This is a genomic window from uncultured Sneathiella sp. (assembly GCF_963976355.1).
Lineage (GTDB): Bacteria > Pseudomonadota > Alphaproteobacteria > Sneathiellales > Sneathiellaceae > Sneathiella.
Genome location: NZ_CAXBKA010000003.1, coordinates 450,145 through 504,087 on the forward strand (window position 1 = coordinate 450,145; position 53,943 = coordinate 504,087).

The following is a 53,943-nucleotide window of genomic DNA, read 5'->3' on the forward strand; positions in this document are numbered from 1 at the left end:
GGAGCAGGCGGATTTCCTGAAACTCATGGGCAAGGCCGTTGCGGCCATGCGGGCGGTCGAGAAAAAGCCCTGACCTCAGCGCCGGAGCTGGCTGAAATATCTCCGGTGAAAGGCGATATAGCCCCTCTCCGTCTCCCGCAAATGCGGCCGCATCAGCATATGCAGATTCTCCAGCGCATGGAACGGCACGGCGGGAAAGGCATGGTGCTCCGCATGGAAGGGCATGTTCCAGGCGAGCTTGCGCATCACCGGATTGCTCATGGTCGTGCGGGTGTTGGTGAAGCTGTCCTCCGTCTCCGGGCAGAGGCCATGCTCGGCCAGCAGGTAAAGCCGCAGGAACGGCTGACCGAGAAGCGCCGGGATAATCCAGACATAGAGCAGCAGGGTCGAGCCCGCGGCGATGGAACCCCCCGCCAGCAGCGCATAGAGAAGCAGCATCCCCCGCGCCTCCCGCGTGATGCTCGCGCGGCCATGCGCCGGCACGAAGGGATCCGTGCAGCGGCCAGCGGCGTTCCGGATCAGGGTCCGGAGATGGGAGGCCCAGATCGGCAGGCCGGAGACATGCCAGATATACCCGGCCAGCGTCGCGGGCTTCGGGCGTTGCAATTCAGGGTCGCGCATCGGGTCCTGGGTGAAGCGGTGATGCTCGATATGGAAATAGCGGAACCATTCGGGCGGCAGGACGATCAGCAGCCCGCTGAGCCACGCCGTGGCCTTGTTGAGCCAGAGGCTCCGATACGCCGTGCGATGCACGCTCTCATGCAGCGCGGTAAAGAGGAAGAGGATCAGTATCCCCTGCGGCAGCATCAACAGCTGCCAGCCCGGCCCCTTTAGCGCGATCAGCGCCCCGATCAGAAGGATCAGCCCCGCATGCCCGGCAAGATGCACCAGCCCCTTGATATCCGAGCGGCGCGTCAACATCTCCCGCTGTCCCTTCGTTAAGGACTTTATAAACTCACGGCTGTCCATGGAAAGAGCTTACGGCAGAATTTTCCGTAATGAAATGCGACATTTTGGGCGGGGAGACGGAAGGAACCAAATGTATCAAATTACATATTTATGAAAACGACATATATTTTATCGCAATTATTAAGCTTGGTTTCATTTGAGCATATAGAAACTATGCCCTCAAAATCTTTCCGGGTGGATATGAGTTTTTCCGTTGCGGCCATTACTTCAGGTAATTGGGCAAAAACCATAAACTTCAAACATCTTGAAGAATTCATGCTTGATTTGGACTTTCCATTCAACAAAGAAATAATGTCTTTTAAAATCCCTGCTTTCTGTGCGGCTCCGTAACTATCCCCGCCATTTACAGGAATATTACATTTTACTTCCGCAATAATCGGGATAGTTCCCACATTTGCTTCTAAATCAAAGCCATTTGTATTCGGCTTTGTAGAATAAATACCTTTAAGAACAGCTGACTTCTCTATCTCATTCCAGCATAATTTTTCTGAGAGCCAATCAACGAATGCCAGCGTCAACTTCATAGTTACTATGTTGTTAATATCGCTGAGCACGGTTTTTAGCTTCAATAAAGCTTGCAGATCCATCTTTATATAATAGTCAGAATCTTCAGTCCCGAGATCATTCACAAGGAAATCGTTTAGTCTCCTCGCTAATATTTTCTCTCTATCATAGCTCATTTCATACAAGGAATTCTATATTGCCAGCATGTCCAACATCACAGTTATCTTATATTGATTATCGTATTGTTCAACTATGTCTACATGCAATACTTTGATACGGTTCTCCCCCCAACAAAAAAGGGCCCGCCGAAGCGAGCCCTTTTCTTTGTCGTATGCTCTCGCGATTAACGCTTGGAGAACTGGAAGCTCCGGCGGGCTTTCGCGCGGGTCTAGAGTTTTGCCAGCAGGATATAGACTTCATTATATCCGATCAGGAAAACACCCTGTCGTGGCTGTGCCAGCAACCGGTTGAAGGATCGCGGGCAATCGAGTTCCGATTGCAGGACATGATATTGTCGCTCAGCAGACGCCTCAAGCCCTATCCTTCGCCAGGACCCGCCCGCCGAGCCGAAAGTCTGCATATCATCCCTGAGGATGATTTTCTCAGCCGCGCGCCGGGCGCAGAATGTCCCATCGGGTAGGCGAATGGCCCGCGCTGCAACGGACAGCGTTGATCCGATCAGCGCCTCGGCCTCCTGAAAGGACTCCATAGTGTGGACACCGGCCGCCCTGACCTCCGCCACCCTCCAACGCCCGGCAAACGGATCAGCGCCAGACGCAGCGTCGAAGGCCCCTACCGTCCCGACCCCTGCAATTAGCGCGGTCAGCAGCATTGCAACAAACAACCGTTTGCCCATGATCTCAAATCCCAAATCTTGCTACACCACTATACTATCCATAAAAAAGGGCCCGCCGAAGCGAGCCCTTTTCTGTATCGTATGCTCTTGCGATTAACGCTTGGAGAACTGGAAGCTCCGGCGGGCTTTCGCGCGGCCGTATTTCTTACGTTCCACTGTCCGGCTGTCGCGGGTGAGGAAGCCTTCCGCCTTCAGCGCCGGGCGCAGGGCCGGTTCATACAGTGTCAGCGCCTTCGAGATGCCGTGACGGACCGCACCGGCCTGGCCGGAGAGACCCCCGCCCTTCACCGTGCAGACAATGTCGAACTGGCCGACGCGGTCGGTAATCTCGAACGGCTGCAGCAGGATCATGCGGAGCACAGGGCGCGCAAAATAGACGTCCTGATCGCGGCCGTTGACGGTCACCTTGCCGGAGCCGGGCTTGATCCAGACGCGGGCAATGGCGTTTTTCCGCTTGCCGGTGGCGTAGGAACGGCCCTGCCCGTCGATCACGGGATCGGGCAGTTCCACTTCGATAACCTCGGCAGCCTCGATCACCTCGGCGCCCTTTTCGGCGACAGCCGGAGCGTCCGCTGCGGCGCCTTTGGTCAGGTCTTTCAAATCCTCAAGGGAGTTTGCTTCATCGGCCATACTCAGGCGCTCCTTACATTCTTGGAATTCATCGACGCAACATCGACCACTTCGGGGTTCTGTGCGGCATGCGGATGTTCGGCCCCGGCGTAAACGCGGAGGTTGCTGAACTGCTCCCGTCCCAGCGGTCCGCGCGGGATCATCCGCTCAACCGCCTTCAGGATCAGCCGCTCCGGATGGGCGCTGCCGAGTGTCTTCTCGGCGGTCCGGCTCTTGATGCCGCCGGGATAGCCGGTGTGCCAGTAGAAGACCTTGTCGGTCAGTTTCTTGCCGGTCAGCGCGACCTTTTCCGCGTTGATGACGATGACATTATCACCGCAATCGATATTCGGGGTATACATCGGTTTATGCTTGCCGCGCAGGCGGGTCGCAATAATCGAGGCAAGACGACCGAGAACGAGCCCTTCAGCATCGATCAGCAGCCATTTCTTCTCCACCTCGGACGGTTTCGCAGAATAGGTTTTCATGTAACTTCCAGCCTTCGCATCAAGCGTGCCACAACAAAATAAAGGGAGCGATTGGCTCCCCGGTCTGATGCGCGGGTATAATATCACTCCGTGCCCAAGTCAACCGAAATAATGCAGTTATTTCACGCTTTTATCTTTGTGGTATCATAATACCTCAATTTTATCCACAAGACATACCCTAGCGTTTCGGCGGGATGGCATAGGTCATGGTGGCATGGGCAACGGGATCATCGAGATCGCCCGCAAACAGGCTGAATTCCCCGATGGCGAGCGTCTTGCCGAGCTTGAGCAGCCGCCCCTCCGCCCGCAAGGTTCCCGGCTCGGGCTTGCGGAGGAAGTTGATATTGAGGCTGGTGGTGACGGCGAGCGCAACGGGGCCGATCTGCGCGAGCAGCAGGAGATACATCGCCGCATCGGCCATTTCCATCATCGTCGGGCCCGAGACCGTCCCGCCCGGGCGCAAATGCCGCTCCGCCGTTGTCATCAGCACCGTGATCGAGCGGTCATCGACATGGGCGACTTTCAGGTTCAGATGATCGACCTGCGGGAAATGTTCCCGGTTGAAGGCTTCGAGCATTTCGGCGGACATGACAGGCACGGGCGGTTTCTCCTCTTATGGGTCCGGGCAAGATAGTCGCCCTCCCCCGGCGTCGCAAGCCTTTCGCAGCGCCCGCAGAAAATTACCGCAATGGCATTGATCCGCCGCCAGAAAGGATTATGGTATCTGTCAAAGATGAAAATGCGAGGAATTCCCCAATGTCTGGCAGAGAAATAACAAGCAAGGACAATGAAGACATCATCCGCCTGAATGTCGCCGATCATATCGCCACCATCACGCTCAACGATCCGACGAGCCGCAACTCCCTCTCGCGCGCGATGATGGGACGGATCCAGGACGTGCTGGACGAGATTGCCGCCTCCCGCGATATCCATGTGGTGATTATCGAGGCGACGGGCCCGGTGTTCAGCTCCGGCCATAACCTGAAAGAGGTCATCGCCGCCAATGAGGATGATACCATCGGCGAGTTGCTCACCCAGTGCTGCACGATGATGCAGGGCGTCGTGAACCTGCCGCAGCCGGTGATCGCCCGCGTCGATGGCGCGGTGACGGCGGCGGGGACGCAGCTTGTCGCCTCCTGCGATCTGGCCTATGCGTCGGACAGCTCGAAATTCGCAACCTCGGGCGTTAATTTCGGGCTCTTTTGCTCGACCCCGATGGTCGCGCTCAGCCGCAATGTCGCGCCGAAGCAGGCGATGGAAATGCTGGTCAGCGGCGACTTCATCGATGCGGCGCGGGCGGTGGAAATCGGGCTGGTCAATGCCGCCCTGCCCCAGGACGAGCTGGATGCGTACCTTAAGAAGATGGCGGCGAACATCGCCTCGAAATCGCCTTATGTGCTGAAACTCGGCAAGGCCGCCTTCTATAAACAGCTCAATATGCCGCTCGATGAGGCCTATAAATTCACCTCCGGCGTGATGCAGGAGAATATCGCCTCCGAGGACGGACAGGAAGGCATGCACGCCTTCAAGGAAAAACGCACGCCTGTCTGGCGGGGAAAATAAGCCGCATGAACCACGACACCTACGCCGATGACTATATCGGCGGCATCCTCAATGACGTCAAAACCATTGCGGTGGTCGGCGCGAGCAGCAACCCCTCGCGGCCGAGCTACTATGTGATGAAATATATGAAGCGCAAGGGCTATCGCTGCATTCCGGTCAATCCGGGCCTTGCGGATCAGGAACTGCTGGGCGAGACGGCCTATGGTTCCCTCTCCGATATCCCCGTGACGATTGATATGGTCGATTGCTTCCGGGCGAGCGAGGCGATCCCGCCGATTGTCGAGGAAGCCATCGCGATAAACGCGAAGGTCGTCTGGATGCAGCTTGGCGTCCGCAACGACGAAGCGGCAGCGACCGCGGAGGCCGCCGGCATCAAGGTCGTGATGAACCGATGCCCCAAAATCGAATATGGCCGCCTGTCCGGCGAGATTGCCTTCATGGGCGGCCGGTCCGGCGTGATTTCTTCAAAACGATCCAAACTAGTAGGGAAAAAATAGCATGAGCAATCCAAAATTCGAGACCCTGTCCATCCATGCCGGTGCTGCGCCGGACCCGACCACCGGCGCCCGCGTCACCCCCATCTACCAGACTTCCAGCTTCGTGTTCGACGATGTGGATCACGCGGCGGAGCTGTTTAACCTTCAGGCCTTCGGCAATATCTACTCGCGCCTGACCAACCCGACCAACGCGGTCCTGGAAGAGCGGGTTGCGACGCTTGAGGGCGGCGCGACGGGCCTCGCCGTTGCCTCCGGCCATGCGGCGCAGCTCATCATCTTTCACACCCTGATGCAGCCCGGCGATGAATTCCTCGCCTCCACCCGGCTCTATGGCGGCTCCATCACCCAGTTCAGCCAGTCCTTCAAGAAGTTCGACTGGAACGCGACTTTCGTCGATCCGAAGGATCCGCAGAGCTTCAAGAAGGCCCTGACACCGAAATGCAAGGCGATCTTTATCGAAAGCCTCGCCAACCCGGGCGGCGTGATGACCGATATCCAGGCCATTGCCGATATCGCCCACGAGGCGGGCATCCCGCTGATCGTTGACAACACGCTGGCGACCCCCTATCTCTGCCGCCCGATCGAGCATGGCGCGGATATCGTCGTGCATTCGGCGACGAAATTCCTCGGCGGTCACGGCAACTCCATGGGTGGCCTGATCATCGACAGCGGCAAGTTCGACTGGAGCGCGTCGGACAAGTTCCCGACCATGAGCCAGCCGAACGACTCCTACCACGGGCTCAAGTTCCACGAGACCTTCGGCGAGCTCGGCTTCGGCATTGCCTGCCGGGCGCTGGGCCTGCGCGATCTCGGCCCGGCCCTGTCTCCGTTCAATGCCTTCATGATCCTGACCGGGATCGAGACATTGCCGCTGCGGATGGAGCGGCACAGCGCCAACGCGCTCAAAGTCGCGGAATATCTGCAAAAGCATGACAAGGTGAGCTGGGTCTCCTACGCGGGTCTCAAGGGCGATCCCTATTATGACCTCGCCCAGAAATACCTGAACGGCGGCGCGGGGGCGGTGCTCACTTTCGGGATCAAGGGCGGCTACGACGCCGGGGTCAAGGTGGTGGAGAGCGTCGAGCTGTTCTCCCATCTCGCCAATATCGGCGATACCCGCAGCCTGATCATCCACCCCAGCTCCACCACCCATCGCCAGCTGGACGAAGACCAGCAGGTCGCGGCGGGGGCCGGGCCGGATGTTATCCGCCTGTCCGTCGGCATTGAGAATGTCGAGGATATCATCGCCGACCTGGATCAGGCCCTCGCCGCCAGCTAGGCGATCTCAGCTATCGTAGACCGATAGCTCGATCAGGTTGAGGTCGGGGTCGCGCACATAGAGGGACGTAATCGTCCCCCGCGCCCCCGTCCGCTTGACCGGCCCCTCCAGAATGTCGATCCCGGCAACCAGCAGCCGGGATTGCATCTCCTCCAGCTCCCCCTCGATAATAAAGCACAGATCCGCCGTGCCCGGCTTCGCCAGATGCGCCCGCGGCGAGAGTTCGCGCCCCGCGACATGCAGGTTGATTTTTGACGATCCGAATTTCAGCGCCTGACGATCTTTTGCGAATTCCTCAAAAATCATTCCCAATATTTCACAGTAAAACGCTTTCGTTCGTTCTAAATCGATAACAGTCAATACGAAATGATCCAGATTTTTTATCATTTATTATTTCTTTAATTTTATTTAAATAAGAATTTGCATATTTTTTATTTTAAACTATCTAAGTAAAAAATGTCATTATTAAGGAAATTTCATGAATTACTCATTAATATTTGCCATAATTATTTCACTGACCTTGCCATCACTTGCCGCCGCCAAGGACGGCACCGTCACCGCGGCCGAAGGCTGGAACAACAGCGCAGGCTTCCAGACATCCTATGACATTCTGACGAAGTCTATCATTGCGGAGCTGATTGAGAAGAAGGAAAACGGTTTTTATGACGGTTTCGACCAGAATAACACCTTCATCACCAATATCGGCGCGCAGACGAACACGATCGGCGCACAGACAATCTTCAATGGCGGCACGCACGGCTCAGTCTCTGTCACCACGACCAATTGCGGCGATACCGCGAGCATTGCGTCCTCAGATTCCTCCGGATCCAATCACATCGAAGCCCACGATGTAACCTGCACGGTGCCAAATAATGCAAGCAATCCTTAAACTCTTATCGCTGACGCCGCTGTTGCTAACCGGCTGCATCGCGACAAGCCATGAAAATGTCGACCTGCCCGTGGGGCCGCCCGTGCAGAACGTGAGCACGCCCTACGACCGGCTGATCACCTGTATTGCAACAAAGGCAAAGCTTGGCGGCGTCTGGGCGGTCGGCGAGATCGTCGACGCCACCGGCAAATTCAGCGGCGAATACGCAGGCACCGGCAAATTTGTCACCCAGGGCGCGGGTGACATGATGCAGACAACCCTGATCAAGGCGAAGGCGGAAAGCGTCGTCAACCGGCGTGACCCTCGCCCCGTCATCTCGGAAATCCAGCTCGGTATCCGTGATGCGAAACAATTCACTCTGATGGACTACTACATCACGGGTTCTGTTAACACGCTCGATTTCATTCCGGGCGCGGCGGCGGAAGTGACCATCGCCGGGATCGGCCCGCGCTATCGCCAGAACCGCGCCATTGTCGGGCTCGATTTGCATCTCACAGATGCGCGCACCTCCGAAGTGCTGGCGGCGGTCAATGTCTCCAAGCAGATCTTCGCCGATGAGGCGGGCTTCGGCATCGGGCGCTTCTTCGGCAGCACACTCGTTGATCTCGACATCAGCGGCCAGAACCGCGAACCGCTGCAGCTCTCTCTTCGCTCAATGCTCCAGTTCGGCTTTTACGAAATGCTGAGCCAGCTCAACCCCGATCTTCGCAAGGATTGCCAGCAGATTGTCGATGCTGTCGAGGGGGTTGAGGACCAGTCCATCAAAAGTTAGACAAAAAACAAACTTATCAAACAGGCGAGCGTCATTTCATTATTCATTACTGTGAAAGGAATATTCCATGAAGAAACTTATTATTACAGCCATGGCCCTGTCCATGATGGCGGCTCCTGCGTTTGCTGCGGATCAGAGCTCCCCGGCGGGCGGCACGAATACCAGTGGCTATAATCGGATTAACGTCGGCGATACGACCGGCACCATCACCAACGGCGGCGCCTATTCCGCGACTTACGGGTCCAGCAACGTTGGCGCAACAGCGGCCATCACCGTCATCAATGACGACGTGCATGCCCCATCCTTCTTCGGCCTTCCGACCTCCGGCGATTTCTCCTATACCGCCGTCAGCACGACGGCCATCGGCGCGAACACCTATTATGCGGAGGGTTTTGGCGGGAGCATCCAGATCGGCGTTCCAACAGAGCCCGCCGTTGACGATACTCCTCCCTCGAACTATTGGACTCAGGGTAATTTCCACCGTTAATCAAATGTTTGGAGACCGGTCAGCCTGAGGGCTGGCCGGCTTTTCTCAGGCCCTGCTCGGCGCCGAGCTCATGGACGACGAAGACCGCGAAGGCCAGCACCAGCATGCCGCCCGCCTGATGCGCCGCGCCAAGAGGAACCGGCACCACATAGAGCAGGGTGACAATGCCGAGGAAGACCTGCGCGAACACCATAGAGACCAGCGCGGCGATCCCGGCCCGCGCGCCTACGCCAAGGTCCCGCCCGCGGCTGATCAGATAGAGCCAGATGCTGACCCCGGCGATGGCATAGCCGACCATGCGGTGCACGAACTGCACGGTAGAGGGGTTTTCAAGGAAGTTGTGATAGAGCGGCACGAGGTCGAACATATCGGCGGGCAGGAAGGTGCCGCCCATCATCGGCCAGTCCGTATAGATGAAGCCCGCGTTGAGCCCGGCAACAAAGCCGCCGATCAGGATCTGCAGCGCGATCAGCGCCAGCAGCCCCCAGGCCACCCGCCGCACCGCGCCATGGGCCTCCGGGTGGCCTTGATACGGCGGGCGCAGGAGATCGAAAATCGTCCAGAGCAGCGCCGCGAAAATCAGGCTCGCGAGCGCGAGATGCGCCGTCAGGCGGTAATGGCTCACATCCGGATCATCGACCAGCCCGCTTTTCACCATGAACCAGCCCATGCCCCCCTGCGCCGCACCGAGCAGGAACAGAAGCGCAAGCCGGGGCGCCATTTGCCTCGGGATTTTTCTCAGGAGCAGCAGCAGCACGAAGGGCACGAAGAAGGCGATGCCGATAATGCGGCCGAGCACGCGGTGGGCATATTCGAAGGCGTAGATTTCCTGAAACTCGAAGAGCGACATGCCCTTGTTGATCTTCTGATATTCGGGGAAGGCCTTGTAGCGCTCGAACTCCGCCATCCAGGCCTCGTGGCTGAGCGGCGGCAGCCAGCCCGTAATCGGCTTCCAGTCGGTCATGGAAAGGCCCGAATTGGTGAGCCGCGTCACCCCACCGAGCACGATCATGGCAAACACCAAGAGCGCCACCAGCGCGAGCCATCCAACCACCAGCCTGCGCCCGTCATGCGCGGGCGCGACCCTGTTTTCCTGAACATCCGTCGTCATGGCCCGCACCATAGCCGAAACCTGCGCAAAAGCAATATAGCGCGAGCTATTGCGGCACTCCGTCGCAGGGGTTTTGAAGAAGGACTATAAGCCTACGTGCCGATACTTGCATTACGGGAATAAATGCAGGATATTTCAAGGCATGGATCATATTAGAAAATGGTTTGCAAGACCACTTGATGAGGGCGTCACCGTGTTTGGCTGGCTCGCCGTGATCGTCGGTGGGGGGCTAACACTATATATTTTGATCCCACGGATATGGTCAGAAGTAGAGAGCAATGCGATTTTAAATTTCTTTGGAGTCGTTTTCGCCGCTGGAATAACCGTATGGGGTTCTGCCTACGTAGCAGCTTATCGCTATAGCGCAGAAAAAAAGGAAAATGCATACAATGCAGCGAGCTTACTCTCTTTAGAGCTTTCTAAGACTATCGGATACTATCAGGCAGCATTAGATAAAATCCAAGAAGACACTCAAAACCCATGGCAAGCCGCGATAGATTTTTTCAAACTAAAACCAAAACCGAAGATCTCCGCTCTCGTCGATGCAATACATATAATGAATCTAGACGAAGAAGTTAAATTAAGATTGCTTCTATTAGACATTAGAATATTAAGACCACTAGATTTTAATTCATGGGACGAAGAAATACAGAACAAAATAAATATAAACGAAAGTGTTGTATTGGATTTGAAAGAGAAAATTGAAAAAATAATTGAATTACGAGATATTCTATATGTCAAATACCCAGATTTAAACATAGATTTCGATATTTAATTTTTCGAAGTTCAATTATCCCACTAAGAAAGCCCCGAAACGGTGAGGTTTCGAGGCTCTCTCAATTGGTCGGGCAGGCCGGGATTGGGACCGGCATCTTGACTTTAATCAAAAAATGTGTATATATTTGCGCATGGAGCGGGATAGCAGGAAAATCGTCAGGAGGTTGATGCAGGACGGTTTCGAGCTTGTCAGCGTAAAGGGTTCTCACCATAAATTCCGGAAAGGGCCGCTCGTTGTCGTGGTGCCGCACCCGAAAAAGGACCTGCCGCTTGGCACCGCCCGCAGTATCGCGAAGATGGCTGGCTGGATATAAAGGAGAGAAGGACATGAAACAGTTTATCGCCCTTGTTCATAAGGACCCGGACAGCGCCTACGGCGTTGAGTTTCCGGACGCGCCGGGCTGTTTTTCCGCCGCCGATGAGCTTGCCGACCTTCAGCCCAACGCCACCGAGGCATTATCGCTTTACTTTGAAGGCGAAGAGGTGCCCGAGCCCCGCGATCTGGAGGAAATCCGGGCGGAAGTGGCGGCGGAAATCGCTCAGGGCGCCTTCCTGATGGCGATCCCGCTGGTGACCAGCCGTACGCGCATCGTCCGCGCCAATATCTCCATGGACAAGGGAACGCTCGACGCCATCGATCAGGCGGCCAAGTCACGTGGCCTCAACCGCTCCGCCTTTCTCGCCGAAGCCGCGCTCAACGAGATTGAAGGCCGCCACTAAAAAAGCCCCGAAACGGTGAGGTTTCGAGGCTTTTAATTGGTCGGGCAGGCCGGATTTGAACCGACGACCCCTTCACCCCCAGTGAAGTGCGCTACCAGGCTGCGCTACTGCCCGCCATGTCCTGGTGGAACCGTTCCCGGCCCGAGGCTGGCGCACTATACTGACGGGCAGGCGCGTTGGCAACGCCCGTTCTGCGGCATCGGCATATTTTTTTGTGCCCGCCGAAATCCCCTCAAGCCCCGCTCAGGCGAGCAGCTCTTTCAGCTCCTTCAGCTCCCCGAGAACGCGGCGGATCTGCGCCCTGTCGTCATTCGAGAGCGGCGCCGTCACCTCTCCCTCCCCGTCGCTCGCCGTGTGGCTGAGCGCCGGGTTGCCCTCGGCCCGGGCGGCGGAGACCATGGCGTCGACATTGTCGATGCGCCCGCCCTGCTCTTTTAAGAGTTTCTGCGCGCCGCGGATGGTGAAGCCATGCTTGTAGAGAAGGTCGCGGATGCCGCGGATCAGCTCGATATCGGAGGGACGGTAGTAGCGCCGCCCGCCGCCGCGCTTCAGGGGCTTGACGATCTTGAACTTCGTCTCCCAGAAGCGCAGGACATGCTGCGGCACATCAAGCTCCGCCGAGACTTCGCTGATGGTCCGAAAGGCGTCCGGCGATTTCTGCAGTTTTTGAGCCTCTCTCGCCACGTTATGCGCCACCGTTGCCTTCGTTGATCTTGTCTTTCAGGACATGGGACGCACGGAAGACGAGGACGCGCCGCGGATTGATCGGCACCTCTTCCCCGGTTTTCGGGTTGCGGCCGACGCGGCCGGATTTCTGGCGCACCTGCAGACTGCCGAAAGAGGAAATCTTTACGGTTTCACCGGCGACGAGCCGGTCTGATATCTCTGACAGGATTGCCTCAACGTGATCCGCGGATTCATTCCGCGACAATCCGACCTGCTGATAGACAGCCTCTGCCAAATTTGCTCTGGTCAATGTGTTTTTTGTCATGATTTTACCCCATTAGACCTAACAGGATTATCAATGCGGCCCGCGCCGTCAATCATAAAGGTGCAATTTCCGCCCGTTACCCGCCTAAAAGTCGGTTTTTAGGCAAAAAAGGGCGATAACTGATTGAAATTGATCAGGGAATTGAGGAGCTGAGGGCGCCGCCTCAAAAAGAGATTCGCAAAATTACCAGCGGACCAGCGCCGAGCCCCAGGTAAAGCCGCCGCCCATGGCCTCAAGCAGCAGCAGATCGCCGCGCTTGATGCGCCCGTCCCGTACCGCCTCATCCAGCGCAAGGGGAACAGATGCAGCGGAAGTATTGCCGTGTTTATCGACAGTTAGAACGACTTTCTCAGGATCGAGTTTAAGTTTCCTGCCGGTGCCGTCGATGATTCGCTTGTTCGCCTGATGCGGGATCAGCCAGTCGATATCGGCGGTCTCCAGCCCGGTCGCCTCCAGCGCCTCATGAACCACGCTGGCGAGGTTGTTGACGGCGTGGCGGAAAACCTCCCGCCCCTCCATGCGCAGATATCCGGTCGTCTGTGTGGAGGAGGGTCCGCCGTCCACATAGAGCAGGTCATGCTTGTCGCCGTCCGAATGCAGATGGCTGGTCAGGATACCGCGATCGTCGGACGTGCCCGCCCCCTCCTCAGCTTCGAGGATAATGGCCCCGGCGCCGTCCGCGAACAGGACGCAGGTCGTCCGGTCTTCCCAGTCGAGAATGCGCGAGAAAGTCTCGGCGCCGATCACCAGCGCCCGGTTCACCTGCCCGGATTTCACAAAATTGTCCGCCGTCGCCAGCGCGTAGAGAAAACCTGTACAGACAGCCTGAACGTCGAAAGCAAATCCCCGCGTCATGCCGAGATTCTTCTGCACCACGGTGGCGGTCGCCGGAAAAGTCTCGTCCGGCGTCGCGGTCGCGAGCACGATAAGATCGATGTCATTCGCATCGAGCCCCGCCATCTCCAGCGCCGCCTTCGCCGCATGGGTGGCAAGATCGGAGGTTAGCTCATCATCCGCCGCGATATGGCGCTGCCGGATTCCGGACCGGGCGACGATCCATTCGTCCGTCGTATCCACCATCGTCGACAGCTCTTCATTTGTGAGGATTCGTTTCGGCAGGTAGGACCCGGTGGCGGTAATAACTGAGCGGCGCATAAATTTCCTGTTCTATCCGGCATCTTCAGCAGAGCTGGAGGCTTGATTATTCTTTGGGGTGGCCTTGGCGGGCATTTCCGCCGCCTCAGTCATCTTCTCCGCTTCCGTCGCGGACCCGGCTGCATTATTACTCATTTTCTGCGCCATATCAAAGGTCTCGAAATGATCCCGCATTTTCTCGACCAGATCGTCGGAGACCATCTCGACGGCGACTCCGATTGCATTGGCGAAGCCCGTCTCGTCGGTGCCGCCATGGCTTTTCACGCAGATGCCGTTGAGGCCGAGGAGCACCCCGCCGTTATAGACCCGCGGGTCCAGCCGCTCGCGGAGAATATTCAGCCCCCCGCGCGCAAACAGATAGCCGATGCGCGCCATCAGGGAGCTGCGAAAGCCCGCGCGCAGGAAGTCGGTGAAGAGCCGGACCACCCCTTCGGCGGTTTTCAGCGCCACATTCCCGGTGAAACCGTCGGTCACGATCACATCGACGACGCCGCGCGTGATGTCATCGCCCTCGACGAAGCCCTGATATTCAAAGGGCGGGTTTTCAATGGAACGGAGGCGGTCCCCCGCCGCCTTGATGGTATCATGGCCCTTGAGTTCCTCGCTGCCGACATTGAGCAACGCGACCCGCGGGGGCACACGGCCAAGCACGGCGCGGGCAAAATCGGCGCCCATGAAGGCAAACTGGACGAGGTTTTCAGCATCGCATTCGACATTTGCACCAAGGTCCAACATCACCGTCTCCCCGCGCGGGGATGGCAATACGGAGGCAATGGCCGGGCGGTCGATCCCCGCCATCATGCGCAAGGAGAATTTTGCCATCGCCATCAGTGCGCCGGTATTCCCGGCGGAGACAACGGCCCCGGCCTCCCCATCGCGCACGGCATCGATCGCAAGACGCATACTGCTCTTGCGGCCCTTGCGGAGCGCCTGACTGGGTTTGTCCTCTGACCTGATCGCCTCGTCGGTGTGGCGCAGATCGCAGACGGCGCTTACGCCGGGATAGGTTTTCAGCAGCGGCTCCAGCCGCGCCTCGTCCCCGAATAACAGAAAGCGGGCCTGAGGAAATTGTATGCGCACAATGTCGATGCCCTTAATCACGATGTCAGGAGCGTGATCTCCTCCCATCGCATCAAGGGCAATGACAATATTCTCAGGCATATTTCTGTCCGGGTCCGACCATCCTCATCAGCTGAGGCCGATCAGAGAATGTCGCTCGTTTCCAGAATTTCGCGATCGCCATAATGGCCGCATTCACCGCAGATATGATGAGCGCGCTTCATTTCGCCGCAGTTCGGGCATTCCTGCACCTGCGTTCCCGGCAGGGCATCATGGGCCCGGCGCATGTTCCGCTTGGATTTGGTGGTCTTCCTCTTTGGTACTGCCATTTTCTCGTCTCTCACTCTTGATGCCCCGGGCAGGGGCGACATATAAATTACGTCGATATGAATTTGCGTTATGCCTTCATATCACTTCTTGCTCATCAAGTCCCTCAAATTTGCAAAGGGCTGATGCACCCCCTGCTCCTTTTTCACCTGTTCAAGGTCCAGTTCCTGCGCCGCCGCGTCCTCCGGCAGGTCGTCCCGGCGCGGATAAGGTTCAAGCGCCAGTGCGATCTGCTCCTGTATTACCTCGGCCAGGTCAATCCGGCCGCCCGTGATCAGCGTAGGCGGGTCCGGCTCGTCCAGACCGACCACCTTTTCCGTCTCCTCTATGACGACATCCCGAGGGTCAAAGGTGTAGAACACCGTGAATTCCTCGTCAATCGTCTGTGACACCGGGTCCAGCGTCACCACGCAGGCCTGAACCGCCGTTGCCGTTATCCGGCCGGAGACCGCGACCTGCCCGTTTGCGCCCTCGCGCACAAGCGATCCGCTGGCCGTCACGTCCGACAGGCCCAGTATATCAAGGGCCGCGGCCAATGCGTCACATTCTTCTTCTGTCGCCCGGATATCGAAGCTCATCGGCTCCCGTCCGATGCGTTCGACATTCATCAACCGAGCGAAACCACCCCCGGTTTTCGTCATCGCGACATTTCCTTCCTAAATTCGTTCCGGTCGAACCGGTTTGGCGGCATCCGGCGGCCGCTGCGATTCGAAGGCGCGAAAATACTGGTTTAGATGCGCGCGGTCAATGGCTTTTGTCATTTCCCGGAAAAGCGCTGTTTTGCAGCAAAAAACCGCCGGAAACCCCGGTTATGACGCCGCGCTCGCGGTCCCGTCAAAATCGCCGAAATCCGCTTTCCCGGCCATCAGCGGATCCAGCCCCGCCGCCGCCAGCCGTGCATCCGCCGCCCGGACATAATCGGCAAGGCGCTTAACCGCCTCCGCAGGGACATTCTCGACGGAACCATAGTGATCCCGCTCCAGCGCCGTTTCCAGCGATTCCCCGCCACCGCCCAGCGCTACCTCATAAGCCGCAACACGGCCATAGAATGCCTTGGCCATCTTCTTGATATGCTTGCCGATACTTAAATCGCCGATGCCAATCTCGCGCAAGGACTGGTCCATATCCGCGAACATCTGATCGAACAGGGTCTGCGAGAGCTTCTGCGCCGCCTCCCCCTGCCCTTTCAGATGGCGCATGACGAGGAAGGCATGCAACGAGATCATCTCGAACCGGCCGTCAACCGTATCGGGGACGGCAGCGACCTCGTAAAAGGCGGGCTGGCGGGATTGACGGACAATTTCCACATAGAGCGCCGCGGCGGCGGCTTCCTGCGGATTGCGGCGGAAAAATTTTGCAAAGACCACTCGGCGGCTCCTGCTCTTCGGACGCGGCGGCGTTTTCTTCAAAATATCGACGCCGCCATACCAAGAAAATTTGACATTTGCCGACTGGCAAGCCATTTATTGTCCCTGAATTAAGCATTTCGCGACGCATAGTCAACTTAAAGCGGCGCCGGGGCATCGTGACCATGAAACAATTGAAGACAGGGCTTTGCATTGCCGTTCTCGGCCTCGCGCTCAGCGCCTGCGAGCCCATCAAGATGGACCAGGGATATCATCTCGATCCGGAGCAGCTGGCGCTGATCGAGACGGGCGTGACGAACAAGGATGCCGTGCAGCAGCTCATGGGCTCCCCGTCCAGCATCGCCACCTTCCAGACTGAAGGCGACGCCTGGTACTATATCAGCAGCAAGACCGAGCATTACGCCTTCTTCGAGAAGGAAGTGAAATCCCGCAATATCGTGATCGTCCTGTTCAATATCGACGATGTGGTTGCGGAAGTCGCCGACCTCAGCCTGGAAGATGGCCGCGAGATCGAGGTTGTCCAGCGCGAAACCCCGACGGGCGGACGCGAGCTTGGCCTCTTGGAGCAGCTCTTCGGCAACCTCGGCCGCTTCAACACCGCCGGCGAAGGGCAGTAATATACATCAGACAACACGGTGCCGGATCACCCCGCCTAGCCTGGCGACCGCTCGCCCTGTTCAATATAATTGAAGGCCTGCAACAGCTGAAGGGTCATAATGCCCCAGAAGACGCCGCTTATCAGGCCAGACGAGGCACCATACAAAGCGGAAAATCCAACCGTCGCGCTCAGCGCCTTGTTCGTGGCAATCACAACCGACAGCGCATATTTCGCCAGGAAGCTGATGATGATGAAAATCAGCGTCAATGGCGTCCCCGGGCGCCATACCCGCCGGGTCTTCCGGTCGTAAGTGGCGGCGGGATAAAGCCGGAAAAGCCCCCAGCCCACCCCAAATCCGACACCCAGTCCGACGCCAAACACCGCCAGCGCAGTCGGCCATTCGGGCAAGTTCGTGAAGACCGCATAAAGACCCCAGACAAAGAAGAATACCGGAATCAGCAACATGCGCACCGGTCGCACTTCCCGCGGGCGAAGCGCGGTAATTCCACTCATGACAAGAAGGGCAAAAAGCGGCCAGACCCAGATCGGCGTATGGGTAATGATGTCCATGATCGACATTCTTCATCAACTCCCGACATCGTCCCGCCCTGTTTATGCCTGCTGTCGTGGGACTGATTGATGGCGGATTGAACATACGTGAGCCAATGGATGCCGTCTGTGCGCGCCGTCACCAGATGGGCGCCGTTACGACAGGCAATAAAAAAAACCCCCGGTCAGTGACCGGGGGTTTTCCGTTGCAAGGCTAGCTTGACGGTGGGCTCAGTGAGCCAGCGCCGCCAGCAGCAGAAGCGCGATGATATTTGTGATCTTGATCATCGGGTTCACCGCGGGACCCGCCGTATCCTTGTAGGGATCGCCGACCGTATCGCCGGTCACCGCCGCGGCGTGGGCATCCGTGCCCTTGCCGCCGTGGTTGCCGTCCTCGATATACTTCTTGGCGTTATCCCAGGCACCGCCGCCCGCCGTCATGGAGACCGCGACGAACAGGCCGGTGATGATCACGCCGAGCAGCATGGCGCCGACGGTCGCAAAGGCCGCTGACTTGTCCGCCACCAGATACATCAAGAAGAAGACGACAATCGGGGCGAGCAGCGGCAGCAGGGACGGAATGATCATTTCCTTGATCGCCGCCTTGGTCAGCATGTCAACCGCCCGGCCATAGTCCGGCTTGCCGGTGCCTTCCATGATCCCGGGGATTTCCTTGAACTGGCGGCGCACTTCACGCACAACGGCACCCGCCGCGCGGCCAACCGCCATCATGCCCATGGCCCCGAAGAGATAGGGCAGCAGACCACCGAGGATCAGGCCGACCACAATATACGGGTTCTGCAGGCTGAAATCGAGGGTCACACCCTGGAAGAAGCTGAACTCCGTCGGTGTGGCCTCGCTGATGAAATGTTTGAGGTCTTCCGTATAGGCCGCAAACAGCACCAGCGCGCCGAGACCGGCGGAACCGATAGCATAGCCCTTGGTGACGGCTTTCGTCGTATTGCCAACCGCATCGAGCGCGTCCGTGGTCTTGCGGACATCCTCGTCCATTTCCGCCATTTCCGCGATACCACCCGCGTTATCCGTTACCGGACCGTAAGCATCGAGCGCCACGATCATCCCGGCCAGCGCCAGCATGGTGGTCACCGCGATGGCAATGCCGAACAGCGCCGCGAAGTTATAGGACACCACAATACCGGCGCAGATGATGATCGCCGGAACCGCCGTTGCCTCCATCGAGACCGCGAGGCCCTGAATGACGTTCGTGCCATGACCGGTCTCCGATGCCGCCGCGATGCTGCGAACAGGGCGGTATTCAGTCGAGGTATAGTACTCCGTGATCCAGATCAGCAGACCGGTGACCACCAGCCCGACAAGGCCGCAGAAGAACAGGCTCATACCGGTGAACTCCTTCTCACCGATCGTATAGACCGTATCCATGCCGATGGTCAGCATGGTGACAGGCCAAAGCGCGATGGCGGAAAGAACCGTCGTCACGATAAAGCCCTTGTAGAGAGCGCCCATGATGCTGTTATTCGCACCGAGCTTGACGAAGAAGGTGCCGATGATGGAGGTAATGATGCAGACCGCGCCGATCATCAGCGGATAGGACATCAACGCCACATCATTCACAAAATAGATGGACCCCAGCACCATGGTAGCAACGACCGTCACCGCATAGGTCTCGAACAGGTCGGCCGCCATACCGGCGCAGTCACCGACATTGTCGCCCACGTTATCGGCAATCACCGCCGGGTTACGGGGGTCATCCTCGGGGATACCGGCTTCGACCTTGCCCACCAGGTCGGCGCCGACGTCGGCGCCCTTGGTGAAGATACCGCCGCCGAGACGGGCGAAGATGGAGATGAGCGAGGCGCCGAGGCTGAGGGCGACAAGGCTGTTGACCATATCGCGGCCGTCAACGCCCGCCGCTGTCAGATATGCGTAGTAGCCAGCCACCGCGAGCAGCGCGAGACCAACCACCAGCAGACCCGTGATCGCGCCCGCCTTGAAGGACACATCCAGGCCGTCGCTCAGGCTCTTGGAGGCCGCGGCCGCCGTACGGACGTTGGCCCGGACGGACACATGCATGCCGATAAAGCCCGCAGCGCCGGAAAGAACCGCGCCGATCAGGAAGCCGATGGCCACTTTCAGGCCGAGCAGGAAGAACAGGATGATAAATATAACGATCCCGACCAGACCAATGGTCAGATACTGCCGGTTCAGATAGGCGGATGCCCCCTCCTGAATGGCGGATGCAATTTGCTGCATCTTTTCGGTACCGGCATCACGTGACAGAACCGACCGACCTGCATAAGCACCATAGCCCAAGGCTATCAGCCCGCAGATAATCGGTATCCATAATTCTACTGACATTCTTTAGTTCCCCATCAATGTTACGAAAAAACCATCAAGAAAATGGCCATACTTTTGTTGTTATTGTTGTCGCCAAGTACCCCCTAGGATATTCAACTCGGCTAAATTAGACTAAAGTCGGGCGTAGAATGCCAGATTACCTTTGGTTTCGCAAGCTATTGGAATTGCCTAATTTAGGGGATGCTTTTTCAGCATTTTTTTCCATTAGCCGGTGGCATATTTTTTCGGAACATGCTATCGCAACGCCAGCAATTTCAGGAGACTGCGCGTAATGGATATATCTAAAATTCCGGCCGGCCGGGATGTGCCCCGGGATGTTAATGTCGTCATCGAAATTCCGCTGGGCGGCGTGCCGGTAAAATATGAGGTCGAGAAGGAGAGCGGCGCCATGTTCGTCGACCGCTTCCTGCATACGGCCATGTTCTATCCGTGCAACTACGGTTTCATCCCCCATACCCTCGCAGACGACGGCGATCCGGTTGATGTGCTGGTCGCCGGTCCGATCCCGGTGATGCCGGGCGCTGTCATCCGGGCGCGCCCCGTCGGTGTCCTGATCATGGAGGACGAGGCCGGACAGGACGAGAAAATCCTCAGCGTGCCGGTGGACGACCTTCACCCCTACTATTCCAACATCAGCAATTACAGCGACCTGCGCGGCATCCTGCTGGACCAGATCTCCCATTTCTTCGAGCATTACAAGGATCTCGAAGAAGACAAATGGGTGCGGATCGTGCGCTGGGGCGATGCGGAGGAAGCCTCCGACATGATCGTGAAGGCGCTGGTCTCCAAGTAAGTCTTTGAAAAACCGCAGCGGCGCGGTGGCCGATTATCCCGCCGCGACCCTGCGGCTGCCCGTGCGCAGGCTCCAGAGCGCGAGCAGGATGACAACCGCCAGCAGCGGCAGGGCGCCGTAGTTGACGACGTCCCAGCCGAACCGCTCCTGCAGCTGGCCGCTCATGAGAGAGGCCGTCGCCACCGTCCCGAAGACGAGGAAGTCATTCAGCCCCTGCACCTTCGCTGTTTCCGACGGCTTGTAGGTTGTCGTCACCAGCGTCGTGCCGCCGATGAACATGAAGTTCCACGACAGGCCGAGCAGAACCAGCGCAATATAGAAATTCGCAAGTTCCAGCCCGCTTAAGGAAACGATCACGCTCACCACCCCGAGCAGCGCGCCAAGCAGGATGATCTTGTATTCGCCGAAACGGGAAATCAGGTTGCCGGTGAAGAAGCTCGGGCCGAACATGGCGACCACATGCCAGCTGATGACATTGAAGGAATCGCTCGGCTGATGACCGCAGCCAACCATGGCGAGCGGCGTCGCCGTCATCACCAGGCTCATCACCCCGTAGCCGATCATGGCGCTCAGCACCGCGACGATGAAGGTCGGCTGGCGCACGATCTCGGACAAAGGCCGCTGCGCCTGCTCATGATCCGGTATATGCATTTTCGGGATTTTCACGAAGCTGATAAACAACAACGCAAGAAAGCCGAGCAGGACGATCGACAGATAGGAGCCCATATAGAGGAAGGGCGCGAACAGGTCCTTGCTGTGGCTGGCGATCTGCGGGCCGATGAACCCGGCGATCACCCCGCCCGCCAGCACATAGGAGACGGCCTTGCTCCGGTTCTTCTCCCCGGCGATGTCAACGGCGGCAAAGCGGTAGTAGTTGCCGAAGGCCGTATACATACCGACGAGGATGGCGCCGAAAACGAACGCCCAGAAATGGCCGATCCAGATGGCATAGCTGCAGATCGCGGCGCCGGTCATGCCGATCACCGCCCCGAACATGAAGCCCATCTTGCGCCCCACCTGCCGCATGAAGAGGGAGGCGGGAATGGTCGCAATCGCCGTGCCGGTCACCACCGCCGTCACCGGCAGGGTCGCCAGCGACTTGTCATCACCCAGCAGCAGGAGGCTGGCCAGCGCCGCCGAGGAGATCATGATCGAGGTGGTGCTGTTCATCAGGGCCTGACAGCCCGACATCAATAAAATGCTGATCTTGGTGCGCCGGTCCATCATTCTGTCGCCCTTACCTGACTGTTGTTATTTTGCGGACGAAACTGTTTATGCCGCACCTTTGAGGGGTTGGTAACTCTTTAATATGTCGTAGCTATAGACGCAATCGGCCTTGACAGGCACCGCGTCCTGCTGCCGGTGCCAGAGGCTGAACAGCCCCTTTTCCCAGCGGTCCGGATCCAGCAGGACCATATTCGCATAGAGACCCGGCGTTGAGAGCATCTCTTCATGATGCTCTTTCTCTTTTCGCATCAGTTCGCCGACCGGACGGCCGGCGGGCACCTTGTCGATGGAACTGGAAAGGAAGGTCGGCGTCTTGCCTTGCGCCGGACCATAATCGAAGGAGATGATCTGCCAGCTCCGCACCCGCGGGCGGCCAAAGGTCTCGATCACGCCGTTGAACAGCTTGTCGAGCAGGAAATCCTGGGCGAACTGGGCATTCTCCCAGATATAAAAGGGCGCGTAGACATGCTCGTCTGATTCATAGAGGTAGAATTTATGTCGCAGTCCCGGACAGCCGTCGAACAACCCACTGCGCGCTGCCACATGCTTGTGCATTTGCGCCGTATCAAAATCCTGTGGCAAGCGAACCATGTATTGCATCGCCAGCATGCATTTCTCCCATAAACTACATCGAATTTTCGTGAAATATGTCAATAATGTGACACAATGACAACCCACAGAATCGCATAGCTATTATGCAATATCGCGGAAGGGTTCAGAAATGCTGCCAGCCGCGGGTCTTGAGGGGCATATCCGAACCGTCTTCATCGACGACGCGCACCCCCTCTCCCGCCGTCATCCTGCCAATAACGGTGAGGGCGATGCCGCTATCCTTCGCGAGATCGTCAAGCTCTCCTTCCAGCGCGGGCGGCAGGGTGAAGGCCAGCTCATAGTCATCGCCGCCGGTCAGCACAACCTCGCGAAGACGGCTGTCTTTAGTAACGACTTCGCGGGCAGGATCGGAGAGCGGGACCCGCGCCCACTCGATCACGGCGCCAAGGTTTGATTCCTTGGCGATATGGCCGATATCGGCGAGCGGGCCGTCGGAAATATCGATGCAGGCCGTCGCCCTGCCCGTCAGCAAGCGGCCAAGCGCAAGCCGTGGCTGCGGCAGATGATAGCGCCGGACAAGCGCCTGCCGCGCCTCTTCCTTTAAGGTGCCGAGTTCGCCTTTGAGAGCCAGCAGGCCAAGCGCCCCGTCCCCGAGCGTGCCGGAGACAACGATGAGATCGCCCTCGCCTGCCCCGTTGCGGCGAAGCGCCTTGCCCGCCGCCACCTCGCCGATGGCCGTTAGCGACAGCGAGAGCGGGCCCGGCGTGCGCACCGTATCCCCGCCCAAAAGGCCGATGCCGAATTCCTCCTGATCCATCTGAAGGCCGCTTACGAATCCCTCAATCCAGTCCCGGGGCAGCTTTTCCGGCCAGAAGGTCGCGAGAAGATAGCCGACCGGTGTCGCCCCCATGGCCGCAAGGTCGGAAAGATTCACCCGGAGCAGCTTGCGCGCCACGGCCTCCGCCGGATCGTTTTCAAGGAAATGCACGCCCGCGACCATGGCATCCTTGGCGAGGACCAGATCCTGGCCCGGCGTCGGGACAAGCACCGCCGCATCATCGGTGAGGTCAAGCGCGGCGGGGGTTCCGGCCGCCAGCGGTTTCAGCAACCGGTCGATCAGCGCGAATTCGCCGTTGCCGTTGCCTGTCTCCGCCTCTGTCATCTTATTCGAATTCGCCGGCGCGCAGCTCTTTCGCAATCTTGTCGAGCACGCCGTTGACCAGCGCCGGTTCCTTGCCGGTGAAGAAAGTCCGGGCGATGCCGATATATTCCTTGATCAGGACCTTGGCCGGCATATCGACCCGGGCGAGGAATTCATAGGTTGCCGCCCGCAGAAGGCAGCGCAGCACGACTTCCAGCCGGTCCGTCTTGCGGTCCTTCTCCAGCCGCGCGGCGATCAGGGCGTCTATTTCCTCTTGCCGCGCCGCCGTATTGAGGACGATATCTTCAAACAGCGGCTTGTCGCTATCCTTGAACTGGTCGCCATCCAGCTCCTTGCCGACGCGATGCAGCAGGAATTCCTCCACCACCTCGCGCGGGGACTTGCTGTCATGCTCCAGCTGATAGAGGGCCTGCACGGCATTGAGCCGGGCCAATGTGCGGCGGCTATGCTTGTCGCCCCGCTTCTCGCTGCGTGCGTTCATCTGGGGAACATCCCGAATTTTTCCTTCAGCCCAAGCATGGCGAGCGCCGCTTCCGCCGCGCCGCCGCCCTTGTTCTTCTCTTCCTTGCGGGCCCGTGCCCAGGCCTGCTCGTCATTCTCGCAGGTGATGATGCCATTGCCGAGCGCGATGCAATAATCCGTCGAGAGATCCATCAGCGCCCGCGCGCTTTCCTCCGACACCGTATCGTAATGGGAGGTTTCCCCGCGGATCACGCAGCCAAGCGCGACATAGGCATCGAAGCGCCGCCGCCCGCCGGTAAACTCCATCGAGCGGAGGGCGAAGCGGATGGCCGCCGGAATCTCAAGACAGCCCGGCACCTGCACGATCTCATAGGTCGCGCCCGCCGCCTCCAGCACCTCTTTCGCGCCGTCGAGCAGCGCATCGGAGATATCGCGGTAGAAATCCGCCTCGACGATCAGGACATGTTTTTCACTGCTCATGCTTTAGCCCCTCTTCGCGATGGCGCGGGTTTCCGTGATCGCGAGGCCATAGCCGTCAAGCCCGACCACGGTGCGCTGGTTATTGGACAGCAGGATCATATTCTTGATCCCGAGGTCGATCAGAATCTGGGCACCGATACCATAGTCGCGCAGCTCCTGCGATTCCTTCAAGGGCTCGCCGAGCTTGCGGCGCACCCGGTCCGAGAGCGCCATCGGCCGCGGCTCGCGGATCAGGACGACAACGCCCTTGCCCGCCGCATCGATCTGCGCCATTGCGTCATGGAGGATGTCCGGATGCTCATCGAGCTCGCCGAGGACATCGCCCAGCAGGTTGAGCGCATGCATGCGGACGATCACCGGTTCCTCGCCGGAGACATCGCCTTTGACCAGCGCCACATGCTCTGCATATTCGGGCTTGTTGGAGAAGACGATCATCTTCCAGTCGCCGCCGTATTTACTGGAAATATCGGCTTCGACCTCGCGCTCGATCAGGCTGTCGTGACGGCGGCGATAGGCGATCAGGTCGGCGATAGTGCCGACTTTGAGGCCATGGAACTGCGCGAATTTCACAAGGTCGGGCAGCCGCGCCATGGTCCCGTCGTCATTCATGATCTCGCAGATCACACCGGCGGGCATCAGCCCGGCAAGGCGGGAGATATCGACTGCCGCCTCCGTATGGCCGGCGCGGCGCAACACACCGCCCTCGCGCGCGACCAGCGGGAAGACATGCCCCGGGGAGACGATATCCTGCGCCTTCTTCGTTGGGTCGATGGCGACCGCAATGGTGCGGGCGCGGTCGGCGGCGGAAATACCGGTGGTCACCCCTTCGCGCGCCTCGATCGAGACGGTGAAATTGGTGGTCAGGCGGGAGGCGTTATCCTGCGCCATCAGCGGCAGGCCGAGATGATTGATCCGTTCCTCTGACATGGAGAGGCAGATCAGCCCGCGGCCATGCTTGGCCATGAAGTTGATTGCCTCCGGCGTTGCCATCTGCGCGGGGATGACAAGATCCCCCTCATTCTCGCGGTCTTCCGCGTCGACCAGCACGAACATCTTGCCGTTGCGGGCATCTTCAATGATTTCCTCCGTCGAGGAGAGGTATTCCTTATAGCTCATTTCTTATTATTTACCTCAGTCATGCGCGCGACGTAGCGCGCCAGTACATCTATTTCAAAATTGATCCGGCGGCCAACGGTCAGGGTACCGAAGGTCGTATGTTCCTGCGTATGCGGGATGATATTAACGCCGAAGCTATCGTCACCGACTTCATTCACGGTCAGCGAAATGCCGTCCAGACAGATCGAGCCCTTGGCGGCGACAAGGCCCGCATATTTCGCGGGCAGCGAGAAGACCAGCCGGGTGGAATCGCCGACTGTCTCCTGATGCAGGACCATCACCACCGCATCGACATGACCAGTGACCACATGGCCGCCAAGCTCGTCGCCGATTTTGAGCGCCCGCTCCAGATTGATCTTCGTTCCTTCCCGCCAGTCATCGAGATTGGTGCAGGAGAGAGTTTCCTCCGACACATCGACGGCGAACCAGCCCTCGCCTTTCTCAACCACGGTCAGGCAGGGGCCCGAACAGGCGATGGACGCGCCGATATCGATCGTATCGGTGTCATAGGAGGTTTCGATTTCAAAGCGGGTATCGCCGGTTTTTTCAACCCTGCGCACCCGTCCGACATCCGTGATAATGCCTGTAAACATATTGCTCAGTTCCGAAGAAAATAACTTTCAAGTAAATCATCGCCCAGCCGACGTTCCTCGATCAGGCGAAGTTGCGGTGCGTCTTTCAGTTTCTCAAGACCGATGGATTGCAGGGCCGGAATGCCGTCCCCGCCGATAATCGTGCCCGCGCGAAACCACATCAGACGATCCGCCAGTTCATCTTTTATCAGCGTTGCCAGAAGATGGGAACCACCCTCGACAAGTATTCGCGTTATTCCCGCCTTGGCGAAAGCCCTGAGACCGGCGGTCATATCGGGCAGGCCGCTGTGATTGGCGGGCACCTCGATAATCTTCACGCCGACATCGGCGAAGGCCTGCAGGCGGTCGGCATCATTGCCGGCGATGGTAAGAATCCAGAGAGGTACTTGTTTAGCAGACTGCACCAGCTTCGAGGTGAGCGGCAGCCGCAGCCGCGAATCCGCGACAATGCGGATCGGGGAATAGCGTTCCAGCCCGTCGACCCGGCAGGTCAGCTCCGGGTTGTCGACAAGCGCGGTGGTGACGCCGATAAGAATCGCATCGTTCTGCGCCCGCAGCATATGGCCATAGCGCCGCGCGGCCGTACCGGTGATCCATTTGGAATCGCCTGTCGCCGTCGCGATCCGGCCATCGAGGCTGGTCGCCATTTTAAGAGTGATCAGCGGCCGATCATGCAGGCGTGTCAGAATAAAGCCCGCGTTAAGCTCCGCCGCTTCATTACCAAACAGCCCTTCCGCCACGTCAACACCCGCCTCTTCCAGGATGCGGATGCCACGGCCGTTGACCCGCTCATCGGGATCGCGCAGCGCAACGACCACCCGGCGCACCCCGGCCTCCACCAGGCTCTCGGCGCAGGGCGGGGTTTCGCCGTGATGGGCGCAGGGTTCAAGCGTGACATAGGCCGTCGATCCCGTTGCCGCCGCCCCGGCCATCGCAAGCGCCATTGCCTCCGCATGCGGGCGGCCACCATCCTGTGTCCAGCCGCGACCGACCACCTGCCCGTCCTTCACCAGCACGCAGCCGACCGCCGGGTTCGGCGCCACCCGGCCGAGACCGCGCGCAGCCAGCCGGAGCGCGGCCCGCATAAAGAGTTCATCGCGGCTGTTAAACTGAGCAGTCATGGATACCGGCTTTTTAAGGTCAGGCGGTTTCAGCGTTCCGTCGGGACGGTGGTACTGAGCTCGCCGATAAATTCTTCGAAATCCTTGGCTTCGCGGAAGTCCTTATAGACGGAGGCGAAGCGGACATAGGAAACGCTGTCGAGCTGTGCCAGCCCCTCCATCACCAGTTCACCGATTTTCTCCGACGGGATTTCCTGATCGCCGCTGCTTTCAAGCTGGCGGACGATGCCGTTGATCATGCGGTCGATGCGGTCCTGATCGACCGGGCGCTTGCGGGTGGCGATGCTGATGGAACGCTCCAGCTTGTCCCGCTCGAACACGCTGCGCTGACCGTCCTTTTTCAGCACCGTCAGTTCGCGCAGCTGGACCCGCTCGAAGGTGGTGAAGCGGGCGCCGCATGTCGCGCAGGCCCGCCGCCGCCGGATCGCGGTGTTATCCTCGGTCGGTCGGCTATCCTTGACTTGTGTTTCTTCACTACTGCAAAATGGACAGCGCATCCGAACGTCCCCTTATTCTCTGATCAATCCCAACATCCCCCTGCCGTATCCTACATATCCGGATAGAGAGGGAATGCGTCACACAGGGCCTTGACTTCCTTGCGTACTTTTTCCTCCACGGTGGCGTTATCCTCCGGATTTGCGGCCAGCCCGTCAAGGACTTCGGCGATCAGATCGCCGACTTTCGTGAATTCCGCCGTGCCGAAGCCGCGGGTTGTCGCCGCCGGGGTGCCGAGGCGGACACCGGAGGTCACCATCGGCTTTTCCGGATCAAACGGAATGCCGTTCTTGTTGCAGGTGATGTTGGCATTTTCAAGCGCATGCTCGGCGATATTGCCGGTAAGCTTCTTCGGCCGGAGATCGACCAGCATCACATGGGTGTCGGTGCCGCCGGAGACGATATCGAAGCCATGCCCGACCAGCGTTTTCGCGAGCACGGCGGCATTTTCCACCACCTGCGCGGCATAGGTCTTAAACGCCGGGGTCAGCGCCTCGCCAAAGGCAACGGCCTTGCCCGCGATCACATGCATCAGCGGACCGCCCTGAATGCCGGGGAAAATCGCTGAGTTCACTTTCTTGGCGATGGCCTCGTCATTGGTCAGGATCATGCCACCACGGGGGCCGCGCAATGTCTTGTGAGTGGTTGTCGTCACGATATGCGCATGGGGGAACGGGCTCGGGTGCACGCCCGCCGCGACGAGCCCGGCGAAATGTGCCATATCGACCATCAGATAGGCCCCGACCTCATCGGCGATCTGGCGGAAGGTCGCGAAATCGATATGCCGCGGATAGGCGGAGCCGCCGGCGATGATCATTTTCGGCTGATGTTCCCTGGCGAGGGCGCGGACCTCATCAAGGTCAATCTGGTGTGTCTCTTTATTGACGCCGTACTGCACGGCGTTGAACCATTTGCCGGACTGGTTCGGCGCCGCGCCATGGGTCAGGTGGCCCCCGGCGGCGAGCGACAAGCCGAGGATGGTATCGCCCGGCTTGATCAGCGCCATAAAGGCGCCCTGGTTGGCCTGCGAGCCGGAGTTGGGCTGGACATTCGCGAAACCGCAGCCGAACAGCTCCTTGGCGCGGTCAATCGCCAGTTCCTCGACGATATCCACATATTCGCAGCCACCATAATAGCGGCGGCCGGGATAACCCTCGGCATATTTATTGGTGAGCACCGAGCCCTGCGCCGCCATAACGGCGGGGCTGACGATATTTTCCGAGGCGATCAGCTCGATCTGGTCCCGCTGACGTCCGAGTTCCAGCCCGATGGCACGAAAAACATCGGGATCATTCCGTTCAAGATCGGCCTTGAAGAAGCTGGCCAGCTCGGCACTTTGTATCGTCATCTGTAAAGAACTCCTAATTTCGGGCCGGGAGCTTGAGACCAGAAATCCCGGCGTCACCTGATAATCCGAGGGGGCCGCCGGGGACATGCACTCCCGATCCGGCCCGGTTTCCATCGCCACGCGCACGCAGAAGACCGGCAAAATCAATATTCGACGCCGCATTTTGCCCCTGCGCGGAATTCGCGCCGGTTGGATAGCACAGGATGGCCGGACTGCCTAGAAAAACCCTGTGCCAAACAGCCTTTTTCGGGAAGCTTTTTTACGGGCATATCCCAAAGGAGCTCCAATACCGAAATCCGGCACCATCCCCTCATCCGCCCTAAACCGTTCAATGTAAATTCTCGCGCAAAGTAAACTTCCACGAGAGAAATCCGAAATCTTCTTTCCTGTTATATACAAGCGATTTCTAAAATTGCCCAAAAAATATCACTATCCAATCTTTTTTCTGACTAAATCTGGATTTATTCTAAGGAATTGACAGAAATCCATGTCCGGCAGCAACTAATGATTCGATTTTTAATTATTGGCTGACCAATCCAACGCCGGATACTGCACAATATTTCCTGCTGAGTACATAAAAAGCAGTGATTTTTTACATCAATTTCCTATTCACTCGCATTTGCAAGTATTGACATTTAGGTCATTTCATAACATGTAGAGACTACTTATCGGCACCAAAACATGAGTGAAATTATAATAAATGGCACAATCTTTACCTAACGAGGGGGTTCCCCAAACCCAATCTGAACGGGAAGAGCTGTTAAGGATGACAGCGGATATTACAGCCGCATATGTCAGCAATAACCAGCTTGAAAATTCAGAATTGGTCGAAATCATCAAGTCGGTTTATACGTCGCTTTCATCACTGGATTCCAAACAAGTGGTTGAAGAATCAGACCTTAAGCCCGCTGTTCCCGTTAAACGATCCGTACAGAATGACTATCTTGTCTGTCTTGAGGACGGCAAGCAGCTGAAAATGCTGAAACGCTACCTCAGGTCGAATTACGACATGACTCCGGACGACTATCGCGCCAAGTGGAATCTGCCCCCGGACTATCCGATGGTCGCCCCCGCTTATGCGAAGCGCCGGTCGCAATTTGCCAAGGAATTCGGCCTCGGACGCAAAAAAAAGTCGGCCTAAACCGAAAAAGCGGCCGGAATAAAAAAAAATTTATGACGTTGCCGGACCACAACCGGTCGGCGCGTCATAATGCCGCTTGCATGCTGCTTGTATGCAGGGGTCAGAGTATCATATAAGGGTTCAACCGGCGTCAATTCCGGTCCCTTTTTTATGCCGCCCTGACATAGCGTGATCGTCATGCCCCAGATTTTGAAGCAACGCTTCTCCTTAAGCCCAAGCACCATGCTCTGGACGGTTTCCGCTTTTCTTGCGATCACCGGGAATATCCAGTTCTTCCAGCAGACCGCCGCCATATACAGTTTCGGTGAGTACTGGCCCTTTCTGATATCCCAGGGCGTTCTACTGCTCTGCGCCATCATGCTGATGGCCACCATTCTCGGCTTCTTCCTGCCGACGCGGATTGTCGCGGCAATATTACTGATCACCGGATCGGTCGCCGGGTATTTCAGCGACACGCTCGGCATCGCCATCGACAAGGAAATGATCCGGAATGTTTTCGTTACCACGACGGATGAAGCCTTCGATCTGCTGAACTGGGGCCTTGTCCTCAGGGTTATGCTGCTCGGCGCCGTGCCGACGATTGCGGTTTTTCTTATTCCCCTCAAACCGTCGAGAATCCTGATACGGCAGGGAAGGCTCGCCGGGACCGCCGCTCTCTCCCTGCTTGTCGCCGCGCTCAGCATCGCCCCGTTCGGCGACAGCTACGCCAGCCTGTTCCGCGAGCATAAGCCGCTCCGGTATTTCACCAATCCGACCCATCCCATCTACTCCGCGGTCAAGCTCGCCGTCGACACGGGCAGCACGCTGGACACGACGTTCGAGGCTAGGGTCAAGTCGGCGAACATTCCCCCGGAAGATGCCTCGCATGAACTTGTCATCGTCGTTATCGGGGAGACGGCGCGCGCCGATCATTTCGGCCTCAACGGCTATGAACGCCAGACCACGCCGAAACTCTCAAAGCGTGACCATCTGGTCTCTTTTCGCAATATGCAGTCCTGCGGCACCTCGACGGGCGTGTCCCTGCCCTGCATGTTCTCCCTCGACAACCGGTCGGATTTTGCCATCGACCGCGCGGGCTTTACGGAAAATACGCTGGATGTCCTGGCGAAAGCCGGCGTTTCCGTGCTCTGGCGCGACAACAATACCGGATCGCAGGGCGTCGCCGATCGGGTGACCAGTGAACGGTTCAACGATCCTGACAGGAACCCGGTGTGCGATGCGGAGGAATGCCGCGATATCGGCATGTTGAGCGGTCTGGAAGAGTATATCGCGGGGCAGGACGGCGATATCCTGATTGTCCTGCATCAGATCGGCAGCCATGGCCCCGCCTATTTCAAACGCTACCCGGATGAGTTTGCCGCCTTCACCCCGGATTGCCAGTCGAAAGAGCTGGGCACCTGCGCCGATGCCGATATTATCAACGCCTATGACAACACCATCCTCTATACAGACTACTTCCTCGATTCCGTCATCTCACTGCTGGAAAGCAAGCAGGATCGTTATGAGACATCGATGATCTATTTAAGCGATCACGGCGAATCCCTTGGGGAAATGGGGGTTTACCTGCACGGGATGCCCTATATGGTCGCGCCGGAGGCCCAGACCCATGTTCCCTTCATCGTCTGGGCCGGCAAAAACTCCGATATTGACGAGGCCCAGCTTCGCCCGCTCACGGACGCGCCGTTGACCCATGACGATTTCAGCAAGATCCTGCTGCAGATGTTCGAGATTATCGTCGATGACAACCGCCTGGCCAGCGGCGAGACGGTCCTGCCCATGAAGCCGGAGAACTATCCCCACTGACGGCGGAAAGACGGACTCTAGACGATAATGCCGGGCTTTTTCTGCGGCGGTTGCGCGGGCGTGTCGTCCGGTTTCGCGCCGCCCGCCTTCTTCTTCATTACATAATGCAGTTTCGCAAGGGCGGCGCGCTGCAACTCCTCCTGACCGGCGGAGCGCGGGCCGACGATGGACACCTCGGTCATCGTTACCGGGTCGATCACCGACACCTTGACGGACGCGCCATGCTGCTGGAACTCGACTATATATTCGCCCCTGCTCTCTTCCGACGCCATGTCCCGCCCGCCTGATCCTTATGAAACTGATACCGAGCCTAACACATATCGCCGAAATCAGCATGAAGCATATTGATGTTGCAGCGCAAAACGGCTAAACAGACGGGGAAAAGTCACCTCCTTGACCAAAAACAATTATTAAATGCTGGAGAATACCCATGGGCAGTGCCTCATCCAAACCCGTCTTTGACCCCGTAGACCCGTTTTTGCTGGATGACCAGCTGACCGAAGAGGAACGGCTGGTCCGCGATACCGCCCGTGATTACTGTCAGGACAAGCTGATGGCGCGGGTGCTGGAGGCGAACCGCCATGAGACCTTCGACCGGGCGATCTTCACCGAGATGGGCGAGCTTGGCCTGCTGGGCTCCACGATCGAGGGGTATGGCTGCGCGGGTCTTGGCTATGTATCCTACGGCCTGGTCGCGCGCGAGGTGGAGCGGGTCGACAGCGGCTATCGCTCGATGATGAGCGTGCAGTCGAGCCTCGTCATGCATCCCATCCACGCCTATGGCACGGAAGCGCAGCGCGAGAAATACCTGCCGAAGCTGGCGACCGGCGAGTGGATCGGCTGCTTCGGCCTGACCGAGCCCGATCACGGCTCCGACCCCGGCTCCATGGTAACACGGGCGAAATCCGTCGATGGCGGCTATCGCGTCAGCGGCGCCAAGATGTGGATCACCAACTCCCCCGTCGCCGATGTTTTCGTCGTCTGGGCCAAGACCGATGACGGCGTGATCCGCGGCTTCGTGCTGGAAAAAGGCATGGAGGGTCTCTCCGCCCCGAAGATCGAGGGGAAATTCAGCTTGCGCGCCTCCATCACCGGCGAGATTGTCATGGACAATGTCTTCGTGCCGGAAGAAAATCTGCTGCCCAATATCAAGGGCCTCGGCGGTCCATTCGGCTGCCTCAACAACGCCCGCTATGGCATTGCCTGGGGCGCGCTTGGTGCAGCGGAGTTCTGCTGGCAGGCGGCGCTGCAATACACCATGGACCGCAAGCAGTTCGGCCGACCGCTGGCCGCCAACCAGCTCATCCAGAAGAAGCTCGCCGACATGCAGACGGAAATCTCCCTTGGCCTGCAAAGCTGCCTGCGCGTCGGCCATCTGAAGGACGAAGGCCGCGCGGCGCCGGAAATGATCTCGCTGATCAAGCGCAACTCTTGCGGCAAGGCCCTTGATATCGCGCGGGTTGCCCGCGACATGCATGGTGGCAACGGCATCTCGGACGAGTATCACGTCATCCGCCATGTCATGAATCTGGAGGCCGTCAACACCTATGAGGGCACCCATGATGTGCATGCGCTGATCCTGGGCCGCGCCCAGACCGGCATTCAGTCCTTTACCGGCGCGTGAAATAACGCCACAATCACCTCCTGACAAACCAGAACAGCAATAAGCTGCGGGAGGAAAAGATGAAAATTGCGGGCAAGAATATCGTCATCACGGGCGGGGCAAGCGGCATTGGCAAGGCATTGGCGGAGCGCTTCCATGCGGAGGGGGCGAAGGGCATTACCGTCGCCGACATGCAGGAAGGGCCGCTCAACGAGGTGGCGAAATCGGTGAACGGCCTGGCGGTGCATTGCAATGTCGCACGCGAAGCCGATATCCAGAATGTCGTGGCGAAATCGGAGGAGGCGTTCGGCCCCATCGACATCTTCGTCTCCAACGCCGGGATCGCCCGCTACGGATGGGAGGAAACCGAGGACGATATCTGGCAGCTCAACTGGGATATCCATGTGATGGCCCATGTCTATGCCGCCCGCGCGGTGGTGAAGAAGATGATTGCGAACGGCGGCGGCTATCTGGTCAACACCGCCTCCGCCGCCGGGCTGCTCTCCCAGGTCGACAGCGCCACCTACGCCACCACGAAACATGCGGCGGTCGCCTTCGCCGAGACCCTCTCGATCCGCTATGGCGACAAGGGCATCTGCGTCTCCGTCCTCTGCCCGCAGTCCGTGCGCACGGCGATGACGGCCAGCCGCCTTGACGGCGTTGCCTCGGTCGACGGGGTGCTGGAGCCGGAACAGCTCGCCGATTGCGTGGTCGACACCATGGACAAGGAGGAATTCCTCATCCTCCCCCATCCGCAGGTCCGCGAATATATCATGCGAAAAGCGGGCGACTATGACCGCTGGCTGAAAGGCATGCGCAAACTCCGCGACGCCTATGTGAAATAACCGGACGGCCGCCTTACTCGGCGGCCAGTTCCCTCTGGAAGAATTTGCGGACGATCGTCATGTCGCCATGCTGGCCGAGATTGTTATGGCCGGCGCCCTCGATCTTGATGAAGGCGGTGCCGGGCGGCGCGAGGGTCGCGAGCTTCTCCCCCTCCGCGAAGGGGATCACCCTGTCCTCCGTGCCATGGATGATGAGGATCGGGGCGGTGATATCGCCGATGATCTCGTCATTGCGGAAGGGATATCGCACCATGAAATCAAAGCCCGGCATCCAGCCGACCCGATAACGGGCGATGGCGAGGAGCGAGGTGAAGGGACTTTCGAGCGCCACCGCAAACACCTCCCGCGCTTCCGCGACGGGGAGCGCCGCCCCGGTGCCGAGCGAATGGGCGAGAATGCCGATCGGCCCCTCCGTCTCACCTTTCAGGAAATCATAGGACGCGAGCCCGTCCGTGATCACCCCCGCCTCCGTCGGCGTGCCGGTGCTGCCGCCATAGCCGCGAAACTCGACGAGCAGCACGCCGAAACCAGCATCGGAGAGGATCTTGCCGCGCCCGATCTGGTTAATCGCCGTCTCGGCATTGCCATGAAAGACGAGGATGCTCGCCTTCTTCTCGCCCGGCGGATGGTAGAAGGCGTTGAGCCGCTCCCCGTCGGGGGTCGAGATCGTCACCGCCTCGAACCCGCCATCGGGCCGCGGCGCCCCGTCCCTCTTGGGCACGGGAAACACAATCGCCCCTTGCGCAAAATAAATCCCCGTAAAAGGGATCACCACAAAGAGCATCACAAGGGCAGCAAGCCAACGAAATATTTTACGGCGGAGTGTCATGGGAGTGTTTTACTGTTCTTAATTACAAAATGACAGCATTTCCGTCCCTGCATTAAGATTTTTTTACAAACAAAAGTCTGCTTACTTATTTATTGTGCTTTTATCCGAATTTTCAATAATATAATCAATAAGTTGCGGCGTCTCACTGGCCGTCCAAACTTTGTCGTTCCAATTGCTTATTACTGCTACTGAAACGCCAGAATCTTTCATCAGCTTTTCTAATTCTGGAATTCTCTCACTACTAACAATGTTGATGGAATTATTTAAATTCATAGCTATCTTTTCAGTTATACTATTCGCTACATTTGGAGAATATACGACGGTATTTCCGTCTTGCAATTGAACACCGTACCCAACTCCGTGCAACTTTCCTGCAATTTGCAAAGCCTCTACAATATCGCCACTAACTTCTGAAACGGGATAAAAGTAAGAAATATCCACATTGGTCAACTCGCTCGGCTTTGCATATACTGCCGCAAGATATTTTAGCTGCCTCCATGTTCCATGGGGCTGATAAATTGCAGCCGCATCGCGCATGTAAGGACTTGTTAAATCTAAAACAGTCCCTTCTTCTGCAACTGCGTCGGTAGTGACCCACGACAACATTAGGGCGAAAATAACTGGAAGCATTTTTTTCAAAGCAATGTTCCTATATGAATTCATATCTGCTTTCAAATTTACTTAAATAATTGTGCTAAAATGAACTCCAAACCCACGCCGCCAATAACCGCCATACCCCCAATTCCGGTTAGCGCGTATTTACCAATGCTTGTTTCTTTAGCGTGAGCGGCAAAATAACTCATGACTAAGCACACGAAAAGCAAAGGTATTGAGCCTACCAATAGGCCTTCTTTATTATCTGATAATTTTAGCTTATCATATGAGAGATGCCCTTTAACCATCATTTGGGCTACGATAGCAACGACTCCACCGAGAAATATTATCCAAAGACGCTTTAAAAATGGAATTTTCTCAATAATCAGTGAGTCTTGATCATCTCTATGCTGTGTACATGTCATACCAGCATTATACATTTTCTCGCACTTAACGGGTGTAGACGGGTTATTCAAAGCAATCCCCAAATCGCTATTAGAATCTACCTTGGCTTGTATTATATATTAGAATTTCATAAAAGTAAATCCTATTTAAAGCTGCTTTTCCATTTCCAGACACTAATCGTCAGCTAGTCAACTCACCCCCTCACCGCCCCTTAAACTCGGGGTCGCGTTTTTCGAGGAAGGCCTGGATGCCCTCGACATAGTCTTCGGAGGCGTTGGTGAGGGCGTATTGGTCGATGTCCATAAAGCTCACCGCGTGGTTGAGCGCGCCGGCCGCGACGGAGGCGCCCTGCTTGATCATGCGGACGGGGAGCGGCGGGCGGGCGGCGATTTTCTCCGCATATTCAAGGGCGAGCGCATAGGCGCCGCCATCCTCCGCCAGTTCCTCGACCAGGCCCCATTTCGCGGCCTCCTCGGCGCCGATGATGTCGGCGATGATGCAGAGCTGCTTGGTGCGCGCCGGCCCGATGAGATTGACCATGCGCGGCACGGACTGCCAGCTCATATTCATGCCGTTCTTGATCTCGGGCACGTAGAATTTGGCGCTCCGTCCGGCTATGCGCATATCGCAGGCGACGCTGAGCGCGACCCCGCCGCCGATGCAGTATCCCTCCACCGCGACGATGGTCATCGGCGCCAGTTCCTCCCACGCCTTGCACATGCGCGGGCCGACGGCGAGCATCTCCTTCTTGTCCATGAGCCCGGCCTCCATCCGCTCTTTCAGCGCCGCGTCCTTGAGATCGAACCCGACGGTGAAGTTTTTCGCATTGCCGGTGAGGATGATGGCGTTTGTCTCCGTGTCCCCCTCGAAGGCGCGGGCGACGGCCAGCAGTTCCTTCATCAGCTCGACCGACATGGCGTTCACGTCAATCCCGCGATCAAAACGCACGGTGGCGATGCGGCCCTTTTTCTCGACCGAAACATATTTGTAGCTCATGGTTTTTTCCCTTATTGTTCTTCTGACGCCAGACCCCCGGAAAGGAACGATCAATGGCCGCCTATGTCATCGCCCGGATTACCGTGAAGGACCCGGAACAGTATGAAGTCTATAAATCTCTCGCGCCGATCGCCATTAAAAAATATGGCGGGCAGTATCTGACGCGCGGCGGCGCCATGGAAACGGTTGAGGGACCGGAGGAGACCCGCCGGGTCGTGCTGCTGCAATTCCCGGATATGGCGGCGGCGAAGGCCTTCTATGACAGCCCGGAATATGGCAAGGCGCGCGACGCCCGCAAGGACGCCGCCGAAGGGCAGTTTGTTCTGCTTGAAGGGCTGGATAAGCCGCTCTGGTAGGCGGGCAGGCTAGAACAGCTCGCCGCCGGGGAGCGGGGCGAAATAGGCCTCGATCTCCGCATCGCTTACCTCTTCCAGCGTCGCCGGTTTCCATTTCGGCGACTGGTCCTTGTCGATGACGACGGCGCGGGTCCCCTCATAGAAATCAACGCCCTGGATCACCCGGCCCACCATGCGGAATTCGAGCCGCATGCAGTCATCGAAATCGAGCTTTGCGCCGCGACGGAGCTGCTGATAGGCGAGCTTGACGCTGGTCGGAGACTTCGTGCGCAGGGTCTCGGCGGTTTTCTGCGCCCAGGGGTCCGGATCGCCTTCCAGGCTTGCGAGGATCGCCACCGCCGACGGATTGGCGAAATGCGCATCGATTATGGATGCCACCTCGGCAATCGGCGCCGCGCCGGGATCGCCCGCAAAACGGGCAAGCAGCGCATCGACCTCTTCATGGGCGTTCGCGCCAAAGCGATGACCGGCCAGCGCACCCTTGAGGTCATCGAGCTTTTCAGTTTCGATATAGACCGGCGTAATGCCGCTATAGACCGCATCCGCCGCTTTCAGCCGCGCCCCCGTCAGGCCGAGATACATGCCGAGTTCTCCGGCGAGCCGCGGCAGGAAGTAAGTGCCGCCGACATCCGGGAACAGGCCGATGCCGGTCTCGGGCATGGCGAACAGGGTGCGCTCCGTCGCGATGCGATGGCTGCCATGGACCGAGACGCCGACCCCGCCGCCCATGACGATGCCGTCCATCAGCGCGATATAGGGCTTCTTGAAATGCTTGACCGCGAGATTGAGGAGGTATTCGTCGCGGTAGAAGTTATAGGGATAGTCGCCGCCGCTCCTGCCCTCGTTATAGAGCTTGACGATATCGCCACCGGCGCAGAAGGCTTTTTCCCCGGTCCCCTCGACGAGCACGGCGCGCACGTTCTCGTCCGTCTCCCATTCCTGCAGCTGCTCTTTAAGGGCGAGACACATTTCATGGGTCAGCGCGTTCAGCGCCTTGGGCCGGTTAAGGGTGACAAGGCCAATGGCGCCCGTCACCTCGAACAGGATTTCCTCTTCTGTACTCATAGCTTACTGCCTTCCCTGCCCGTCTGCCAGCTTGCGCGCGATAACCACGCGCATGATCTCGTTGGTGCCTTCCAGTATCTGGTGCACGCGGGTATCGCGGACCAGCCGTTCCAGTGGGAAATCCCGCAAATAGCCATAGCCGCCATGAAGCTGCAACGCCTCGTTACAGACATTGAAGCCGACATCAGTCGCAAATCGTTTGGCCATCGCGCAATAGAGCGTGGCTTCCGGGTCCTTTGCATCCAGTTTTGCCGCCGCCTGCCGGATCATCAGCCGTGCCGCCTCCAGCTCCGTCGCCATGTCCGCAAGGCGGAACTGCACCGCCTGAAAGCTGCCAACAGGCTTGCCGAACTGCTTGCGGTCGGCGGTATAGCCTTGTGCCAGTTCCAGCGCCGCCCGCGCCGCGCCGATGGAGCAGGCGCCGATGTTGAGCCGACCGCCATCAAGGCCCATCATCGCGATCTTGAAGCCGTCGCCCTCATTGCCGACGAGATTTTCCACCGGCACCCGGCAATCGTCGAAGAGGACCTGCGCCGTCGGCTGGGAATTCCAGCCCATCTTGCGTTCCTGCGCGCCGAAACTGATGCCGGGCGCATCCGCCGGCACGGCGATACAGCTGATCCCCTTCGGGCTGTCATCGCCGGTGCGGACCATGGTCACATAGACATCCGCCTTGCCGCCACCGGAGATGAAGGCCTTGCCGCCGTTCAGCACATAATGATCGCCGTCGCGCACCGCCTTGGTGCGGAGCGCCGCCGCATCCGAGCCCGAGCCCGGTTCCGTCAGGCAATAGCTCGCGAAATGTTCCATCGTCGTTAGCTTTGGCAGGAACTTCTCCCGCACCGTATCGGAGCCGAACCGGTCGATCATCCAGCTCGCCATGTTATGGATAGAGATAAAGGCCGCGGTCGAGGGGCAGCCAGATGCCAGCTCTTCAAAAATGATCGCCGCGTCGAGCCGGGTCAACGCCGAGCCGCCATGCTCCTCGCCGACATATATTCCTGCGAAACCAAGTTCTGCCGCCTGGCGCATTTCGGTGACGGGGAAAATTTTCTCCTCATCCCATTTCTCTGCGTTGGGGGCGAAGATATCGGCAGCAAAGCTGCGGGCCATGTCCTGAAAGGCGGCCTGGTCTTCCGATAAGTTAAAGTCCATGGGTTATTGCCTCATTCTTCTGATCCCTGTTGATACGACCTTGCGCGGGGGCTGTCAATGATTAGGCAAACGCCCGTTAGGTTTAGATTCCGGACCTAAACATTTGCGACCCGGCGCCCATAAGGATAATATGCGCGAAATTACCCTGAACAACCGCAAAAAGCAGGACAAGACCCTATGAAAACCCTTGCGCCCCATTTTCCCGCAACACGGCTGCGCCGGGTTCGCAAATCCGACTGGTCCCGACGGCTGGTCGCCGAGAATGCGCTGAGCCCCAATGATCTGATCTGGCCGGTTTTCGTGCATGAGGGAGAGGACCTTGCCGTTGACATCCCGTCCATGCCGGGGGTGAAACGGCTCAGCACCGACCTGCTTGTCGTTGCCGCGAAGGAGGCGTTCGATCTCGGTATTCCGGTGATCGCGCTGTTCCCCGCAATCGACCAGTCGCTCAAGACCGATGACGGGCGCGAGGCGCTCAACAAGAACAACATCATCTGCAAGGCGATCCGGGCGATCAAGGATGCGGTGCCGGATATGGGCATCCTCTGCGATGTGGCGCTCGACCCCTTCACCGTCCACGGGCAGGACGGCCTTGTCGAAAACGGCTATGTGGTCAATGACGCAACGATCGATGTGCTGATCGGCCAGACCCTTAACCAGGTCGAGGCGGGCTGCGATATCATTGCCCCCTCCGACATGATGGACGGCCGTATCGGCGCCATCCGTGCCGAGCTGGAACGCGAGGGTCATGTCAACACCGCCATCATGTCCTATGCGGCGAAATACGCCTCCGGCTTTTACGGGCCCTTCCGCGATGCGGTCGGCTCGACCGGCAATCTCGGCACCAGCGACAAGCGCACCTACCAGATGAACCCCGCCAACACGGACGAGGCGCTGCGCGAGGTGGCGATGGACATCAACGAGGGGGCGGACATGGTCATGGTCAAGCCGGGCATGCCCTATCTCGATATCTGCCGCCGGGTAAAGGACGAGTTCGGCCTGCCGACCTTCGCCTATCAGGTCTCGGGCGAGTACGCCATGCTGGCCGCCGCTGCGAACAACGGCTGGCTGGACCGGGAGAAAGTCGTCATGGAAAGCCTGCTCGGATTCAAGCGGGCGGGCTGCGACGGCATCCTCACCTATTTCGCCGTTGAGGCCGCGAAGAATTTGCAGGGCTGAGGCTAGCGCCCACCGGACACATCCAGAAGCGCGCCGGTGACGTAGGACGCCTCGTCCGACAGCAGCCAGAGCGCCGCATCGGCAATCTCCTCCGCCTCGCCGCCGCGTTGCATCGGCACCATAGATTTCACCCGGTCGACCCGATCCGGCTCCCCACCGCTTGCGTGGATATCCGTATAGATCACACCGGGGCGCACCGCATTGACGCGGATTCCCTCATTCGCGACCTCCTTTGAAAGCCCGATGGTCATGGCATCGATCGCGGCCTTGGAGGCGGCATAATCGACATATTCATTGGGACTGCCGAGCTTCGCCGCAACGGAGGAGATATTGACGATCCCCCCGCCCGGACCGCCGCGCGCCGTGGAAAGGCGCTTCACCGCCTCCCGCGCGCAGAGGAACGGCCCGGTGATATTGGTGGAGAACATGCGCTCCAGCCGGTCAAGGCTCATATCCGCAACCGGTGCCGCCCGGTCGACAATCCCGGCGTTGTTCACCAGCGCGCCGAGCGGGGCCAGCTCCCGATCGACGGTCTCGAACATCCGAAGGATATCCGCCTCCACCGCCATATCGGCCTGCACCGCGATGGCGGTGCCGCCCGCCGCCTCGATCTCGCGGACGACAGCCTCCGCCTTGTCCGCCGCGCCCTTGTAGTTGACGCAGACCTGATAGCCTTTTTCCGCCGCCTTCAGCGCGATGGATCGGCCGATGCCCCGGCTTGCCCCGGTCACAATGATTGAGCGTTTCATTAGCTGTTCCTCCCGTCCAGCGCCTGATCGATATCCCGGATCAGGTCATCCACATGTTCAATTCCGATGGAAAGCCGCAACAGGTCCTTTGGGCAGGGCGTACCCGCGCCCTCGATACTCGCGCGATGCTCGACGAGGCTTTCGACCCCGCCGAGCGAGGTTGCCCGCTTGATGAGTTGCAGCCGCGCCGCAACGGCCATTGCCGCCGTCTCCCCGCCCTCGATACAAAGGCTGAGCATGCCGCCGAAGCCGCCGTTCATCTGCCGCGTTGCAATGTCATGCCCGGCGTGAGAGGCAAGCCCCGGATAGAGCACCGCGCGGATGCCCGCCCGCCCCTCGAAATGCCGGGCGATGGCGAGGGCGCTTTCGCTGGCGCGCGCGACCCGAAGATGCAGGGTCCGCATGCCACGGAGCAGTAGCCAGGCTTCGAATGGCCCCGGAATGGCGCCGCCCGCGCTGCGGTTCACCTTGACCCGCGCCCAGAACGCATCATCCGCCGACGTGACCAGCGCCCCCGCCAGCACATCCGAATGGCCATTGAGATATTTCGTCGCCGAATGCATGACGATATCGGCGCCGAGCTTGAGCGGATTGGTGAGCAGCGGCGTCGCCACCGTGTTGTCGACAGCAAGACGCGCCCCGGCGTCCTTCGCCACTTTCGCCCAGGCCGCAATATCATCCACGACCCAGGTCGGGTTGGCCGGGGTTTCCAGCCACAGCAGCTTCGTCTTGCCGGGAACAACCGCCGCCGCGAGCGCCTCAAGATCGCCGTTCGGCACAAAAGTTACTTCAAGTCCCCATTCCCGCCCCACACTCAGCAGCCAGTTGCGAAAGCTCCAGTACATCACCTCGGGCGCGATCATGTGATCGCCGGGGCGAAGCGCCTGCACCACGGCGAGCGCCGCCGACATACCGGATGAGAAAAGAAGCGCCTCTTTGCCGCCTTCAAGATGACGGAGCAGTTCCTCGGGCTGGTCATAGCCGGGATTGTGATCGCGGGTATAGACGCGCCCCGCCGCATAGCTGCCATCCGCCTCGCGCTCGAAGGTGGTGCCAGGGAAAATGCCGGGAATAAGCGACTTATGCGCCGGATCGAGCCAGCCCATGGCTTGTGCCGTCAAAGTTTCGGGTTTCAGCGGTATCTTTTTATTCGTCATGGCCGAAATTCCTCACAAATGCGCAAGGACGCGCGTCTTTATCACTGAAACTTTTATCACCGGATCGGAGCTAACTCTTGAGTCTCATCACCGACGTTATTGATTGTCTGAATGCGGAGCGGACGAAGGCCAACCTGCCCGCTCTCACCCCGAACAGCCTTCTCATGCAAACCGCCCAGCAACATGCGGAATTCATGGACCAAAAACAAGCCCTTTCGCATATGGGCAAGAACCGGTCGACCTTCGATGAGCGGATCCGCGCGACAGGCTACAGCTTCTCCACCGCCGCGGAGAATGTCGCCCTTGGCGCGGTGGATGCGGCCGGCGTAGTTAAGATGTGGATGGACAGCCCGCCGCACCGCGCCAATATCCTGAATGACAAGGTCTGCGATGTCGGCCTCGGTATTTCCCCGGTCGAGCCAGAGGATGCGAGCGTCACGCGGTACTGGTCACTCTCCCTCGCCGCGCCGCTCGGCTAACCGGCGAGCTTGCGCAGCCGCTTGATCAGGCTGGAGGTATCCCAGCGATTCCCGCCCATATTCTGGATGTCGGAATAATACTGATCGACCAGCGCCGTGTTCGGCAGGCTGGCGCCGATCTGGTCGCTTGTCTTGAGGCATATCCCGAGGTCCTTGCGCATCCAGTCGACGGCGAAACCATAGTCGAACTTGTCGGCGATCATCGTCTTGTAGCGGTTTTCCATCTGCCAGCTTTGCGCCGCACCCTTGGAAATCACCTCGATCACCTTTTCCGCGTCGAGGCCCGCCTTCTCGGCAAAGTGAATGCCCTCCGAGAGGCCCTGAACGACCCCGGCGATGCAAATCTGGTTGACCATCTTGGTGAGCTGCCCCGCGCCAACGCCACCCATCAGCATGCAGGCTTGGGAATAGACGGCGATCGGCTCCTTCGCGCGATTGAAATCCTCTTCCGCGCCGCCGCACATCACCGTCAGCTTGCCGTTCTCCGCCCCGGCCTGACCGCCGGAGACCGGCGCATCGACAAAACCGACGCCCTTCTCTTTCGCAATGGCGGCAAGTTCAACGGCCACCTCGGACGAGGCGGTTGTGTGATCGACAAAGACCGAGCCGGATTTCATGGTGGCGAGAATGCCGGTCTCTCCAAGGACGACGCTCCTGAGGTCGTCATCATTGCCGACGCAGACCATGACGAAATCGGCGCCCTCTGCGGCCTTCGCCGGGGTATCGGCATGGCTCCCGCCATATTCGGCAACCCATTTTTCCGCCTTTGCGCCCGTCCGGTTGTAGACGGTGGTGTCATAGCCGGCCTTCTGCAGAAAGCCCGCCATCGGATATCCCATCACGCCAAGCCCAATGAACGCTGCCTTTTTTGCCATTTTCTATCGCCTCCCTGAAAAAACACCTGTCCGTTGTACCCTCTCGCGACGTGACGCGAAAGACCCCGTCTGTTATTTTTCGGCTGGCGGAATTTACCGGCTAGAGATCGTGATACTGGCCCTTGTGGAACAGCAGCGCCTTGTTCTCCTCCCCCATAATGACATTGGTCACCCGGCAGATGAAGACGGCATGGTCCCCCGCCTCATGAACGGCGTAGGTTTCGCATTCGAAAACGGCAAGGCTGTCTGCAAACGCCGGGCAGCCATTCTCTCCAATATAATGGTCGATGCCGTCGAAGCGGTCGTCATGGGCCATGGAAAAGCGGTCGGAGAGATGGCGCTGGTCCGGGGTCAGGATATTGACGGCGAATTTTCCGCTGGCGAGAAATTCCTGACAATGACCGCCGACATGGGCAAGGCTGAACAGCACCAGCGGCGGATCGAGGGAGACGGAACTGAAGGAGTTCACGGTCACGCCGAGCGGTTCGTCCGTCGCGCTCCGCGAGGTGACAACTGTGATGCCCGTGGCGAAACAGCCAAGGGCGTTCCTGAATTCTCTGGCGTCAAAACTCATGCCTAATCAATACCTGCCGTCAAAATACGCCTTACCTAAGATTGGCGGCACTTTCCCACAAATGATTGTCAAAATCATTAATTTTCTGATCCCTAAAGCCTTGGCAGAATATATATAAGAAGCCGCAAGTCCCCGCCCCTCTTTAAAAACTTCCTAAAATTACACACGCTTTATTAACCATTTTCAGGTCAAAATCCCTGTCTAATTCCTTGGATGAAACCCGTAAGGATGTCTGTGTAAGAATGTTTTGGATTATTGGTATTGTTGTGACATTCGGCTCCGTGGCCGGTGGCTATGCGCCGCACGGCAGTTTCGCCGTGCTGTTTCAGCCTCTCGAATTCCTGATCATCCTCGGCGCCGCCGCGGGTGCTTTTCTGCAGGCCAATCCGAAATGGGTGATCTTCGGGTTTTTGAAATCCATGGGCAAGCTGGTCAAGGGCTCGCCCCATGACAAGAAGGCCTATACCGAACTGCTGACCCTGCTTTATGCGCTGTTCAAGCTGTCCAAGACCAAGGGCATGATCGCGCTGGAGCCGCATATCGAGAACCCGCATGAGAGCGAGCTGTTCCAGCATTTCCCGGCCTTTTCCAAGAACCATCACGCGGTGGATTTCATCTGCGACTATCTTCGGCTGATGACCATGGGGACTGAAAATCCGCATGAGCTGGAAGCCCTGATGGATCAGGATATCGAAACCCATCATAACGAGGGGCATGCGATTTCCGGCGCCGTCACGTCACTGGGTGAAGCCTTGCCCGCCTTCGGTATCGTGGCCGCCGTCTTGGGTGTGATCGTTACCATGGGCTCGATCGCCGAGCCGCCCGAAATTCTCGGCGGGCTGATTGCCGCCGCGCTGGTCGGTACCTTTTTCGGCATTTTCGTCGCCTATGGCCTGTTCTCCCCCATGGGCAAGAACCTGGAACAGTTCGCCGATGCGGACACCAAATATTTTGAATGCATGAAGCAGGGACTGCTCGCCCATTTGCAGGGCTACGCCCCGGCCGTCTCGGTCGAGTTTGCGCGCAAGACCCTGTACAACCACGAGCGCCCCTCCTTCCTCGAGGTGGAAGAAGCCTGTAATGAAGCCCCGACCGTCTGACATGCGTCCCGGTAGGTTAAGAGGTTCCCATGGCGGATGATGTCGCCCCGATAATCGTCAAGAAGGTCAAGAAAGGCGGTCATGGTCACCATGGCGGCGCCTGGAAGGTCGCCTATGCCGACTTCGTGACCGCGATGATGGCGTTCTTCCTGCTGCTGTGGCTGCTCAATGTGACGACAACGGAACAGAAGGAAGGTCTCTCCGACTACTTCGCCCCGACAACCGCCAGCATCAGCCAGTCCGGCGCCGGTGGCGTCATGGGTGGCACCAGCATGCAGACCGAAGGCTCCCGCATATCCGACCTCGGTGTGCCCTCTGTCGTTTCCAGCATTTCTCCGCCCGAACAGGGCAAGAAGAATGAAGGCAAGGAGGCCCGGGAGGCCCGGGAGCTGGAAGAAGCGGAACTGCTTGAAAAATTGCGAAAAATCGAGGAAATGAGTTTCGAGCAGGCCCGCGACCAGATTCGACAAGCCATCAACAAGGACCCGGAACTGTCGGGCCTCAAGGATCACGTCATCATCGACATGACGCCCGAGGGCCTTCGCATCCAGATTGTCGACCAGTTCAACGAAAGCATGTTCGAAAGCGGCAGCGCGACGATCACGCCGAAGATCAAGAACCTTGTCGGCATGATCGCCAAATCCATCGAGGAGTTGCCGAACAGCCTCTCCATCAGCGGCCATACGGACAGCGCGTCCTTCAGCGGCGGCACCTATTCCAACTGGGAGCTGTCCTCCGACCGCGCCAATGCCAGCCGCCGCGCCCTGTTGGATGCCGGGCTCGATCCGGAACGCATAGAGAGGGTCGCGGGGCGCGCCGATACGGACCCGATGATCACCGACGATCCATCCAACCCCGGCAACCGCCGGATCAGCATTATCCTGCTGCGCGAGACGCCGGTCCTGCCCGCGAACCTGAAGTAGCGGCTCGTTACATCTTCCAGATGAGCAGCTTCGTCCTCCGACCGTCCTTGACGGTGACGACGCGATGGGGTTTCTGGTCCGGCACGGCAAAGCTGTTGCTGATGAACAGGCTGCCGGGCTTCATCTCGGCCCGCGCCTTGTCATAGAGCCGCGCCATTGGCACCGGGGAGAGGAAACAATACACAAGGTCATACTGACCCAGATCCTCTTTGAAGATATCGCGAAACCGGAAATCGAGATTACCACCGCCACCGAGCTTGCCCCGCAGCCAGGAGAGCGCGAAGGGCAGCGGCGCCGTCTCAAGTCCGGTAAACCGGCTGTCCGGCGCGGCCTTCGCAAGATAGTGCAGCGTACCGCCGAGACCGCTTCCGAGATCGACAAAATGAACGGGTTTGCCGCGCGGCAGCAGTTTCAGAAGAGCGTCGGACGTTCGGCGGTTGGTCAGATACAGCGGCACGCGGTTGCCCGCCACATTCCAGAACACCAGCACCAGCAGCAACAGGATGACCGGAAACACCCATCCCGGCAGATCGAGCGCCAGCGCAAACACGAGCAAGGGCGGCGCAATCACCTGCCCGACCACCCACGGCAGGGAGAAACGGAACCCGCGGCTGACGATCCCGGCCAGCACCCCCTGCGCCAGCATCACCCAGAGGAGCGGAACGGGCATCCCCATCGCCTGTTCCGCGAACGGGCGGAGCAGATAGAGGACGCCGAACACTACCGCCTGAATGGCGAGGGCGCCGAGAACCGGTGATCTCTCCCTGAACCGCGCAAGCGCCATGCCGTTGCTAACCCGCCGCCGCGGCACGCGGTACCGCCATATTCTCCCGGATCGGCCAGTGGATGATGCCCGAGAAAATGCCGAGCGCAACACTCATCCACCAGACGATATCGTAGGAGCCATAGAGATCGAACGCGACGCCGCCGATCCAGGCGCCGAGGAAGGCCCCGATCTGATGACCGAAAAAGACGAACCCGAAAAGCGTCGTCATATATTTCGGGCCGAACATCACCGCGACCAGCCCGGAGGTGAGCGGCACGGTCGACAGCCAGAGAAGACCCAGTATGCCGGCAAAGAGAATAATCGTGAGCGGACTGATCGGGACAAGGATAAAGGCGAGAAACAGGGCGGCGCGGGCAAAATAGAACGCGCTTAAGAGATATTTCTTAGAATATTTACCGCCGAGATAGCCCGAGGCGAGCGAGCCGATAACGTTAAAGAGCCCGACGACTGAAAGCGCGATCGCCCCGTATTTCGCATCGACATTCTGATCGACGATATAGGCAGGCAGATGCACGGCAACGAAGGTCACATGAAAACCGCAGACGAAAAAGCCGAAGAACAGCAGCCAGTAACTGCCGTTGCCCGCGGCCTCCCGCACTGCGGAGGAAAGACTGGCGGCACCGGCGGCGGCGCTGTCTTCCGCCTTGCCCGTTACCCAGGCCGACGCCGGGATCATCAGCAATGCGCAACAGCCAATCAACACCAGCGCCATCGACCAGCCATATTCCGCGAGGAACGCCTGACCGAGCGGAACCATGAGGAACTGCCCGAGGCTGCCCGAGGCACCCACAATACCAAGCGCCATGGAGCGTTTTTCATCCGGCACCGCGCGGCCAACGGAGCCGATGACAACACCGAAACCGGTGCCTGAGAGGCCAAGGCCGATCATCAATCCGGCAGAGAGGTGAAGTTCCGTGGCGCTGCCGGTGTTGGCCATCAGGAACAGGCCCGCCGCATAGACAATGCCGGAGACGACCAGCGTCCGACCGGAGCCGTATTTATCGGCGATGGCGGACGCAAAGGGCTGTGACAGACCCCAGACGATATTCTGGATGGCCAGGGCAAGGCCGAAAACCTCCCGCCCCCAGCCGAATTCCGATGAAACCGGCTCCAGAAACAGGCCGAAGGCCGCACGCGACCCCATGGCGATCAGGCTGATCAGGCCGCCCGCAAGGATCAGAATGAGAAAAGATCTCGACGCCATTGTTCAATCCTTCACAACAGTTGGTATGTCTGGCGCGCCCAGGACGAGTTTATGTCTTATTGTATTTAATCCAACAAGTACCATTTACTTCCTATGACTGATACCAGTTGTTTCTATACTCACAAAGGAACTGTCCATTCATGAACAAATCCGATGGCCCGATGATTGAACTTGGATCGCTGGAAGGTCAGAACACCGACCGCAGGACCGGCGCGAGGGCTTTCAATCCCGATGATTTTGAATCAATCCGCCTGCGCCGCGTTTTTGCCTATGCCATTGATGTGGTCTGTATCGCCGTGATCTCCGTCGCGGCGACCTTCGTTGCCACGATCCTCGGTATTATCAGCTTTGGCGTGCTGACACCGCTATTAGTGCTTATTCTCGCGCTGATCCCGCTCTCCTATCATACCTTGCTGGTCGGCGGACCGGGCAGCGCCACCCTTGGCATGCGGTTCATGAATATCCGGCTGGAACGCCTCGCGGGCGGGCCGCCGGACTATCTCATCGCCTTCGTGCATGCGGTTGTCTTCTATCTCAGTATTGCCGCGACCTCGTCCTTTATCCTGCTGGTGTCCCTCTTTAATCCGCGCGGACGCTGTCTGCATGACTTTGTGATCGATGTGGTGATCCGCCGGGTACCGCTCCGCTCATAAGGCGTCGCGGAACTCGTAATAAAGCCGGGCAAGCGACAGAAGCGGCACCCTGAGTGCCGTTCCGCCCGGAAAGGGCTTGTGCGGGATGCGCGCGAACACATCGAAGCGCCCGGCATCCCCGGCAATCGCCTCCCCGATGACACGGCCGGCAATGGCGGACAGCGGCACGCCCTGCCCGGAATATCCATGGGCGTAATAAATATTTCCCCAGCGCCCGACATCGGGCAGCAAGTTGCGCGTGACCGCAACCCGACCGCCCCAGATATACTCGACCTTCACGTCATCCAGCTGGGGGAAGGTCGCCAGCATATTGTCCTTCAGCGCCGTCCCGGCCATCTTGCGTCCGCTGACCAGTTTGTCCCGTCCGCCATACAGCAGCCGGTTATCCGCCGAGAGACGGAAATAATCGAGATTGTAGTTCGTATCGGAGACGCAGGCTTCGGTCATCATCAGGCTCTTCGCCCGCGCCGCGCCGAGCGGTTCGGTCGCGATGATGCAGGTATCGACGGGAATGATCTTCGCCGCGAGGGACTTGCTGAGATCGCCAAGATAGGCGTTGCCCGCGAGAACAACATACTCCGCCGTCACGGTGCCATCCTCGGTTTTGACCACGGGCTTGCTGCCATCCACCACCTCGGTCACGCGGGACTCCTCATAGATCGTCACCCCCGCCTCGACCGCCGCCGCACTCAGGCCCAGCACATAGTTGAGTGGATGCAGATGGCCGCCATCCTCGTCCAGCAGCGCCCCAAAGTACCGGTCCGTCGCGAGATAGCCGCCAAGCTCTTCCTCCGGGATCCATTTGTACCGCTCATACCCGTAAAGTCGCTCGCAATGCGCCTGTTCCGCCAACAGCCATTCGCGGTGGCGTGGCTTGACAGCGGCATAGAGCTCCCCATGGCGGAGATCGCAGGCAATATTATGGCGGGCAATTCGTTCCTTCAGCAGGCGTGTCGCCTCGACCGAGAAATCCCAGAGCCGGGTCGCCTCTTCCGCCCCGACGATTTCCTCCGTCTCGACCATGCCGGGTGTATAGCCGGTCGCGATCTGGCCGCCGTTACGGCCTGACGCCCCGAAGCCGATCCGCTCCGCTTCCAGCAGTGTGACCGAGAATCCCCTCTCGGCCAGTTCCAATGCGGCGCAAAGCCCGGTATAGCCGCCGCCAATGACGCAGACATCGGCGCGCATTGCACCTTTAAGGCGCGGAAAATCGGCGCGCGCATTGGCCGAAGCATCATAGTAGGAAATACTCATCGTGGTTTTTCTTCAAAGGTTTATGGCCATCGGGCGATAACAACAGACTTGCAAGATTTACGACAATCTTCATGATGGAGCTGTCGGTGCAAAATCTTCGCGAAGCTTTTACTCCGACGCGGCAAAACAGCAAGGATTTATTTACAGTCAATGGAAATAGTTGAATCAACATTTCATATCTGGGCGGTTTTCGCTTTTATTGCCGTCGCGATTGTCGCCTTCGCCAACGAGCGGGTCGAGCTGGAAATCTCCTCCATCGCGGTCATTGCGGGGCTGTTACTGCTGTTCCATTTCTACCCGCTGGTCAACCAGGCCGGGGAAAACCTGCTGACCCCGCAGGAGATTCTGGCCGGAATCGCCGATCCGGCGCTGATCACCGTACTCTCCCTGCTGGTGGTAGGGCAAGGTATTGTCCGCACCGGGGCGCTGGAACAGCCGATCCGCCGCCTTGTCGCGCTGCGCCGCCATCATCCGGTGCTGGCCATCGCCGTGGTGCTGTCCACCGTGCTGCTGATCAGCGCCTTCATGAACAATACGCCGGTGGTGGTCATCTTCATCCCGCTGATGACCGCGCTGGCCGAGCGCCTGCATCGCTCCACCTCGACCCTGATGATTCCCTTGAGCTACGCCTCCATCCTCGGTGGCATGACGACACTGATCGGCTCCTCCACGAACCTGCTGGTGATGGCCGCCGCGGTACAGGCCGGGCAGCCGCAGATCAGCTTTTTCGACTTCACCGTTCCGGGCGCCCTGCTGGCCATCGCGGGGCTGATTTATGCCCTGATCATCATTCCGCGCATCCTGCCCGAACGCGGCTCAATGAAGGGCGATGTGGTGGATGTGTCGGGCAAACAGTTCATTGTCCAGATGGAAGTGTCCCCCGACAGCCCACTGGTCGGCGAGGAGGCGATCGCCGGGCAGTTTCCGAGCCTGCGCAACATCACCATCCGCTTCATCCAGCGCGGGGAGCATATCCTGCTGCCGCCCTTTGACGGCATCACCCTCAAACCCACCGATGCGGTGGTTTTCGCCGGTACCCGCAAATCCATCACCGAGGCCTTCGCCGATAATCCACAGATCCTGCAGGGCTTTCTGGAGCCCGACAGCGCCAGCACCGAGGCAAGCGAGGAGCTCGCCTCGGTGCAGGAGCAGACGCTGGCCGAGGCTGTGGTCGCCCCGGCCTCGCGGATGATCGGCCGGGCACTCTACCAGATCAGCTTCCATTACCGCACTCGCTGCGTCGTCGTCGGCATCCAGCGCCGCTCGCGCATGATCCGCACCAACCGGATGACGGATATCCGGCTGGAGGCGGGCGATGTGCTGCTGATCCTCGGCCAGCGGTCGGATATCATGCGGCTCAGGAATAATCCGGATGTGCTGCTGCTGGAATGGTCGGCGCGCGAACTGCCCGCAACCGCCCTCGCCTGGCGCGCCCGCATTATCTTTGGCGCCGTGGTCATCCTTGCCGCGACCGGGTTGCTGCCCATTGTCGTGGCAGCGGTCTGCGGGGCTGTCGCGATGGTCGTCAGCGGCTGCCTCAACGTCTATCAGGCGAGCCGCTCCATCGACCGGCGAATCCTGCTGCTGATCGGGGCCGCCCTCGGCCTTGGCGCGGCGATGCAGGCAACGGGCGGCGCGAGCTATCTCGCCCATGGCGTTCTCTCGCTTATGATGGGCTCCGGACCGGCGGTGATCCTCTCGGTTTTCTTCCTGCTGGTCGCCTTCTTCACCAATATTCTCAGCAACAACGCGACCGCCGTACTGTTCACCCCGATCGGAATCAGTATGGCGCAGGAGATGGGGGTTGATCCGATGATTTTTATCTATGCGGTGATTTTCGCCGCCAACTGCTCCTTCGCGACGCCCATGGGGTATCAGACGAATCTGCTCGTCATGGGTCCCGGACACTATAAATTCGCAGATTTTTTCAAGGCCGGCGCCCCGCTTGTCCTGCTGCTCTGGATTATTTTTTCACTTTTCGCGCCGTTTTATTATGGATTGATGTAAAATCACGAAAAATTATGAAGCCGCCCTATTTGCGAACTTCCTAATTCGCGTTACCTTTATGTCATGGGAACAGTAACGAGAGATATGGCGATATGAAACGCGTGGAAATACCGTCACGCTTCTTCTTCTCGACGCCGCCCGCCCCCTGCCCGTATCTTGAAAACCGGCTGGAGCGCAAGGTGGTGACCCTGCTCGCCGGGGAGGATCCGGACGGCCTGCACAACACGCTCAGCCATGCGGGGTTCCGCCGCAGCCAGGACCTCGCCTACCGGCCGGCCTGTGACGGATGCAGCGCCTGTATTCCGATTCGGGTCCGGGCGACGGATTTTCAGATGAAAAAATCCTTCCGCCGCATCTGGAAGGCAAACTCGGACATCACGGCCCGCATCCTGCCCTCGATGGCCAGCCGCGAGCATTTCGACCTGTTTCACCATTATCTGGAATCGCGCCATTCCGAGGGAGGCATGGTCGATATGGATTTCATCGATTATCAGGCGATGGTCGAGGAAAGCCCCGTCCGTTCCCGTCTGGTGGAATTTCGAAAGAGCGACAACAGCCTGTTCGCCGTCTGCCTCATCGACCTGATGGAGGATGGCCTGTCGCTCGTCTACAGCTTCTTCGATCCGGAGGAAGAGAAGCGGAGCCCAGGCAGCTTCCTCATCCTCTGGCATGTCTCCGAAGCGGAGCGCCAGGGGCTTCCCTATGTCTATCTTGGTTACTGGATCGACAAAAGCCCGAAGATGGCCTACAAAAAGCGCTTCTACCCGTCCGAAATCCTGACCCGCGACGGCTGGCAGTTGATCCCGGACCAGGCGATTTCCCGCTTTTAAACTTTACTGCACAGCCTTCGCCGCATCATAAGAAAACGGCGATGGATCTTTTCTGATCCACCGCCGCTTTCTCTCGCAATACTGCCCTACTCTCTGGGATCAAGGCCCCTAGAAGTAATGCGATACA

The 53,943-nt window shown here is 58.6% G+C and carries 66 protein-coding genes and 1 tRNA gene (2 of these 67 cut by a window edge); 24 read left to right on the top strand and 43 right to left on the bottom strand.

The annotated features are described in order from the left end of the window. A protein-coding gene (locus AAC599_RS09280) for a MarR family transcriptional regulator (RefSeq protein ID WP_340150124.1) crosses the window boundary here: on the top strand, window positions 1-73 show its 3' end. The gene continues 371 nt to the left of window position 1, outside the view; the window shows 73 of its 444 coding nt (coding positions 372-444); its start codon lies off the left edge, out of view; its stop codon occupies window positions 71-73. Window positions 74-75: 2 nt separating this feature from the next. Here AAC599_RS09280 and AAC599_RS09285 read toward each other — a convergent pair whose 3' ends face one another. The 6 genes from AAC599_RS09285 to AAC599_RS09310 form a co-directional block, all read right to left on the bottom strand. Beyond that, on the bottom strand, window positions 76-921 hold the full coding sequence (locus AAC599_RS09285) for a fatty acid desaturase (RefSeq protein ID WP_340150125.1): 846 nt from the start codon (window positions 919-921) through the stop codon (window positions 76-78). A 128-nt stretch (window positions 922-1,049) separates the two neighbouring features. Next, complete coding sequence (locus tag AAC599_RS09290; protein WP_340150126.1) at window positions 1,050-1,649, bottom strand: hypothetical protein; 600 nt, start codon at window positions 1,647-1,649, stop codon at window positions 1,050-1,052. 212 nt (window positions 1,650-1,861) lie between these two features. Next, a complete protein-coding gene (locus tag AAC599_RS09295) occupies window positions 1,862-2,329 on the bottom strand; it encodes a hypothetical protein (protein ID WP_340150127.1) in 468 nt (155 codons plus the stop codon). Window positions 2,330-2,422: 93 nt separating this feature from the next. Then, complete coding sequence (gene rpsI / locus AAC599_RS09300) at window positions 2,423-2,818, bottom strand: 30S ribosomal protein S9 (RefSeq protein WP_340150297.1); 396 nt, start codon at window positions 2,816-2,818, stop codon at window positions 2,423-2,425. 143 nt (window positions 2,819-2,961) lie between these two features. Further along, the gene (gene rplM / locus AAC599_RS09305) at window positions 2,962-3,426 is read right to left on the bottom strand and encodes a 50S ribosomal protein L13 (protein WP_340150128.1); all 465 of its coding nucleotides are present in this window, start codon (window positions 3,424-3,426) and stop codon (window positions 2,962-2,964) included. A gap of 178 nt (window positions 3,427-3,604) precedes the next feature. Then, on the bottom strand, window positions 3,605-4,015 hold the full coding sequence (locus tag AAC599_RS09310) for a PaaI family thioesterase (protein ID WP_340150298.1): 411 nt from the start codon (window positions 4,013-4,015) through the stop codon (window positions 3,605-3,607). A gap of 167 nt (window positions 4,016-4,182) precedes the next feature. On the opposite strand from AAC599_RS09310, the gene AAC599_RS09315 reads away from it, so the two are divergent. The 3 genes from AAC599_RS09315 to AAC599_RS09325 are packed head-to-tail and all read left to right on the top strand — an operon-like array spanning window position 4,183 to window position 6,765. Further along, window positions 4,183-4,989: an enoyl-CoA hydratase gene (locus tag AAC599_RS09315; protein WP_340150129.1), complete on the top strand. Its 807-nt coding sequence runs from the start codon at window positions 4,183-4,185 to the stop codon at window positions 4,987-4,989. 5 nt (window positions 4,990-4,994) lie between these two features. Then, window positions 4,995-5,486: a CoA-binding protein gene (locus AAC599_RS09320; protein WP_340150130.1), complete on the top strand. Its 492-nt coding sequence runs from the start codon at window positions 4,995-4,997 to the stop codon at window positions 5,484-5,486. A 1-nt stretch (window position 5,487) separates the two neighbouring features. After that, on the top strand, window positions 5,488-6,765 hold the full coding sequence (locus AAC599_RS09325) for an O-acetylhomoserine aminocarboxypropyltransferase (RefSeq protein ID WP_340150131.1): 1,278 nt from the start codon (window positions 5,488-5,490) through the stop codon (window positions 6,763-6,765). Window positions 6,766-6,771: 6 nt separating this feature from the next. On the opposite strand, the gene AAC599_RS09330 is transcribed toward AAC599_RS09325, so the two are convergent. After that, entirely contained in the window at window positions 6,772-7,152 is a 381-nt protein-coding gene (locus tag AAC599_RS09330) for a VOC family protein (RefSeq protein WP_340150132.1), read from the bottom strand. Window positions 7,153-7,243: 91 nt separating this feature from the next. Between AAC599_RS09330 and AAC599_RS09335 the strand changes: the two genes are divergently transcribed. From AAC599_RS09335 to AAC599_RS09345, 3 genes are all read left to right on the top strand, one after another. Continuing rightward, a complete protein-coding gene (locus AAC599_RS09335; protein ID WP_340150133.1) occupies window positions 7,244-7,654 on the top strand; it encodes a hypothetical protein in 411 nt (136 codons plus the stop codon). Beyond that, the gene (locus AAC599_RS09340; protein WP_340150134.1) at window positions 7,638-8,426 is read left to right on the top strand and encodes a CsgG/HfaB family protein; all 789 of its coding nucleotides are present in this window, start codon (window positions 7,638-7,640) and stop codon (window positions 8,424-8,426) included. Before AAC599_RS09335 ends, AAC599_RS09340 begins: the two co-directional genes overlap by 17 nt. A 67-nt stretch (window positions 8,427-8,493) precedes the next feature. After that, window positions 8,494-8,913, top strand: coding sequence for a hypothetical protein (locus AAC599_RS09345; protein ID WP_340150135.1), 420 nt, complete (start codon window positions 8,494-8,496; stop codon window positions 8,911-8,913). Between the two features lie 19 nt (window positions 8,914-8,932). Here the strand turns inward: AAC599_RS09345 and AAC599_RS09350 are convergent, their stop codons facing one another. Continuing rightward, window positions 8,933-10,024, bottom strand: a complete 1,092-nt coding sequence (locus tag AAC599_RS09350; protein WP_340150136.1) for a COX15/CtaA family protein — start codon at window positions 10,022-10,024, stop codon at window positions 8,933-8,935. A 142-nt stretch (window positions 10,025-10,166) separates the two neighbouring features. Between AAC599_RS09350 and AAC599_RS09355 the strand changes: the two genes are divergently transcribed. From AAC599_RS09355 to AAC599_RS09365, 3 genes are all read left to right on the top strand, one after another. Next, entirely contained in the window at window positions 10,167-10,799 is a 633-nt protein-coding gene (locus tag AAC599_RS09355) for a hypothetical protein (RefSeq protein WP_340150137.1), read from the top strand. A gap of 133 nt (window positions 10,800-10,932) precedes the next feature. Beyond that, a complete protein-coding gene (locus AAC599_RS09360; RefSeq protein ID WP_340150138.1) occupies window positions 10,933-11,115 on the top strand; it encodes a type II toxin-antitoxin system HicA family toxin in 183 nt (60 codons plus the stop codon). A 13-nt stretch (window positions 11,116-11,128) separates the two neighbouring features. Next, on the top strand, window positions 11,129-11,521 hold the full coding sequence (locus AAC599_RS09365; protein ID WP_340150139.1) for a type II toxin-antitoxin system HicB family antitoxin: 393 nt from the start codon (window positions 11,129-11,131) through the stop codon (window positions 11,519-11,521). A 37-nt stretch (window positions 11,522-11,558) separates the two neighbouring features. Here AAC599_RS09365 and AAC599_RS09370 read toward each other — a convergent pair. The 8 genes from AAC599_RS09370 to AAC599_RS09405 form a co-directional block, all read right to left on the bottom strand. Then, window positions 11,559-11,635 (bottom strand) — tRNA-Pro (locus AAC599_RS09370). A gap of 129 nt (window positions 11,636-11,764) precedes the next feature. Next, window positions 11,765-12,217, bottom strand: a complete 453-nt coding sequence (locus tag AAC599_RS09375) for a MerR family transcriptional regulator (RefSeq protein ID WP_340150140.1) — start codon at window positions 12,215-12,217, stop codon at window positions 11,765-11,767. Then, a complete protein-coding gene (locus AAC599_RS09380) occupies window positions 12,207-12,512 on the bottom strand; it encodes an integration host factor subunit alpha (RefSeq protein WP_340150141.1) in 306 nt (101 codons plus the stop codon). Before AAC599_RS09380 ends, AAC599_RS09375 begins: the two co-directional genes overlap by 11 nt. Window positions 12,513-12,695: 183 nt before the next feature. Next, window positions 12,696-13,667, bottom strand: a complete 972-nt coding sequence (locus AAC599_RS09385) for a beta-ketoacyl-ACP synthase III (protein ID WP_340150142.1) — start codon at window positions 13,665-13,667, stop codon at window positions 12,696-12,698. A gap of 12 nt (window positions 13,668-13,679) precedes the next feature. Next, the gene (plsX, locus tag AAC599_RS09390) at window positions 13,680-14,828 is read right to left on the bottom strand and encodes a phosphate acyltransferase PlsX (protein WP_340150143.1); all 1,149 of its coding nucleotides are present in this window, start codon (window positions 14,826-14,828) and stop codon (window positions 13,680-13,682) included. Window positions 14,829-14,869: 41 nt separating this feature from the next. Continuing rightward, window positions 14,870-15,055, bottom strand: coding sequence for a 50S ribosomal protein L32 (gene rpmF / locus AAC599_RS09395; RefSeq protein ID WP_339632162.1), 186 nt, complete (start codon window positions 15,053-15,055; stop codon window positions 14,870-14,872). A gap of 81 nt (window positions 15,056-15,136) precedes the next feature. Beyond that, window positions 15,137-15,694 carry a DUF177 domain-containing protein gene (locus AAC599_RS09400; RefSeq protein WP_340150144.1) on the bottom strand — a complete coding sequence of 186 codons (558 nt, stop codon included), beginning with the start codon at window positions 15,692-15,694 and terminating at the stop codon, window positions 15,137-15,139. Window positions 15,695-15,862: 168 nt separating this feature from the next. Then, window positions 15,863-16,420, bottom strand: a complete 558-nt coding sequence (locus tag AAC599_RS09405; protein WP_340150145.1) for a ubiquinol-cytochrome C chaperone family protein — start codon at window positions 16,418-16,420, stop codon at window positions 15,863-15,865. Window positions 16,421-16,584: 164 nt separating this feature from the next. Between AAC599_RS09405 and bamE the strand changes: the two genes are divergently transcribed. After that, window positions 16,585-17,037, top strand: a complete 453-nt coding sequence (gene bamE, locus AAC599_RS09410) for an outer membrane protein assembly factor BamE (RefSeq protein WP_340150146.1) — start codon at window positions 16,585-16,587, stop codon at window positions 17,035-17,037. Window positions 17,038-17,072: 35 nt separating this feature from the next. Here the strand turns inward: bamE and AAC599_RS09415 are convergent, their stop codons facing one another. Next, a complete protein-coding gene (locus AAC599_RS09415; RefSeq protein ID WP_340150147.1) occupies window positions 17,073-17,597 on the bottom strand; it encodes a DUF6622 family protein in 525 nt (174 codons plus the stop codon). A 201-nt stretch (window positions 17,598-17,798) separates the two neighbouring features. Then, window positions 17,799-19,904, bottom strand: coding sequence for a sodium-translocating pyrophosphatase (locus AAC599_RS09420; RefSeq protein ID WP_340150148.1), 2,106 nt, complete (start codon window positions 19,902-19,904; stop codon window positions 17,799-17,801). A gap of 271 nt (window positions 19,905-20,175) precedes the next feature. Between AAC599_RS09420 and ppa the strand changes: the two genes are divergently transcribed. After that, window positions 20,176-20,697: an inorganic diphosphatase gene (ppa, locus tag AAC599_RS09425; protein WP_340150149.1), complete on the top strand. Its 522-nt coding sequence runs from the start codon at window positions 20,176-20,178 to the stop codon at window positions 20,695-20,697. 33 nt (window positions 20,698-20,730) lie between these two features. Here the strand turns inward: ppa and AAC599_RS09430 are convergent, their stop codons facing one another. The 10 genes from AAC599_RS09430 to glyA all read right to left on the bottom strand — a co-directional run bounded on the left by AAC599_RS09430 (window position 20,731) and on the right by glyA (window position 29,253). Beyond that, window positions 20,731-21,888 (bottom strand): MFS transporter, encoded by a 1,158-nt coding sequence (locus tag AAC599_RS09430; RefSeq protein ID WP_340150150.1) that lies wholly within the window; start codon window positions 21,886-21,888, stop codon window positions 20,731-20,733. An 81-nt stretch (window positions 21,889-21,969) separates the two neighbouring features. After that, window positions 21,970-22,533: a DUF4865 family protein gene (locus AAC599_RS09435; protein ID WP_340150151.1), complete on the bottom strand. Its 564-nt coding sequence runs from the start codon at window positions 22,531-22,533 to the stop codon at window positions 21,970-21,972. A gap of 106 nt (window positions 22,534-22,639) precedes the next feature. Beyond that, the gene (gene thiL, locus AAC599_RS09440) at window positions 22,640-23,638 is read right to left on the bottom strand and encodes a thiamine-phosphate kinase (protein WP_340150152.1); all 999 of its coding nucleotides are present in this window, start codon (window positions 23,636-23,638) and stop codon (window positions 22,640-22,642) included. 1 nt (window position 23,639) lies between these two features. Next, window positions 23,640-24,119 (bottom strand): transcription antitermination factor NusB, encoded by a 480-nt coding sequence (gene nusB / locus AAC599_RS09445; RefSeq protein ID WP_293958572.1) that lies wholly within the window; start codon window positions 24,117-24,119, stop codon window positions 23,640-23,642. Continuing rightward, the gene (locus AAC599_RS09450; RefSeq protein ID WP_340150153.1) at window positions 24,116-24,580 is read right to left on the bottom strand and encodes a 6,7-dimethyl-8-ribityllumazine synthase; all 465 of its coding nucleotides are present in this window, start codon (window positions 24,578-24,580) and stop codon (window positions 24,116-24,118) included. The genes nusB and AAC599_RS09450 overlap by 4 nt, the downstream gene beginning before the upstream one ends. Before the next feature lie 3 nt (window positions 24,581-24,583). After that, window positions 24,584-25,696, bottom strand: a complete 1,113-nt coding sequence (gene ribB, locus AAC599_RS09455; protein WP_340150154.1) for a 3,4-dihydroxy-2-butanone-4-phosphate synthase — start codon at window positions 25,694-25,696, stop codon at window positions 24,584-24,586. After that, window positions 25,693-26,289: a riboflavin synthase gene (locus AAC599_RS09460; protein WP_340150155.1), complete on the bottom strand. Its 597-nt coding sequence runs from the start codon at window positions 26,287-26,289 to the stop codon at window positions 25,693-25,695. Before AAC599_RS09460 ends, ribB begins: the two co-directional genes overlap by 4 nt. 5 nt (window positions 26,290-26,294) lie before the next feature. Next, the gene (gene ribD, locus AAC599_RS09465) at window positions 26,295-27,410 is read right to left on the bottom strand and encodes a bifunctional diaminohydroxyphosphoribosylaminopyrimidine deaminase/5-amino-6-(5-phosphoribosylamino)uracil reductase RibD (protein ID WP_340150156.1); all 1,116 of its coding nucleotides are present in this window, start codon (window positions 27,408-27,410) and stop codon (window positions 26,295-26,297) included. Between the two features lie 29 nt (window positions 27,411-27,439). After that, on the bottom strand, window positions 27,440-27,907 hold the full coding sequence (gene nrdR / locus AAC599_RS09470) for a transcriptional regulator NrdR (RefSeq protein WP_293958581.1): 468 nt from the start codon (window positions 27,905-27,907) through the stop codon (window positions 27,440-27,442). Window positions 27,908-27,957: 50 nt separating this feature from the next. Beyond that, window positions 27,958-29,253 carry a serine hydroxymethyltransferase gene (gene glyA / locus AAC599_RS09475; RefSeq protein WP_340150157.1) on the bottom strand — a complete coding sequence of 432 codons (1,296 nt, stop codon included), beginning with the start codon at window positions 29,251-29,253 and terminating at the stop codon, window positions 27,958-27,960. Between the two features lie 700 nt (window positions 29,254-29,953). Between glyA and AAC599_RS09480 the strand changes: the two genes are divergently transcribed. Continuing rightward, window positions 29,954-30,394 carry a MucR family transcriptional regulator gene (locus AAC599_RS09480; RefSeq protein ID WP_340150158.1) on the top strand — a complete coding sequence of 147 codons (441 nt, stop codon included), beginning with the start codon at window positions 29,954-29,956 and terminating at the stop codon, window positions 30,392-30,394. Between the two features lie 177 nt (window positions 30,395-30,571). Then, on the top strand, window positions 30,572-32,197 hold the full coding sequence (locus AAC599_RS09485) for a phosphoethanolamine--lipid A transferase (protein WP_340150159.1): 1,626 nt from the start codon (window positions 30,572-30,574) through the stop codon (window positions 32,195-32,197). Window positions 32,198-32,214: 17 nt separating this feature from the next. On the opposite strand, the gene AAC599_RS09490 is transcribed toward AAC599_RS09485, so the two are convergent. Continuing rightward, window positions 32,215-32,469 carry a hypothetical protein gene (locus AAC599_RS09490; protein WP_340150160.1) on the bottom strand — a complete coding sequence of 85 codons (255 nt, stop codon included), beginning with the start codon at window positions 32,467-32,469 and terminating at the stop codon, window positions 32,215-32,217. A gap of 158 nt (window positions 32,470-32,627) precedes the next feature. On the opposite strand from AAC599_RS09490, the gene AAC599_RS09495 reads away from it, so the two are divergent. Together AAC599_RS09495 and AAC599_RS09500 are read left to right on the top strand one after the other, a co-directional pair. Next, window positions 32,628-33,821, top strand: a complete 1,194-nt coding sequence (locus tag AAC599_RS09495) for an acyl-CoA dehydrogenase (RefSeq protein WP_340150161.1) — start codon at window positions 32,628-32,630, stop codon at window positions 33,819-33,821. 59 nt (window positions 33,822-33,880) lie between these two features. Next, complete coding sequence (locus AAC599_RS09500; RefSeq protein WP_340150162.1) at window positions 33,881-34,645, top strand: SDR family oxidoreductase; 765 nt, start codon at window positions 33,881-33,883, stop codon at window positions 34,643-34,645. Window positions 34,646-34,658: 13 nt separating this feature from the next. On the opposite strand, the gene AAC599_RS09505 is transcribed toward AAC599_RS09500, so the two are convergent. The 4 genes from AAC599_RS09505 to AAC599_RS09520 all read right to left on the bottom strand — a co-directional run bounded on the left by AAC599_RS09505 (window position 34,659) and on the right by AAC599_RS09520 (window position 37,523). After that, window positions 34,659-35,474, bottom strand: a complete 816-nt coding sequence (locus AAC599_RS09505; protein WP_340150163.1) for an alpha/beta hydrolase — start codon at window positions 35,472-35,474, stop codon at window positions 34,659-34,661. 81 nt (window positions 35,475-35,555) lie between these two features. Beyond that, a complete protein-coding gene (locus AAC599_RS09510) occupies window positions 35,556-36,113 on the bottom strand; it encodes a hypothetical protein (protein WP_340150164.1) in 558 nt (185 codons plus the stop codon). 38 nt (window positions 36,114-36,151) lie between these two features. Continuing rightward, window positions 36,152-36,508 (bottom strand): hypothetical protein, encoded by a 357-nt coding sequence (locus tag AAC599_RS09515; protein ID WP_340150165.1) that lies wholly within the window; start codon window positions 36,506-36,508, stop codon window positions 36,152-36,154. Window positions 36,509-36,674: 166 nt separating this feature from the next. Further along, entirely contained in the window at window positions 36,675-37,523 is an 849-nt protein-coding gene (locus AAC599_RS09520; RefSeq protein ID WP_340150166.1) for an enoyl-CoA hydratase/isomerase family protein, read from the bottom strand. Between AAC599_RS09520 and AAC599_RS09525 the strand changes: the two genes are divergently transcribed. After that, window positions 37,523-37,825 carry a DUF1330 domain-containing protein gene (locus tag AAC599_RS09525; RefSeq protein ID WP_340150167.1) on the top strand — a complete coding sequence of 101 codons (303 nt, stop codon included), beginning with the start codon at window positions 37,523-37,525 and terminating at the stop codon, window positions 37,823-37,825. The two genes, AAC599_RS09520 and AAC599_RS09525, sit on opposite strands and share 1 nt — an antisense overlap. A gap of 9 nt (window positions 37,826-37,834) precedes the next feature. On the opposite strand, the gene AAC599_RS09530 is transcribed toward AAC599_RS09525, so the two are convergent. Beyond that, window positions 37,835-38,890 (bottom strand): enoyl-CoA hydratase/isomerase family protein, encoded by a 1,056-nt coding sequence (locus AAC599_RS09530; protein WP_340150168.1) that lies wholly within the window; start codon window positions 38,888-38,890, stop codon window positions 37,835-37,837. Between the two features lie 3 nt (window positions 38,891-38,893). Next, window positions 38,894-40,045, bottom strand: coding sequence for an isobutyryl-CoA dehydrogenase (locus AAC599_RS09535; protein WP_340150169.1), 1,152 nt, complete (start codon window positions 40,043-40,045; stop codon window positions 38,894-38,896). A 177-nt stretch (window positions 40,046-40,222) separates the two neighbouring features. On the opposite strand from AAC599_RS09535, the gene hemB reads away from it, so the two are divergent. Further along, window positions 40,223-41,224, top strand: a complete 1,002-nt coding sequence (hemB, locus tag AAC599_RS09540; protein ID WP_340150170.1) for a porphobilinogen synthase — start codon at window positions 40,223-40,225, stop codon at window positions 41,222-41,224. Window positions 41,225-41,226: 2 nt separating this feature from the next. On the opposite strand, the gene AAC599_RS09545 is transcribed toward hemB, so the two are convergent. After that, the gene (locus tag AAC599_RS09545; protein ID WP_340150171.1) at window positions 41,227-41,973 is read right to left on the bottom strand and encodes an SDR family oxidoreductase; all 747 of its coding nucleotides are present in this window, start codon (window positions 41,971-41,973) and stop codon (window positions 41,227-41,229) included. After that, on the bottom strand, window positions 41,973-43,130 hold the full coding sequence (locus AAC599_RS09550; protein ID WP_340150172.1) for an aminotransferase class I/II-fold pyridoxal phosphate-dependent enzyme: 1,158 nt from the start codon (window positions 43,128-43,130) through the stop codon (window positions 41,973-41,975). The genes AAC599_RS09545 and AAC599_RS09550 overlap by 1 nt, the downstream gene beginning before the upstream one ends. A 77-nt stretch (window positions 43,131-43,207) precedes the next feature. Here AAC599_RS09550 and AAC599_RS09555 point away from each other — a divergent pair, with 77 nt between their 5' ends. Beyond that, a complete protein-coding gene (locus AAC599_RS09555; RefSeq protein ID WP_340150173.1) occupies window positions 43,208-43,609 on the top strand; it encodes a CAP domain-containing protein in 402 nt (133 codons plus the stop codon). Here the strand turns inward: AAC599_RS09555 and AAC599_RS09560 are convergent. Then, window positions 43,606-44,484: an NAD(P)-dependent oxidoreductase gene (locus AAC599_RS09560; RefSeq protein WP_340150174.1), complete on the bottom strand. Its 879-nt coding sequence runs from the start codon at window positions 44,482-44,484 to the stop codon at window positions 43,606-43,608. The genes AAC599_RS09555 and AAC599_RS09560 overlap by 4 nt on opposite strands. A 100-nt stretch (window positions 44,485-44,584) precedes the next feature. After that, window positions 44,585-45,058: a flavin reductase family protein gene (locus tag AAC599_RS09565; protein WP_340150175.1), complete on the bottom strand. Its 474-nt coding sequence runs from the start codon at window positions 45,056-45,058 to the stop codon at window positions 44,585-44,587. A gap of 242 nt (window positions 45,059-45,300) precedes the next feature. On the opposite strand from AAC599_RS09565, the gene motA reads away from it, so the two are divergent. Together motA and motB are read left to right on the top strand one after the other, a co-directional pair. Further along, on the top strand, window positions 45,301-46,158 hold the full coding sequence (motA, locus tag AAC599_RS09570; RefSeq protein WP_340150176.1) for a flagellar motor stator protein MotA: 858 nt from the start codon (window positions 45,301-45,303) through the stop codon (window positions 46,156-46,158). A gap of 29 nt (window positions 46,159-46,187) precedes the next feature. Then, window positions 46,188-47,081, top strand: coding sequence for a flagellar motor protein MotB (gene motB, locus AAC599_RS09575; RefSeq protein ID WP_340150177.1), 894 nt, complete (start codon window positions 46,188-46,190; stop codon window positions 47,079-47,081). A 7-nt stretch (window positions 47,082-47,088) separates the two neighbouring features. Here the strand turns inward: motB and AAC599_RS09580 are convergent, their stop codons facing one another. Together AAC599_RS09580 and AAC599_RS09585 are read right to left on the bottom strand one after the other, a co-directional pair. Continuing rightward, the gene (locus AAC599_RS09580) at window positions 47,089-47,865 is read right to left on the bottom strand and encodes a class I SAM-dependent methyltransferase (RefSeq protein WP_340150178.1); all 777 of its coding nucleotides are present in this window, start codon (window positions 47,863-47,865) and stop codon (window positions 47,089-47,091) included. A 7-nt stretch (window positions 47,866-47,872) separates the two neighbouring features. Beyond that, window positions 47,873-49,072, bottom strand: a complete 1,200-nt coding sequence (locus tag AAC599_RS09585; protein WP_340150179.1) for an MFS transporter — start codon at window positions 49,070-49,072, stop codon at window positions 47,873-47,875. A gap of 140 nt (window positions 49,073-49,212) precedes the next feature. On the opposite strand from AAC599_RS09585, the gene AAC599_RS09590 reads away from it, so the two are divergent. Continuing rightward, a complete protein-coding gene (locus AAC599_RS09590; RefSeq protein WP_340150180.1) occupies window positions 49,213-49,725 on the top strand; it encodes an RDD family protein in 513 nt (170 codons plus the stop codon). Here AAC599_RS09590 and AAC599_RS09595 read toward each other — a convergent pair. Next, window positions 49,720-50,979, bottom strand: coding sequence for an FAD-binding oxidoreductase (locus AAC599_RS09595; protein WP_340150181.1), 1,260 nt, complete (start codon window positions 50,977-50,979; stop codon window positions 49,720-49,722). The genes AAC599_RS09590 and AAC599_RS09595 overlap by 6 nt on opposite strands. Window positions 50,980-51,129: 150 nt before the next feature. Between AAC599_RS09595 and AAC599_RS09600 the strand changes: the two genes are divergently transcribed. Beyond that, window positions 51,130-52,986 (top strand): SLC13 family permease, encoded by a 1,857-nt coding sequence (locus tag AAC599_RS09600; protein WP_340150182.1) that lies wholly within the window; start codon window positions 51,130-51,132, stop codon window positions 52,984-52,986. 92 nt (window positions 52,987-53,078) lie between these two features. After that, entirely contained in the window at window positions 53,079-53,816 is a 738-nt protein-coding gene (locus AAC599_RS09605; RefSeq protein ID WP_340150183.1) for an arginyltransferase, read from the top strand. A gap of 108 nt (window positions 53,817-53,924) precedes the next feature. Here the strand turns inward: AAC599_RS09605 and AAC599_RS09610 are convergent, their stop codons facing one another. Then, window positions 53,925-53,943: the final stretch of a TRAP transporter large permease subunit gene (locus tag AAC599_RS09610; RefSeq protein WP_340150184.1), read on the bottom strand. Its footprint extends 2,636 nt past the window's final position; the window shows 19 of its 2,655 coding nt (coding positions 2,637-2,655); its start codon lies beyond the right edge, outside the window; the stop codon is at window positions 53,925-53,927.

Coding starts and splice junctions, on each gene's coding strand:
- plsX (WP_340150143.1), bottom strand. CDS start 14,828: ATGCCTGAGAATATTGTCATTGCCCTTGATGCGATGGGAGGAGATCAC.
- AAC599_RS09285 (WP_340150125.1), bottom strand. CDS start 921: ATGTTGACGCGCCGCTCGGATATCAAGGGGCTGGTGCATCTTGCCGGG.
- nusB (WP_293958572.1), bottom strand. CDS start 24,119: ATGAACGCACGCAGCGAGAAGCGGGGCGACAAGCATAGCCGCCGCACA.
- AAC599_RS09460 (WP_340150155.1), bottom strand. CDS start 26,289: ATGTTTACAGGCATTATCACGGATGTCGGACGGGTGCGCAGGGTTGAA.
- AAC599_RS09340 (WP_340150134.1), top strand. CDS start 7,638: ATGCAAGCAATCCTTAAACTCTTATCGCTGACGCCGCTGTTGCTAACC.
- AAC599_RS09560 (WP_340150174.1), bottom strand. CDS start 44,484: ATGGCAAAAAAGGCAGCGTTCATTGGGCTTGGCGTGATGGGATATCCG.
- AAC599_RS09295 (WP_340150127.1), bottom strand. CDS start 2,329: ATGGGCAAACGGTTGTTTGTTGCAATGCTGCTGACCGCGCTAATTGCA.
- ribD (WP_340150156.1), bottom strand. CDS start 27,410: ATGACTGCTCAGTTTAACAGCCGCGATGAACTCTTTATGCGGGCCGCG.
- motA (WP_340150176.1), top strand. CDS start 45,301: ATGTTTTGGATTATTGGTATTGTTGTGACATTCGGCTCCGTGGCCGGT.
- AAC599_RS09525 (WP_340150167.1), top strand. CDS start 37,523: ATGGCCGCCTATGTCATCGCCCGGATTACCGTGAAGGACCCGGAACAG.
- AAC599_RS09355 (WP_340150137.1), top strand. CDS start 10,167: ATGGATCATATTAGAAAATGGTTTGCAAGACCACTTGATGAGGGCGTC.
- AAC599_RS09290 (WP_340150126.1), bottom strand. CDS start 1,649: ATGAGCTATGATAGAGAGAAAATATTAGCGAGGAGACTAAACGATTTC.
- AAC599_RS09530 (WP_340150168.1), bottom strand. CDS start 38,890: ATGAGTACAGAAGAGGAAATCCTGTTCGAGGTGACGGGCGCCATTGGC.
- AAC599_RS09450 (WP_340150153.1), bottom strand. CDS start 24,580: ATGAGCAGTGAAAAACATGTCCTGATCGTCGAGGCGGATTTCTACCGC.
- AAC599_RS09595 (WP_340150181.1), bottom strand. CDS start 50,979: ATGAGTATTTCCTACTATGATGCTTCGGCCAATGCGCGCGCCGATTTT.
- AAC599_RS09605 (WP_340150183.1), top strand. CDS start 53,079: ATGAAACGCGTGGAAATACCGTCACGCTTCTTCTTCTCGACGCCGCCC.
- AAC599_RS09350 (WP_340150136.1), bottom strand. CDS start 10,024: ATGACGACGGATGTTCAGGAAAACAGGGTCGCGCCCGCGCATGACGGG.
- ppa (WP_340150149.1), top strand. CDS start 20,176: ATGGATATATCTAAAATTCCGGCCGGCCGGGATGTGCCCCGGGATGTT.
- AAC599_RS09435 (WP_340150151.1), bottom strand. CDS start 22,533: ATGCTGGCGATGCAATACATGGTTCGCTTGCCACAGGATTTTGATACG.
- AAC599_RS09320 (WP_340150130.1), top strand. CDS start 4,995: ATGAACCACGACACCTACGCCGATGACTATATCGGCGGCATCCTCAAT.
- AAC599_RS09325 (WP_340150131.1), top strand. CDS start 5,488: ATGAGCAATCCAAAATTCGAGACCCTGTCCATCCATGCCGGTGCTGCG.
- AAC599_RS09400 (WP_340150144.1), bottom strand. CDS start 15,694: ATGACGAAAACCGGGGGTGGTTTCGCTCGGTTGATGAATGTCGAACGC.
- rplM (WP_340150128.1), bottom strand. CDS start 3,426: ATGAAAACCTATTCTGCGAAACCGTCCGAGGTGGAGAAGAAATGGCTG.
- AAC599_RS09585 (WP_340150179.1), bottom strand. CDS start 49,072: ATGGCGTCGAGATCTTTTCTCATTCTGATCCTTGCGGGCGGCCTGATC.
- AAC599_RS09565 (WP_340150175.1), bottom strand. CDS start 45,058: ATGAGTTTTGACGCCAGAGAATTCAGGAACGCCCTTGGCTGTTTCGCC.
- AAC599_RS09345 (WP_340150135.1), top strand. CDS start 8,494: ATGAAGAAACTTATTATTACAGCCATGGCCCTGTCCATGATGGCGGCT.
- AAC599_RS09600 (WP_340150182.1), top strand. CDS start 51,130: ATGGAAATAGTTGAATCAACATTTCATATCTGGGCGGTTTTCGCTTTT.
- AAC599_RS09335 (WP_340150133.1), top strand. CDS start 7,244: ATGAATTACTCATTAATATTTGCCATAATTATTTCACTGACCTTGCCA.
- hemB (WP_340150170.1), top strand. CDS start 40,223: ATGAAAACCCTTGCGCCCCATTTTCCCGCAACACGGCTGCGCCGGGTT.
- AAC599_RS09365 (WP_340150139.1), top strand. CDS start 11,129: ATGAAACAGTTTATCGCCCTTGTTCATAAGGACCCGGACAGCGCCTAC.
- ribB (WP_340150154.1), bottom strand. CDS start 25,696: ATGAGCTATAAGGAATACCTCTCCTCGACGGAGGAAATCATTGAAGAT.
- AAC599_RS09505 (WP_340150163.1), bottom strand. CDS start 35,474: ATGACACTCCGCCGTAAAATATTTCGTTGGCTTGCTGCCCTTGTGATG.
- glyA (WP_340150157.1), bottom strand. CDS start 29,253: ATGACGATACAAAGTGCCGAGCTGGCCAGCTTCTTCAAGGCCGATCTT.
- AAC599_RS09310 (WP_340150298.1), bottom strand. CDS start 4,015: ATGTCCGCCGAAATGCTCGAAGCCTTCAACCGGGAACATTTCCCGCAG.
- rpmF (WP_339632162.1), bottom strand. CDS start 15,055: ATGGCAGTACCAAAGAGGAAGACCACCAAATCCAAGCGGAACATGCGC.
- bamE (WP_340150146.1), top strand. CDS start 16,585: ATGAAACAATTGAAGACAGGGCTTTGCATTGCCGTTCTCGGCCTCGCG.
- AAC599_RS09495 (WP_340150161.1), top strand. CDS start 32,628: ATGGGCAGTGCCTCATCCAAACCCGTCTTTGACCCCGTAGACCCGTTT.
- AAC599_RS09385 (WP_340150142.1), bottom strand. CDS start 13,667: ATGCGCCGCTCAGTTATTACCGCCACCGGGTCCTACCTGCCGAAACGA.
- motB (WP_340150177.1), top strand. CDS start 46,188: ATGGCGGATGATGTCGCCCCGATAATCGTCAAGAAGGTCAAGAAAGGC.
- AAC599_RS09500 (WP_340150162.1), top strand. CDS start 33,881: ATGAAAATTGCGGGCAAGAATATCGTCATCACGGGCGGGGCAAGCGGC.
- AAC599_RS09360 (WP_340150138.1), top strand. CDS start 10,933: ATGGAGCGGGATAGCAGGAAAATCGTCAGGAGGTTGATGCAGGACGGT.
- AAC599_RS09480 (WP_340150158.1), top strand. CDS start 29,954: ATGGCACAATCTTTACCTAACGAGGGGGTTCCCCAAACCCAATCTGAA.
- AAC599_RS09430 (WP_340150150.1), bottom strand. CDS start 21,888: ATGTCGGGCTGTCAGGCCCTGATGAACAGCACCACCTCGATCATGATC.
- AAC599_RS09515 (WP_340150165.1), bottom strand. CDS start 36,508: ATGTATAATGCTGGTATGACATGTACACAGCATAGAGATGATCAAGAC.
- AAC599_RS09550 (WP_340150172.1), bottom strand. CDS start 43,130: ATGACGAATAAAAAGATACCGCTGAAACCCGAAACTTTGACGGCACAA.
- AAC599_RS09415 (WP_340150147.1), bottom strand. CDS start 17,597: ATGTCGATCATGGACATCATTACCCATACGCCGATCTGGGTCTGGCCG.
- AAC599_RS09535 (WP_340150169.1), bottom strand. CDS start 40,045: ATGGACTTTAACTTATCGGAAGACCAGGCCGCCTTTCAGGACATGGCC.
- AAC599_RS09330 (WP_340150132.1), bottom strand. CDS start 7,152: ATGATAAAAAATCTGGATCATTTCGTATTGACTGTTATCGATTTAGAA.
- thiL (WP_340150152.1), bottom strand. CDS start 23,638: ATGACAGAGGCGGAGACAGGCAACGGCAACGGCGAATTCGCGCTGATC.
- AAC599_RS09315 (WP_340150129.1), top strand. CDS start 4,183: ATGTCTGGCAGAGAAATAACAAGCAAGGACAATGAAGACATCATCCGC.
- nrdR (WP_293958581.1), bottom strand. CDS start 27,907: ATGCGCTGTCCATTTTGCAGTAGTGAAGAAACACAAGTCAAGGATAGC.
- AAC599_RS09420 (WP_340150148.1), bottom strand. CDS start 19,904: ATGTCAGTAGAATTATGGATACCGATTATCTGCGGGCTGATAGCCTTG.
- AAC599_RS09590 (WP_340150180.1), top strand. CDS start 49,213: ATGAACAAATCCGATGGCCCGATGATTGAACTTGGATCGCTGGAAGGT.
- AAC599_RS09580 (WP_340150178.1), bottom strand. CDS start 47,865: ATGGCGCTTGCGCGGTTCAGGGAGAGATCACCGGTTCTCGGCGCCCTC.
- AAC599_RS09485 (WP_340150159.1), top strand. CDS start 30,572: ATGCCCCAGATTTTGAAGCAACGCTTCTCCTTAAGCCCAAGCACCATG.
- AAC599_RS09490 (WP_340150160.1), bottom strand. CDS start 32,469: ATGGCGTCGGAAGAGAGCAGGGGCGAATATATAGTCGAGTTCCAGCAG.
- AAC599_RS09380 (WP_340150141.1), bottom strand. CDS start 12,512: ATGACAAAAAACACATTGACCAGAGCAAATTTGGCAGAGGCTGTCTAT.
- AAC599_RS09545 (WP_340150171.1), bottom strand. CDS start 41,973: ATGAAACGCTCAATCATTGTGACCGGGGCAAGCCGGGGCATCGGCCGA.